This window comes from Cryocola sp. 340MFSha3.1, from assembly GCF_000383315.1.
Lineage (GTDB): Bacteria > Actinomycetota > Actinomycetes > Actinomycetales > Microbacteriaceae > Leifsonia.
This window is the reverse complement of record NZ_KB911088.1, coordinates 1,585,570-1,643,240: the sequence shown is the minus strand read 5'-3', so window position 1 is coordinate 1,643,240 and position 57,671 is coordinate 1,585,570. Positions and strand designations below refer to the sequence as shown.

General features: G+C 69.9%; 50 protein-coding genes and 4 tRNA genes (1 of these 54 running past the window's edge). 23 read left to right on the top strand and 31 right to left on the bottom strand.

All coding sequences use genetic code 11. The annotated features are described in order from the left end of the window. Window positions 1-85: 85 nt before the first annotated feature. Window positions 86-352 carry a hypothetical protein gene (locus H284_RS20970; protein WP_155885522.1) on the top strand — a complete coding sequence of 89 codons (267 nt, stop codon included), beginning with the start codon at window positions 86-88 and terminating at the stop codon, window positions 350-352. A gap of 125 nt (window positions 353-477) precedes the next feature. Here the strand turns inward: H284_RS20970 and H284_RS0118925 are convergent. From H284_RS0118925 to H284_RS0118915, 3 genes are all read right to left on the bottom strand, one after another. Next, a tRNA-Val gene (locus tag H284_RS0118925) sits at window positions 478-549 on the bottom strand. A 26-nt stretch (window positions 550-575) separates the two neighbouring features. Next, window positions 576-646, bottom strand: a tRNA-Cys gene (locus H284_RS0118920). Between the two features lie 67 nt (window positions 647-713). After that, window positions 714-786, bottom strand: a tRNA-Gly gene (locus H284_RS0118915). A gap of 169 nt (window positions 787-955) precedes the next feature. On the opposite strand from H284_RS0118915, the gene H284_RS0118910 reads away from it, so the two are divergent. After that, window positions 956-1,031 (top strand) — tRNA-Val (locus H284_RS0118910). Window positions 1,032-1,395: 364 nt separating this feature from the next. Here H284_RS0118910 and H284_RS0118900 read toward each other — a convergent pair. Genes H284_RS0118900 through H284_RS0118890 form a run of 3 tightly spaced genes read right to left on the bottom strand, consistent with a single transcriptional unit; the run spans window position 1,396 to window position 4,069 of the window. Beyond that, complete coding sequence (locus H284_RS0118900; RefSeq protein WP_020077442.1) at window positions 1,396-1,848, bottom strand: hypothetical protein; 453 nt, start codon at window positions 1,846-1,848, stop codon at window positions 1,396-1,398. Between the two features lie 50 nt (window positions 1,849-1,898). Continuing rightward, entirely contained in the window at window positions 1,899-2,573 is a 675-nt protein-coding gene (locus H284_RS0118895) for a helix-turn-helix domain-containing protein (protein ID WP_018191262.1), read from the bottom strand. Beyond that, window positions 2,570-4,069, bottom strand: coding sequence for an APC family permease (locus H284_RS0118890; protein WP_231371282.1), 1,500 nt, complete (start codon window positions 4,067-4,069; stop codon window positions 2,570-2,572). Before H284_RS0118890 ends, H284_RS0118895 begins: the two co-directional genes overlap by 4 nt. A gap of 197 nt (window positions 4,070-4,266) precedes the next feature. On the opposite strand from H284_RS0118890, the gene H284_RS0118885 reads away from it, so the two are divergent. The 3 genes from H284_RS0118885 to H284_RS0118875 are packed head-to-tail and all read left to right on the top strand — an operon-like array spanning window position 4,267 to window position 8,376. After that, a complete protein-coding gene (locus tag H284_RS0118885) occupies window positions 4,267-5,769 on the top strand; it encodes an APC family permease (RefSeq protein ID WP_018191264.1) in 1,503 nt (500 codons plus the stop codon). A 10-nt stretch (window positions 5,770-5,779) separates the two neighbouring features. Next, window positions 5,780-7,822, top strand: coding sequence for a primary-amine oxidase (locus H284_RS0118880; RefSeq protein ID WP_020077440.1), 2,043 nt, complete (start codon window positions 5,780-5,782; stop codon window positions 7,820-7,822). Beyond that, on the top strand, window positions 7,819-8,376 hold the full coding sequence (locus tag H284_RS0118875; protein WP_020077439.1) for a hypothetical protein: 558 nt from the start codon (window positions 7,819-7,821) through the stop codon (window positions 8,374-8,376). Before H284_RS0118880 ends, H284_RS0118875 begins: the two co-directional genes overlap by 4 nt. Before the next feature lie 78 nt (window positions 8,377-8,454). On the opposite strand, the gene H284_RS0118870 is transcribed toward H284_RS0118875, so the two are convergent. Then, window positions 8,455-8,730: a hypothetical protein gene (locus H284_RS0118870; protein WP_231371281.1), complete on the bottom strand. Its 276-nt coding sequence runs from the start codon at window positions 8,728-8,730 to the stop codon at window positions 8,455-8,457. A 50-nt stretch (window positions 8,731-8,780) separates the two neighbouring features. Next, window positions 8,781-9,011: a PLDc N-terminal domain-containing protein gene (locus H284_RS0118865; protein WP_020077437.1), complete on the bottom strand. Its 231-nt coding sequence runs from the start codon at window positions 9,009-9,011 to the stop codon at window positions 8,781-8,783. 126 nt (window positions 9,012-9,137) lie between these two features. Here H284_RS0118865 and H284_RS0118860 point away from each other — a divergent pair, with 126 nt between their 5' ends. After that, window positions 9,138-9,485, top strand: a complete 348-nt coding sequence (locus tag H284_RS0118860) for a hypothetical protein (protein WP_020077436.1) — start codon at window positions 9,138-9,140, stop codon at window positions 9,483-9,485. Window positions 9,486-9,535: 50 nt separating this feature from the next. Here the strand turns inward: H284_RS0118860 and H284_RS0118855 are convergent, their stop codons facing one another. The 5 genes from H284_RS0118855 to H284_RS0118835 all read right to left on the bottom strand — a co-directional run bounded on the left by H284_RS0118855 (window position 9,536) and on the right by H284_RS0118835 (window position 14,137). Next, entirely contained in the window at window positions 9,536-10,009 is a 474-nt protein-coding gene (locus H284_RS0118855; protein WP_020077435.1) for a type II toxin-antitoxin system PemK/MazF family toxin, read from the bottom strand. Beyond that, window positions 9,933-11,177, bottom strand: a complete 1,245-nt coding sequence (locus H284_RS0118850) for an ammonium transporter (RefSeq protein WP_020077434.1) — start codon at window positions 11,175-11,177, stop codon at window positions 9,933-9,935. Before H284_RS0118850 ends, H284_RS0118855 begins: the two co-directional genes overlap by 77 nt. Window positions 11,178-11,278: 101 nt before the next feature. Continuing rightward, window positions 11,279-12,562 carry an ammonium transporter gene (locus H284_RS0118845; protein ID WP_020077433.1) on the bottom strand — a complete coding sequence of 428 codons (1,284 nt, stop codon included), beginning with the start codon at window positions 12,560-12,562 and terminating at the stop codon, window positions 11,279-11,281. Window positions 12,563-12,768: 206 nt separating this feature from the next. Beyond that, window positions 12,769-13,203 (bottom strand): SufE family protein, encoded by a 435-nt coding sequence (locus H284_RS0118840; RefSeq protein ID WP_018191273.1) that lies wholly within the window; start codon window positions 13,201-13,203, stop codon window positions 12,769-12,771. Window positions 13,204-13,237: 34 nt separating this feature from the next. Beyond that, window positions 13,238-14,137, bottom strand: coding sequence for a sulfurtransferase (locus H284_RS0118835; protein WP_020077432.1), 900 nt, complete (start codon window positions 14,135-14,137; stop codon window positions 13,238-13,240). Window positions 14,138-14,274: 137 nt separating this feature from the next. Between H284_RS0118835 and zapE the strand changes: the two genes are divergently transcribed. Continuing rightward, a complete protein-coding gene (gene zapE / locus H284_RS0118830; RefSeq protein ID WP_018191275.1) occupies window positions 14,275-15,327 on the top strand; it encodes a cell division protein ZapE in 1,053 nt (350 codons plus the stop codon). Here zapE and H284_RS0118825 read toward each other — a convergent pair. Further along, window positions 15,324-16,547, bottom strand: coding sequence for an alpha/beta hydrolase family protein (locus H284_RS0118825; RefSeq protein WP_020077431.1), 1,224 nt, complete (start codon window positions 16,545-16,547; stop codon window positions 15,324-15,326). The two genes, zapE and H284_RS0118825, sit on opposite strands and share 4 nt — an antisense overlap. A gap of 100 nt (window positions 16,548-16,647) precedes the next feature. On the opposite strand from H284_RS0118825, the gene H284_RS0118820 reads away from it, so the two are divergent. The 4 genes from H284_RS0118820 (at window position 16,648) to H284_RS0118805 (ending at window position 21,877) form a co-directional block, all read left to right on the top strand. Then, window positions 16,648-17,259: a DUF3000 domain-containing protein gene (locus H284_RS0118820; protein WP_020077430.1), complete on the top strand. Its 612-nt coding sequence runs from the start codon at window positions 16,648-16,650 to the stop codon at window positions 17,257-17,259. After that, on the top strand, window positions 17,252-18,448 hold the full coding sequence (locus H284_RS0118815; protein WP_020077429.1) for an HRDC domain-containing protein: 1,197 nt from the start codon (window positions 17,252-17,254) through the stop codon (window positions 18,446-18,448). Before H284_RS0118820 ends, H284_RS0118815 begins: the two co-directional genes overlap by 8 nt. Before the next feature lie 74 nt (window positions 18,449-18,522). Next, the gene (locus H284_RS0118810) at window positions 18,523-19,731 is read left to right on the top strand and encodes a thiolase family protein (RefSeq protein ID WP_026307199.1); all 1,209 of its coding nucleotides are present in this window, start codon (window positions 18,523-18,525) and stop codon (window positions 19,729-19,731) included. A 7-nt stretch (window positions 19,732-19,738) separates the two neighbouring features. After that, window positions 19,739-21,877 carry a 3-hydroxyacyl-CoA dehydrogenase NAD-binding domain-containing protein gene (locus H284_RS0118805; RefSeq protein WP_020077428.1) on the top strand — a complete coding sequence of 713 codons (2,139 nt, stop codon included), beginning with the start codon at window positions 19,739-19,741 and terminating at the stop codon, window positions 21,875-21,877. 108 nt (window positions 21,878-21,985) lie between these two features. Here the strand turns inward: H284_RS0118805 and H284_RS0118800 are convergent, their stop codons facing one another. From H284_RS0118800 to dut, 8 genes are all read right to left on the bottom strand, one after another. Next, on the bottom strand, window positions 21,986-22,966 hold the full coding sequence (locus H284_RS0118800) for an aldo/keto reductase (protein ID WP_018191281.1): 981 nt from the start codon (window positions 22,964-22,966) through the stop codon (window positions 21,986-21,988). Beyond that, window positions 22,963-23,364, bottom strand: a complete 402-nt coding sequence (locus H284_RS0118795; RefSeq protein WP_018191282.1) for a MerR family transcriptional regulator — start codon at window positions 23,362-23,364, stop codon at window positions 22,963-22,965. The genes H284_RS0118800 and H284_RS0118795 overlap by 4 nt, the downstream gene beginning before the upstream one ends. Before the next feature lie 155 nt (window positions 23,365-23,519). Beyond that, window positions 23,520-25,475, bottom strand: a complete 1,956-nt coding sequence (gene dxs, locus H284_RS0118790; protein WP_020077427.1) for a 1-deoxy-D-xylulose-5-phosphate synthase — start codon at window positions 25,473-25,475, stop codon at window positions 23,520-23,522. Window positions 25,476-25,697: 222 nt separating this feature from the next. Further along, complete coding sequence (gene acnA / locus H284_RS0118785) at window positions 25,698-28,526, bottom strand: aconitate hydratase AcnA (protein ID WP_020077426.1); 2,829 nt, start codon at window positions 28,524-28,526, stop codon at window positions 25,698-25,700. 139 nt (window positions 28,527-28,665) lie between these two features. Beyond that, on the bottom strand, window positions 28,666-31,041 hold the full coding sequence (locus tag H284_RS0118780) for a cation-translocating P-type ATPase (RefSeq protein ID WP_020077425.1): 2,376 nt from the start codon (window positions 31,039-31,041) through the stop codon (window positions 28,666-28,668). 37 nt (window positions 31,042-31,078) lie between these two features. Then, complete coding sequence (locus tag H284_RS0118775; protein WP_020077424.1) at window positions 31,079-31,891, bottom strand: DUF3159 domain-containing protein; 813 nt, start codon at window positions 31,889-31,891, stop codon at window positions 31,079-31,081. A 9-nt stretch (window positions 31,892-31,900) separates the two neighbouring features. Then, complete coding sequence (locus tag H284_RS0118770; RefSeq protein WP_026307200.1) at window positions 31,901-32,509, bottom strand: DUF3710 domain-containing protein; 609 nt, start codon at window positions 32,507-32,509, stop codon at window positions 31,901-31,903. 65 nt (window positions 32,510-32,574) lie between these two features. Further along, on the bottom strand, window positions 32,575-33,033 hold the full coding sequence (gene dut, locus H284_RS0118765; protein WP_018191288.1) for a dUTP diphosphatase: 459 nt from the start codon (window positions 33,031-33,033) through the stop codon (window positions 32,575-32,577). A 40-nt stretch (window positions 33,034-33,073) separates the two neighbouring features. Here dut and H284_RS0118760 point away from each other — a divergent pair, with 40 nt between their 5' ends. Then, a complete protein-coding gene (locus tag H284_RS0118760) occupies window positions 33,074-33,520 on the top strand; it encodes a DUF3093 domain-containing protein (protein WP_020077423.1) in 447 nt (148 codons plus the stop codon). An 11-nt stretch (window positions 33,521-33,531) separates the two neighbouring features. Here H284_RS0118760 and H284_RS0118755 read toward each other — a convergent pair whose 3' ends face one another. After that, a complete protein-coding gene (locus tag H284_RS0118755; protein WP_026307201.1) occupies window positions 33,532-33,825 on the bottom strand; it encodes a DUF4193 domain-containing protein in 294 nt (97 codons plus the stop codon). 203 nt (window positions 33,826-34,028) lie between these two features. On the opposite strand from H284_RS0118755, the gene sepH reads away from it, so the two are divergent. Further along, complete coding sequence (gene sepH / locus H284_RS0118750; RefSeq protein WP_020077422.1) at window positions 34,029-35,186, top strand: septation protein SepH; 1,158 nt, start codon at window positions 34,029-34,031, stop codon at window positions 35,184-35,186. Here the strand turns inward: sepH and H284_RS0118745 are convergent. Continuing rightward, a complete protein-coding gene (locus H284_RS0118745) occupies window positions 35,183-36,307 on the bottom strand; it encodes an alkaline phosphatase family protein (protein WP_020077421.1) in 1,125 nt (374 codons plus the stop codon). The two genes, sepH and H284_RS0118745, sit on opposite strands and share 4 nt — an antisense overlap. A gap of 84 nt (window positions 36,308-36,391) precedes the next feature. Between H284_RS0118745 and H284_RS0118740 the strand changes: the two genes are divergently transcribed. Continuing rightward, window positions 36,392-38,878 (top strand): DNA gyrase/topoisomerase IV subunit A, encoded by a 2,487-nt coding sequence (locus tag H284_RS0118740; RefSeq protein ID WP_020077420.1) that lies wholly within the window; start codon window positions 36,392-36,394, stop codon window positions 38,876-38,878. Between the two features lie 119 nt (window positions 38,879-38,997). On the opposite strand, the gene H284_RS0118735 is transcribed toward H284_RS0118740, so the two are convergent. Next, window positions 38,998-41,094: a DNA gyrase/topoisomerase IV subunit B gene (locus tag H284_RS0118735; protein WP_020077419.1), complete on the bottom strand. Its 2,097-nt coding sequence runs from the start codon at window positions 41,092-41,094 to the stop codon at window positions 38,998-39,000. 215 nt (window positions 41,095-41,309) lie between these two features. Between H284_RS0118735 and H284_RS0118730 the strand changes: the two genes are divergently transcribed. The 3 genes from H284_RS0118730 to alr are packed head-to-tail and all read left to right on the top strand — an operon-like array spanning window position 41,310 to window position 43,375. Next, window positions 41,310-41,546: a DUF7455 domain-containing protein gene (locus H284_RS0118730; RefSeq protein ID WP_018191296.1), complete on the top strand. Its 237-nt coding sequence runs from the start codon at window positions 41,310-41,312 to the stop codon at window positions 41,544-41,546. A 36-nt stretch (window positions 41,547-41,582) separates the two neighbouring features. Beyond that, window positions 41,583-42,302 (top strand): alanine racemase C-terminal domain-containing protein, encoded by a 720-nt coding sequence (locus H284_RS0118725; RefSeq protein WP_231371279.1) that lies wholly within the window; start codon window positions 41,583-41,585, stop codon window positions 42,300-42,302. Further along, the gene (alr, locus tag H284_RS0118720) at window positions 42,299-43,375 is read left to right on the top strand and encodes an alanine racemase (protein ID WP_020077417.1); all 1,077 of its coding nucleotides are present in this window, start codon (window positions 42,299-42,301) and stop codon (window positions 43,373-43,375) included. Before H284_RS0118725 ends, alr begins: the two co-directional genes overlap by 4 nt. Window positions 43,376-43,452: 77 nt before the next feature. Here the strand turns inward: alr and H284_RS0118715 are convergent, their stop codons facing one another. From H284_RS0118715 to H284_RS0118695, 5 genes are all read right to left on the bottom strand, one after another. Continuing rightward, window positions 43,453-44,169: a type 1 glutamine amidotransferase gene (locus H284_RS0118715; protein ID WP_020077416.1), complete on the bottom strand. Its 717-nt coding sequence runs from the start codon at window positions 44,167-44,169 to the stop codon at window positions 43,453-43,455. Further along, on the bottom strand, window positions 44,166-45,440 hold the full coding sequence (locus H284_RS0118710) for a MurT ligase domain-containing protein (RefSeq protein ID WP_020077415.1): 1,275 nt from the start codon (window positions 45,438-45,440) through the stop codon (window positions 44,166-44,168). Before H284_RS0118710 ends, H284_RS0118715 begins: the two co-directional genes overlap by 4 nt. 4 nt (window positions 45,441-45,444) lie before the next feature. After that, on the bottom strand, window positions 45,445-46,806 hold the full coding sequence (locus H284_RS0118705; RefSeq protein ID WP_020077414.1) for an RNA polymerase sigma factor: 1,362 nt from the start codon (window positions 46,804-46,806) through the stop codon (window positions 45,445-45,447). A gap of 236 nt (window positions 46,807-47,042) precedes the next feature. Continuing rightward, complete coding sequence (locus H284_RS0118700) at window positions 47,043-48,374, bottom strand: MFS transporter (RefSeq protein WP_018191302.1); 1,332 nt, start codon at window positions 48,372-48,374, stop codon at window positions 47,043-47,045. A gap of 71 nt (window positions 48,375-48,445) precedes the next feature. Next, window positions 48,446-49,375 carry a proteasome assembly chaperone family protein gene (locus tag H284_RS0118695; protein WP_018191303.1) on the bottom strand — a complete coding sequence of 310 codons (930 nt, stop codon included), beginning with the start codon at window positions 49,373-49,375 and terminating at the stop codon, window positions 48,446-48,448. 119 nt (window positions 49,376-49,494) lie between these two features. Between H284_RS0118695 and H284_RS0118690 the strand changes: the two genes are divergently transcribed. The 3 genes from H284_RS0118690 to sucB all read left to right on the top strand — a co-directional run bounded on the left by H284_RS0118690 (window position 49,495) and on the right by sucB (window position 54,143). Next, entirely contained in the window at window positions 49,495-50,979 is a 1,485-nt protein-coding gene (locus H284_RS0118690; protein WP_020077413.1) for a leucyl aminopeptidase, read from the top strand. Window positions 50,980-51,085: 106 nt separating this feature from the next. After that, window positions 51,086-52,459: a dihydrolipoyl dehydrogenase gene (gene lpdA / locus H284_RS0118685; RefSeq protein ID WP_029043022.1), complete on the top strand. Its 1,374-nt coding sequence runs from the start codon at window positions 51,086-51,088 to the stop codon at window positions 52,457-52,459. A gap of 79 nt (window positions 52,460-52,538) precedes the next feature. Continuing rightward, window positions 52,539-54,143, top strand: a complete 1,605-nt coding sequence (sucB, locus tag H284_RS0118680; protein WP_020077411.1) for a 2-oxoglutarate dehydrogenase, E2 component, dihydrolipoamide succinyltransferase — start codon at window positions 52,539-52,541, stop codon at window positions 54,141-54,143. A gap of 5 nt (window positions 54,144-54,148) precedes the next feature. On the opposite strand, the gene H284_RS0118675 is transcribed toward sucB, so the two are convergent. Then, entirely contained in the window at window positions 54,149-55,651 is a 1,503-nt protein-coding gene (locus H284_RS0118675; protein WP_155885520.1) for a hypothetical protein, read from the bottom strand. A 115-nt stretch (window positions 55,652-55,766) separates the two neighbouring features. Here H284_RS0118675 and lipB point away from each other — a divergent pair, with 115 nt between their 5' ends. From lipB to H284_RS0118660, 3 genes are all read left to right on the top strand, one after another. Continuing rightward, on the top strand, window positions 55,767-56,426 hold the full coding sequence (lipB, locus tag H284_RS0118670) for a lipoyl(octanoyl) transferase LipB (protein ID WP_020077409.1): 660 nt from the start codon (window positions 55,767-55,769) through the stop codon (window positions 56,424-56,426). After that, window positions 56,423-57,412, top strand: a complete 990-nt coding sequence (gene lipA / locus H284_RS0118665) for a lipoyl synthase (protein ID WP_029043021.1) — start codon at window positions 56,423-56,425, stop codon at window positions 57,410-57,412. The genes lipB and lipA overlap by 4 nt, the downstream gene beginning before the upstream one ends. Window positions 57,413-57,474: 62 nt before the next feature. Next, on the top strand, window positions 57,475-57,671 hold the 5' portion of the coding sequence (locus H284_RS0118660) for a DUF4191 domain-containing protein (protein ID WP_020077407.1). The gene runs 499 nt beyond the window's last position; the window shows 197 of its 696 coding nt (coding positions 1-197); it begins with the start codon at window positions 57,475-57,477; the stop codon falls past the right edge of the window.

Sequence of the window (57,671 nt, the reverse complement as noted above, 5' to 3'; positions counted from 1 at the left end):
TTTCTTGCACGTATACGAGGTAGAACGCGACTTAGGCTGCGAGGGGCGAAAGGGAGAACTCTTCAGCGCGGTAGATTCCCTGATCATGAGCGATATCGAACACCAAGGCGCGGGCGCCGAAGCCAAACCACGGTGTCGAGAACTGCACGGTTGGCTGCACTGGGCATACCTGTCTCCTTGGAAGCGATTAGCTATCCAGGAACCAGGTCGCCTGGTCGTGTTTCCGGCCTTCTGGCGTCTGCGCACCGGGTGGTGCGTGTCCTTTCTCGAGGCGGTTCTTCCCGTCTCTGCGCTTTCGTTTCGCGCTGTTCATTTGTATGACGTGGGCGTTATCACAAAGGATCGCTACTGACGCAAACTGTCTAACCCACGAAGCAGGCTATTTCGCGACCCCACGTTGACCACGACGCGTCCATTTGGGGCGCTATGACGCTCACAAAACGACGAAACCCCCGGGTCTCCGGGGGTTTCTCTCTGTGGGCGATACTGGGATCGAACCAGTGACCTCTTCCGTGTCAGGGAAGCGCGCTACCGCTGCGCCAATCGCCCGAGCCTGAACGCGAAGCTCAGGATCGAGGTGGATACGGGATTCGAACCCGTGTATACGGCTTTGCAGGCCGCTGCCTCGCCTCTCGGCCAATCCACCGAACGCCACAACACGGAAAAACCCGTACCGTACCTGAGAGGCCCGATCCGTAGACCGGGCCGACTCGAGCGGATGACGAGACTCGAACTCGCGACCCTCACCTTGGCAAGGTGATGCGCTACCAACTGCGCTACATCCGCATTTCGCCCCGCAGTTCCCTGCGGCACTTGAAAGACTCTAGCCGATCCGGAGGCGCAAGACAAAACCGGTTACGCCCGCCGGGTGTGTCGCCTGCGGCCGCGTTCGGGCGCTCCGTGTCGATGTGCATCGGGGCCCCGGAGTCGGCTAGTATCGAATCTCGCAGCACACGGGCGATTGGCGCAGTTGGTAGCGCGCTTCCTTCACACGGAAGAGGTCATCAGTTCGAGTCTGGTATCGCCCACCAGAGAAAACCCCCGGTCCGCCGGGGGTTTTCTGTTTCCCCACTTCGGGCGCTCAGAGCGTCGTCAGACAGACGTGAGACAACGGCCCCTCGTGAGTCAGGATGCGGGGGTTTCGAGCACGTACTCCCAGATATCGAACTCCTGGCGCTCGGGCGCGAGAGCGTACCGGCGCAGCACTCCGTCGTCGTGCTTGACGTCGATCCACTCAGCGGGTGTGCCGTCGGCTGGGCCACTCGAAGAGGTCCAGCTGGCCGTCGTAGCGGTGAATGCGGGCGTAGTAGAAGGTGCGCTGAGTCGTGCGGGCGGGTACTGCCGACGGGGATCATCGTCGCAGCTGGGGCGGCCGAGGTCGGCGAGCGCAGCGTCCTACAGGTGAACGGGAACCGCCGGGTTGAGGCGGTTCAGTGCCTGGAGCATCGGCGTGAAGTCCTGGCGCTGTGCGGAGACCACGACGGGTGGGTAGCCGCTCCCGCGTAGCACGCACGTGGACGGTGCACCGAAGAATCGGCCGGCGCGCTCGATCGCATCCACCGGGATGCTGCCGCTTCGAAGCGGCGCTCGCCAGTTGAGGGTGCGGCCGACGAGTTCGACCCGGTACGCGACTCGGAAAAGCCACCAGTACATGCTCCAGCCGAGCGCAAGGATCCACAACGCGCCGAACCACACCGGTGGCCCGGGCTGCCCGCTGATGGTGCGAACCGCGAGGAAGATCCCGGCGATCACCAACACGGTCATCACGAACAGCGCAAAGGCGATCTGTAGGACCGGCTGGGACCAGGTCACGTCAGCGCCCTGGCGATCGGTATCGCGCGATGTCATGCTGCCTTCCCGTCAGAAATCTGCTCCCGCAGGCTACCAGCGCCCTTGCCTCACACCCGGCTGAGCAGCGGACCCAGCCGCACCGCGGTGTCGGCGACCAGCGACACCAGCCCGTCACGGTCCGCCAGGCGCGCGGCCGGGAGCGCCAGCGCGAGGCCGGCGACCAGGCGCTGGTCGTCGCCGCGCACTGGGACGGCGAGGCAGCCGAAACCGGGGACGAGCTCGCCCTCCTGCGTCGTGAACCGGGTGGGTGACGGCACGGCCCGCGCGGCCTGCTCCGCCAGGAGGAGCCGGCCGAGGGCGGAGACGCTGAGGTCCGACTGGATGCGCTTGGGGTCCGAGAGCGGGAAGTCCGGGTCAACGTCGACCGGCACCACTCGGTCGTCTCGGTAGACGGCCAGGTGGACGCCACCGCGGATGCGCCCCCGCAGGTCGGCGACCGCCTCCCGAGCGGTGGCGGCCGCATCTTGTGCCTGCGCCACATCCGCCAGCTCGGCGACCTTGCGGCCCAGGGCGAAGCCGCGGAGGTCGGGCATGCGTACGAGGTACTCGTCCTGCACCAGCAGATTCAGGATGCGGTACGCCGTCGCCCGCGGCAGGCCCAGGCGCGCGGACAGCTGCTGCGCGGTGATCCCGGGCCCCGCGTGCGCGACCTCCTCCAGCACCGCGAACGCACTGTGCACCGCGCCCGGCTGTCGTCCGCTCAGCTCCGGGATGGCGTTCATGGCGCCCCGCCGAGCACGTCCCCCATCGTCGGCTCGTCGTACAGGCCGATGCGGCGCAGGGCGTCCGGCCTCCGGCGTCGGCACACCGCCCACAGCGCGAACGCGACGGCCGCCACCCCGGCCAGCAGCAGGACGGCGAGGGCGCGGTCGCCCGTGACCTCGAGCCAGAGGTCGAGCGCGAGCGCCGCCACGAGACCCGCGGCCGCGACCGCAGCGGCCACGGCCGGACCGACCGTCAACTCGCCGATCCGGCGCAGGAAGAACGGCGTCGCGACGCAGACGAGCGCGTACGCGGTCATGTACCCGGCCGCCGCGCAGACGACCACGACGCCCATCGCCTGCCACGCCCCCATTCCGGCCAGCACGAGGACAGCGGGTACGGCGACCTCGACCGCGACGCCCACCGCCAGCGCGACGTGCGGGGTCCGGAAGCGGCGATGCGTGCGCCCGAGGGCGCGCGGCGCGATCCCCTCGCGGCCGAGGGAGAACAGGACCCGGGCGAGCGCCGTCGTCGAGGCCAGGGCGCAGGCCAGGAACGAGCAGGCGAGCGCCGCATCCAGCAGCAGCCCGATCCACTCGACCCCCGCGCGCGCCGCCAGGTCGTTCACCGGGCTGTCGCTGGCCACCAGGTCGCCGTCGAGCGCCTGGAAACCCGCCAGCTGCGTGTAGGCGGAGAGCAGGTACAGCAGTCCCGCCGCGATCACGGTCCAGCGGATGGTGCGCGGGATGGTCGCGAACGGCCGCCGCGACTCCACGCCGAGCGTCGCAGCGCTCTCGAAGCCGACGAAGGCGGTGACGGCGACGGTCGTTCCGGCAGCGAGTTCCGGGATGCCGACCGAGCGGGGCAGCGCGACCGCCGCGAACGACGAGCCGGGCACGCGGACGAGCAGCACCACGATCAGCACGAGGATGCCCACGATCGACAGCAGCTCGATGACGAGCGTGACCCGGGTCGACAGCCGGATGCCACGCCACAGCACCAGCAGGCAGACGGCGCCGAACCCGGCCAGCAGCAGGAGCACCAGCCCGCGCGAGCCGGTCACACCCGGGACGGCATGAGCGAGCAGCGTCAGCCCGTAGTACGCAGCGCCCAGCAGGGCGAACATCGCGACGAATCCGTAGCCGACGATCATGGCGGCGCTGGTCGCGAACCCGGCCCGAACCCCCAGGCCGCGCGCGGCGAACGTGTAGAGGGAGCCGGTGGCGGCCATCCGCCGGGTGAACTGGTTGACGGCGTAGGCGACGAGCGCCATCAGCACGCCCGCGAGAAGGAACGCGAGCAGCGTGCCCGATCCGGCACGCGCCGCGACGAGCACAGGGCAGGTGGCCGCGGCAGCGGAGGGCGCGACGGCGCCGACCGACTGGGCCAGCACATCCACGAAACCGAGGCTGCGGCGGTCGAGGCCGGCCATCGGCGAGCGCGCAGCCAGGCCGTCGACCGGTGTCGGGTCGGCGATCGCTCGGCTCAGGGCCGTCACGGGGGGCTGTGCTGTCACGGTGTGCTCCTCGCCCGCGAGGCTACGGCGGGCGTGTTGCGTCCGCGTTTCGTCGGCGTCACGGGCACGTGACCCCCGAATGCGACACGGTCCGTCCCATTCGGCGAGCGCCGACTCTTCACAGCGGCGGAACGACCGCGCAACACCGTCTCGCGAGACTGGCGGCACCCACCCTCTCATTCCCCCTGGAGGAACCCATGACGGCTGCACAGGAGCCCCAGGCTCTGCTCGGCGATCCGATCGCCATCCGTGGTCCCGGCGCCGCGCGCCAGCTCTCCGGCCGACTCGGCGTCGGCTCGATCGTGTTCATGGTGGTCGCCGCTGCGGCGCCGCTCACCGTCATCGGCGGCGGCTTCCCGGTCGCCGTGCTGCTGGGCAACGGCGCCGGCGTGCCGAGCATGTTCGCGATCGGCGCCGTCATCCTGCTGTTCTTCGCCGTCGGGCTGAGCGCGATGAGCCGGTTCATCCCCCGGCCGGGCGCGTTCTTCACCTATGTCGGCTACGGAATGGGGCGCCCGCTCGGCCTCGCCGCCGCCTATCTGGCGCTGCTCACCTACACGACCGTCCAGGTGGCGGTGTACGGCTACCTCGGCGCGACGCTGGAATCGTCGGTCGTCGCGCTGCACGGGCCGGACATCCCCTGGTACGTCTACTCCCTCGCGATGATCGCGCTGGTCGGAGTCCTCGGCTACCGGCACATCGAGCTGAGCTCGCGCGTGCTCGGCATCCTGCTCATCGCGGAGGTCGGGATCGTCATCGTCCTGAGCTTCGTGATCATCGGGACGGGAGGCGCGGAGGGCCTGTCGCTCGTGCCGTTCGAGCCGAGCACCGTGCTTTCGGGCTCCCCCGGCATCGGACTCATGTTCGCCCTCGCCGGCTTCATCGGGTTCGAGTCGACGGCGATCTTCCGTGACGAGGCCAAGGAGCCGGAGAAGACCATCCCTCGGGCGACCTACATCGCAGTGATCGCCATCGGCGTCTTCTACACGTTCGCCTCGTGGGCGCTGGTGATGGGATGGGGCCCCGCGAAGATCGTGGATGTGGTCGCGGCCGACACCGGCGGCTTCATCGTGAACACCGCCGTCCACTACCTCGGATCCGTCGGCGGGGTCATCGTCAACGTCCTCCTGATCACGAGCCTGTTCGCCTGCGTGCTCTCCTTCCACAACGTGGTCACGCGATACCAGCACTCGATGTCGAACGCGTCGGTGTTCCCGGCGGCGATCGGGCGCGTCCACGGCAAGCACTCGTCTCCGTACGTGTCGTCACTGGTGCAGACCGCCACAGCGGCGGTTCTGATCGTGGCGTTCGCGCTGTTCCGCCTCGACCCCGTGCTGCAGGTGTTCACCTGGTTCAGCGGCATCGCGACCCTCGCGATCGTCGTGCTCATGGCGCTGACCTGCCTGGCCGTCATCGTCTACTTCGCCCGGAAGAAGACCGGTGCCGGTCTCTGGCGCACGGTGATCGCCCCCGTCATCGGCCTGCTCGGCCTGATCGGGGTGACGCTCATCATCGTCGACAACTTCCCTCTGCTCATCGGCGATGTGGATGCGAAGGGCACCCCGGTGGTCGGCCCGCTGTCCATCGCCTTCTTCGCAGCCATGCTCGCCGTCCCCGTGATCGGCGTGGTGCAGGCACTCATCCTGCGCCGCAGCAAGCGCGCCGCCTACGAGAACATCATCGACACCATCAGCGCCTAGGAGACCTGACATGACGACCGAACTGCCCCTGACCCTCCCCGACGACGACACGACTAGCCCCGGTCCGCTCTCCAGCCTGACGGCGGCCGAGATCGAGGCCGTGGCGCGCATCCTCCGTTCGGCCGGTGCCGTCACAGACACGACCCGCTTCGTCTACGTCGGCTTGCTGGAGCCCGACAAGGCGGATGTGCTGGCCGCGCTGGCGGGCGACGCACCGACGCCGGACCGCGAGGCGCGCATCCTGCTGCTCGACGTCGCCACCGGCGAGAGCCTGGACGCCGCCGTCTCCCTCACCCGCGACGAGGTGATCGCGCTCATGCCGATCGACGGCTCGCGCGGCCAGGTGCCCATCCTCGAGGAGGAGTTCGAGGCGATCGGCGGCATCCTCGCCGCGGACGCCGGCTGGCTCGCGGCGCTCGAGAAGCGCGGGCTGGTGAGCGAGCAGGTCGTCTACGCTCCGCTCTCCCCCGGCTCGTACGACATCCCCGGCGAGGAGGGCCGACGGATCATCCGCGTCTTCGCCTTCCGGATGGACCACGCCGAGGACCACCCCTGGGCCCACCCGGTGGACGGGCTGTGCGCGTACGTCGACGTCATCGCCCGCGAGGTCACCCAGGTGGTCGACGCGTTCGAACTCCCCGTCCCCGAGGAGCCGGGCAACTTCCACCTGGAGTCGGAGCGCCCCGCCCCGCTCGACACGCTCAAGCCGATCTCGATCACCCAGCCGGAGGGACCGAGCTTCGCGGTGGACGGAGACACGGTCACCTGGGCCAACTGGACGTTCTCCCTCGGGTTCGATGCCCGGGAGGGACTCATCCTGCGGAACCTCGGTTTCGCCGACCCCGACCAGGGCGGCGAGGTGCGTCCGGTGGTCTACCGCGCGTCCATCGCCGAAATGGTCGTGCCCTACGCGGACCCCTCGCCGACACGGTACTGGCAGAACTACTTCGACACCGGCGAATACCTGTTCGGCCGGTTCGCGAACTCGCTGACGCTCGGCTGCGACTGCCTCGGCGAGATCCGCTACTTCGACGCGGTGCTGTCCGACGAGTTCGGCCGGCCGAAGACGATCGAGAACGCGATCTGCATGCACGAAGAGGACTACGGGACGCTGTGGAAGCACACGGACCTGTTCACCTCGGCGAACGAGGTGCGACGGTCGCGGCGGCTCGTGATCTCGTTCTTCACCACGGTCGGCAACTACGACTACGGCTTCTACTGGTACCTGTACCTCGACGGCACGATCGAGTGCGAGGCCAAGCTGACCGGCATCCTCTTCACGTCGTCCTACGTCGAGGGCTCGGCCACCGCGAGCGAGGTGGCGCCCGGGCTCGGTGCGCCCTACCACCAGCACCTGTTCTCGGCACGGCTCGACATGATGGTGGACGGGCTGGCGAACGCCGTGGAGGAGGTGGATGCGGTGCGTCTGCCGGTCAGCGAGAGCAACCCGTACGGCAACGCCTTCACGAAGCGCGCCACGCGCATCCTGAGCGAGGCGGACGGCGCTCGGGAGGCGGACGCGTCCGTCGGCCGCACCTGGCATATCGTCAACACGGAGAAATCCAACCGGCTCGGCCGGCCTACCGGGTACGTGCTCCACGCGGAGCAGAACCCGACGCTGATGGCCGACCCCTCCGCCACCGTCACCGCCCGGGCCGCGTTCACGACGAAGCAACTGTGGGTGACGCAGTACGCCAGCGACGAGCGCTACCCCGCCGGCGAGTTCGTCAACCAGAACCCGGGAGGCGACGGACTGCCCGCCTACATGGCGGCGGACCGCCCGCTCGACGGCGAGGACATCGTCCTCTGGCACACCTTCGGGCCGACCCATTTCCCCCGCCCGGAGGACTGGCCGGTCATGCCGGTCGACTACGCCAAGTTCACGCTCAAGCCGTACGGCTTCTTCGGCCGGAACCCCGCCCTCAACGTGCCGGCGGAGGCGCCCGCGCACTGCGCGCCGGGGCACCACGGGCACGGGGAGGCGCACGCTGGGCACGGCGGGCACGGCGACCACGCGCACGGCGACCACGCGCACCACGCGCACCACGGATGATCGAGGCTCTGCACCTCGGCAGCATGCTCCCGGCCACGCTGGGGGCATGCTGCGTCGCGGGGAGCGCCGACCGCCGCTCCCCGCTCGCGTGGTTCGGGATGCTCGCCATGCTCGCGGCGATGGCGGACACGATGCTGCTGCCGCATCCCCTCGTCGCTCCCGTGGTGTGGGCGGCGCTGCTGGTGGCGACGGGGGTCGCGACGGCGGTGGCGCTTCGGTTGCGGCCGGCGGGCCGGGGTGGCGCGGGGGACGCGCAGGCGGCGCATCCGGCGCATCCCGCGCATCCCGTCCGGGCGATGGCGCTGCACCGCGCGCTGCAGGCGATCCTGATGGGCGGGCTGATCGTCGCGGCGGGGGCGCACCATGGCGCGGCGGGCGGCGGACACTCCGCGCACGGGGTGAACGTCATCGCGGCGCTCGGAGTCGCCGCACTCGTCTTCGCGGTGGCGTCCGGGCTCCTGGCCTTCCGGCGGCGGCTCCCGCCGCTCCCGCGCGCCGAGGCGGCACTCGGGGCGGCCTCCGTCGCGCTGATGTCGCTGCCACTGCTCGCGTAGCGCCGCCCGCGCCACATTCGTGCCGAATGTGCGGAAAGGCGCCGCCAAAACGCACATTCGGCACGAATGTCGGCGCGCTCAGCTCCGCAGCGTCGGCCAGCGGCCGTCGTCGTCGAACGGTTCGAGCTCGACGAGCAGCGTGCCGTCCTGGGCCAGACACGACGGCAGGTGCCTCACGTCGTCGTCCGCGGTCTGCTCCTCTGTGTCGCCGGTACGACGGTCGTACCGGCCGTGCAGGTGGTCCCAGGTGGCGAACAGGACGAGATGGTGGTCCGCCTCGTTGTCGACCCATGCGCGGGTGATCGTCGGGATGCCGGTCTCTCGCGCTATGCGGCGAGTGCTCTTGGCACTCAACGTCTGGATGCTCATCGCCGTAAGTGGGGAGCGTCTTATCGGTTCCCCGCTCAGCCCGCCCGCGTCGGCGGTGTCTCCTGTCGCAGCGACCGTCGCCCGATCGTGAACCAGAGGATCGCTCCGAGGAGCGGCGCCAGCGTCACCAGGAGGAGCCACCCGACGGTCGGACCGGCGGCGGCGCGCATCGCGGCGATCTGGATCACAGCGATCAGCCACAGGATGAACGGGACGACGAACATCCCCAGGATCAGCACATGCCATCCGACGAGCCCACTGAACACGAATCCCCCGTTCGTTCGGTGACACGACCCTACCGGACGACCGATTCTCGCAAACGCCCTCCCGCGACCCTGTGGAAAGCCGGGCGTTATCCACTACGCTGATCGCATCGTCGATCGGGGGATATCGTGCCGACGCTTATCGAGGAGTACGACCGGGACCGCGCCATCCACCTGCGGGCCCGCTGGCTGATGGTGGGCGTCGTGGTGGCGATCGTCGGGGTGTTCCTCACCGGACCTCTCGGCGTGCTCCGTCTGGTCGACGGCGACGGCCTCGGCTGGCTGCTCGTCGCAGCCGCGGTCGTGCTCGGCGGGGCCGCCATCCTGCTGTTCCGCGCCAGCCGCCGTGCCGTGCCCGCGCAGGGTTACCGCATCACCGCGGACGCCTCGCAGCAGCCGGATCCCGAGGGCGCCCCCATCTGGACCCGCAAGGAGATCGGCTGGTCGGCCAACGCCATCCGCCAGTGGAACCCCTGATCGGTCAGTGGAACCCCTGATCGGCCAGTGAGACCGCTAACCGGCGATCTTCACCGCCACCCGTAGCGCGTGGCCAGAGCCCGGCGCACGGTGTCGAACCGTCGCGCGTCCAGCGCGGCCCCCTCACGGCGCATGCCGCCCTGCTGCACCCGGAACACCCGGTCGAGCCGGACGAAGCTGGGGCGGTGGCGTCCGTCCCACTCCCCCGATCCGATCGGCAGGTACTCCGGCCGGCCGGGATGCTCCTGACTGGTCAGCGCGACCGCGAGCACCGAACCGGACGGCTCGGTGGCGACCACGAGCACCGGGCGGTCCTTGCCGCGGCCGTCCGCCTCCTCGTACGGCACCCACGTCCACACGATCTCGCCGGGGTCTGCCTCGCCGTCGAGGCTGGGGTTGTACGACGTCCGGATGCGGCCCAGCCGAGACGGATCGACCTGGACGGTCTCAGCCGGCCGGCTCGGAGTCCGATCCGCTCGCGACGGACGGAACAGTGCGCCCAGGGCCGACAGGACGCTTCTCACGGATGCCACGATCGGCACCATAGCGGACCCGCGTGAGCCCGACGGTGAACCGCAGCGCGAGGGCGAGCAGCAGGGAGACCGTCGTCGCGTACAGCAGCACGGACATCCCGGCGATCCCCTGCGCGATGAAGAGGTCGAAGTTCCCGCTGTCGACCATCCCGCTCCCGATCGCGAACAGCCCGGGGAACAGGAGTCCCACCAGGCTCCCGACGATCGTTACGACGGACAGCGTCAGGGCCGGCCCGAAGCGGGCGCGGGCGGCCAGATCGACCATCGTGGCGCAGGCCAGAGCGGACAGCGCGCCGACGAGCATCGCCCAGCCGAGCGTGAGCACACCGGACGCGGCGGTGGCTCCGACCAGACCGGCGAGTGCCCCGCAGGCGGCGCTCGTCAGGGTCGGCCGGCGCAGCACCACCGCATCCACCAGCATCCACATCAGGACGCCCGTCGCCGAGGCGAGGAAGCCGCCGAACGCCATCAACGGCGCGTACGCGTCGAGGGCGCCCTCCGAGCCGACGATCAGCCCAAGCCAGCCCACCCACACCAGGGCCACGCCGATCGCGACCAGCGACGGCCGGCTGGCATGCGTCGGCAGGTGCTCGCCACGACCGCAGGCGAGCAGGATGCCGACAGCGCTCCCACCCGCAGCGAGCACCGCCAGGGATCCGCCGAAGTCGACGACTTTCAGCCCGGCGACCGCCCAGCCGTCGTCGAGGGCGAAGACGCCGTACGCCACCGGCACGATCACCACCGGGAACCAGAGCACCGTGAACACGATCCACGCCCGCAACGTCAGCCGCGAGGCGACCGCGACGCCGACGATCGCCGTGCAGAGAACCAGAAGGGCCATCAGGTATCCGGCGCGGGCGAGCGGATACGGTGACGCGTCGGCCGCGTCGGGCCCGGCCATCGACGCCAGCCCGACGTCCGGACGGCCGACCAGGTGTGGGATGAGCGGGTCGCCGACGATCATGCCGTACCCGCCCAGAACGGCGAGCAGCACGACGACGGCCGCGCCGACCAGCACGAACCGCAGCGCCCGGGCGGCCCGGGCGCGGCCGGCCATGCCGCCGGCGAAGAACGCCAGGCCGAACGCGGCCAGCAGCACCAGCGCGCCGCAGAAGAACAGCAGCAGCGCATCCACCTGGTCCGGCGTGGCGTGTGCCATGGGCTCCCTCGGTCGAAATGCCTGCACTCACCCTAGCGACGACAGAACGGGGCGCCGCCTTCCGGCGACGCCCCGTCCGTTGCGGTCGAGTGACGGTCCGATCAGACCGTCTCGAGCGAGTAGCCCTCCTCGCCGTGCACGACGGTGTCGACACCGGCGAGCTCGTCCTCGTTCTTGATCCGGAAGCCCATGGTCTTCTGGATGACCCAGCCGATGGCGTAGGCCAGGACGAAGGAGTAGATCAGCACCGCGAAGGCGCCGACGGCCTGGACGCCCAACTGGTAGAAGCTGCCGCCGTACAGCAGGCTCGAGAACTGCGAGGTCGCCTCGCCCTTGCTGTTGTACATGTGGGTGAAGCCGAAGAAGCCGATCCACAGGGTACCGATGAGACCACCGACGAGGTGGATGCCGACCACGTCGAGCGAGTCGTCGAAGCCGAGGCGGAACTTCAGGTCGATCGCCAGGGCGCAGACCGCACCGGCCACGAGGCCGAGGAGGATGGCGAAGCCCGGAGTCAGGATGTTACAGGCCGGGGTGATCGCGACCAGACCGGCGACGGCTCCGGATGCAGCACCGATGGAGGTCGGCTTGCCGTCCTTCAGCTTCTCGACGATCAGCCAGCCGATCGTGGCGGCGGCCGGGGCGGCGAGCGTGTTCACCCAGGCGATCGCAGCGACACCGTCGACCGCGGCCTCCGAGCCGGCGTTGAAGCCGAACCAGCCGAACCACAGCAGGGCGGCACCGAGGAGCGTGAGCGGCACGTTGTGCGGCTTGCTCATGCCCTTCTGGAATCCGACGCGCTTGCCGAGGACGAGCGCGAGAGCCAGACCCGCGGCACCGGCGTTGATGTGCACCGCGGTGCCACCGGCGAAGTCGTTCACGTGCAGGACGGCCGGCGCCCAGCCGTCAGCGAGGTTGAACACCCAGTACGCGACCGGGAAGTAGACGATGGTCACCCAGATGCCGGCGAACACCATCCACGAGCCGAACTTGGCGCGGTCGGCGATCGCGCCGGAGATCAGCGCGACGGTGATGATCGCGAAGGTGGCCTGGAAGCCGGCGAACGCGAGGCCGCCGAGGTCCGGGGTGATGCCGTCCTTGCCCATCAGGCTGGACAGGAACCAGTCGGGGGTTCCGAGGAAGTGAGGGATGGAAGCGGGGCCGAACGCGAGACCGTAGCCGTAGAGCACCCAGAGGACGCCGACCAGGGCCATCGCGCCGAAGCTCATCATCATCATGCTGATGACGCTCTTGGCCCGAACCATGCCGCCGTAGAAGAAGGCGACACCGGGGGTCATCAGCAGGACGAGGGCTGCGGCGACAAGGAGCCAGAGGGCGTTGACCGTCCCTGCCTCCGCGTAGTCCGCTGCTGTGTGGAGCACCATGCGAATTGTCTACCTCTCTGTGCATAGCCCCGCGGGGTGACGCGATCCCGATCCGGGTGGGGGGCGCTTTCGGGGTGGAGCCAGTCTCGACGGGAGAGGTTTCGTGAGAGGGATGCTCGTGTTTCGCGAGTGTTACGCATCCCGGCGGTGTGTAAACACTGTGTTTCGGGATGCTGCCGATGTGCTCGGCGGGTGCTGCGACCCTCCTAGGCGGCGAGCTTCTGGCGCACCTGCCGCTTGGCGCGGCCGAGGAGGGCCGACATCCCGCGCAACCGCAGCGGCGAGACCGCCTGCGTGAGGCCGAGCGTCTGCGGGAAGTCGTCCGGCACCGCGAGGACCTCGTCGGCGGTCAGACCGGCGAGGCCCTGCACGAGGATGGAGGCGAAGCCGCGGGTCGTCGGAGCCTCCGCCGGCGCGGTGGCGTAGAGGTGCACGATCCCGTCGCCGTCGACCTCCACGAAGATGTAGACCGGCGCCTGGCACTCCTCCACGCGCTCCAGGAGGTCCGGGTGGTCGCGGTAGCGCTCGGGCAGGTCGGGAAGCTCGTCGGAGAACTCCAGCAGCAGCTGCAGCCGGTCGTTCTGCTCCAGCGCCTGGAAGTCGTCGCGGATCTCGGCGAGGGTTCCCGTCAGTTCGGTCATCCCTTAAGGCTACGTCCGATTGCGACGCGCACGGTCAGCGGGTCGGCACCTCGCCGGGCTCGGAGCCGGTGACGATCGGGACGCGCACGGCCGAGCCCCACTCCGTCCACGAGCCGTCGTAGTTCTTCACGTTCTCGAACCCGAGCAGGTGGGTGAGCACGAACCAGGTGTGGCTGGAACGCTCGCCGATGCGGCAGTACGCGATCACGTCGTCCCCCGGCTTCAGCCCCGCGCCGTCGAGGTAGACCTCCTCGAGCTCCGCCCGCCGCTTGAAGGTGGCGTCGGGTGCGGCAGCGCGGGCCCACGGCACCGACTTCGCCGACGGGATGTGCCCGGCGCGCAGGGCGCCCTCGGTCGGGTACCCGGGGATCTCGGTGCGCTCCCCGCTGTACTCCTCGGGAGAGCGGACGTCGATCAGAGGCTGCCCGAAGTGGGCGAGCACGTCGTCCTTGAAGGCGCGCACGACGGTGTCGTCGCGCTCGACCACGGGGTACTCGACCGGGGTCGGCTGCGGCACCTCGCGGGTCAGCTCGCGGCCCTCGGCGATCCACTTGTCGCGGCCGCCGTCGAGCAGGCGGACGTCCTCGTGCCCGAACAGCGTGAACACCCACAGCGCGTAGGCGGCCCACCAGTTGTTCTTGTCGCCGTAGATGACGACGGTGGTGTCACGGGCGATGCCCTTCGAGCCGAGCAGCTCGGCGAAGCGCTCCGGGCTCACGTAGTCGCGGACCACCGGGTCGTTGAGGTCGGTGTGCCAGTCGATCTTGACCGACCCCGGGATGTGCCCGGTGTCGTACAGCAGCACGTCCTCATCCGACTCCACCACGACGAGTCCCGGTTCGCCGAGGTGCGCGGCGAGCCAGTCGGTGCTCACGAGGCGCTCGGGGTGCGCATAGCCGGCGAACTCGGGCGACGGGTCGGTCTCGATGGTCATGTCTGTGATGCCCTCCAGGGAATCGGTCGGTGGCGCAGGACTAGGCTGGGAAGCCTGCGACAGCTGGAATCTACGTCCAGCGTAAGCGGCTCGGAACAGCCGCGGTAAGACTTCGACACAAAGGTGCAGAACCCGTCATGACCCTCGAACAGACCGGCGCCCTCCCCCGTCTCGCCGACCGCTCGCCCGAGATCACGGGCGCGGAGATCGCCGAGAGCCTGGTGCCGCCGTCGCAGTTCGAGCACGCGACGTTCGACTCGTACCGTCCCGACCACGACTACCCCTCGCAGTCCGAGGCCGTCGCCACGCTGAAGCTGTTCGCCAAGACGTGGGAGCCGCAGCGACCGGCCGGCCTGTTCAGCCGCAGCCGCAAGAAGGTGGAGGCGATGAAGCCGGGCGTCTACCTCGACGGCGGCTTCGGCGTCGGCAAGACGCACCTCCTCGCGGCGCTCTGGCATGAGGCGCCCGGTCCGAAGTACTTCGGCACGTTCATCGAGTACACCGCCCTGGTCGGCGCGCTCGGCTACGCGGGCGCCGTCAACCTGCTGCGTGGGTCCACCCTGATCTGCATCGACGAGTTCGAACTCGACGACCCGGGCGACACGATGATGATGACGCGGATGCTCGGCGAGCTGGTCGCCTCCGGCACCCGCATCGCCGCCACGAGCAACACCCCGCCGAACGCGCTCGGCGAGGGCCGGTTCGCGGCGAGCGACTTCCTGCGCGAGATCCAGTCGCTCTCGTCGAACTTCCAGACCGTCCGCATCGACGGCCTCGACTACCGCCGCCGCGACACCACCGGCAGCGCCATCACAGTCGAGCCGGCGGAGTACGAGCGCGTCGTGACCGCGCTGGCCGGCCGCGGCGAGACCGTGACGAGCGACGGCTTCCAGGACCTCATCGCGCACCTCGCGACCGTCCACCCCTCGCGCTACATCAAGATCATCGACGGTGTGGATGTGATCGGCCTCCGGGATGTGGAGGTGCTGCACGACCAGATGGCCGCCCTGCGTCTGGTCGCGTTCATCGACCGCGTGTACGACGCCGAGATCCCGATCGTGCAGTCCGGCGTTCCACTTAGCGATGTCTTCGACGACGAGATGCTCGGCGGCGGCTACCGCAAGAAGTACCTGCGCTCGACCTCGCGCATGATCGCCCTCACCGCGGGCGAGCTACCGCCGCACGACTAGTCGGCGCTGGATGCGGTAGCAGCGGCAGGAGCCTCGGCGGGGATGTTCGCGCCCAGCCACTCGGCGATGGCGCCCGTCCACTTGGCCTCGTCGTAGTTCCACAGCTTGGTGTGGAGCGCGACGTCGAACGGCACGAGCGTGACGATGTCGCTCCGCGCCTCGGCGAGCGCGCGCGACCCGGTGGACGGCACGAACCCGTCGTCGTCGCTGTGCAGGATGAGCATCGGCAGGCTGAGCTCGGAGGCCCGGGCGACGAAGTCCATGCTGCGGAGGTCGATCGGCGCGCCCTGACCGGTGATCGGGCCGCTCCACTCCGACTCGATGAGGCGCATGGCGGCGCGGGTCATCATGTCCGGGAGGTGCAGGAGGTTGCCCTGGTAGCCGAGGGTGTCGATCCAGTCGATGACGGGAGACTCGAGCACGATACCGGCGACGTGCCGCGCCGACGGCGACCGGGTGATCGTCTGGAGCACCACGGCGCCGCCCATCGACCAGCCCATGAGGACGACGGAGCGCGCGCCCTGCGACACCGCGTAGTCGATCGCGGCCTCGATGTCGCGCCACTCCGTCCCGCCCAGCCCGTAGCGGCGGTCGGCGCTCTCTGGCGCATCCCCGTCGTTGCGGTAGGAGGCGAGCAGGCAGGTGAAGCCGGCGTCGTGGAACACCCGCACGGCCCGGAGGCCCTCCTGGCGGCTGGCGCCCCAGCCGTGCACCTGGATGACCCAGCGCTCGTCGCCTGCGTCCTCCGGGGCCGCGAACACCCACGCGGGCGCCTGGCCGAGCTCCGTGGAGATCTCGACGGACCTGACCGGCAGCCCGAGCTCGCCGGGCTGGAGATAGTAGTACCCGCTGATGCGCGAGCGTCCCACCCGAAGGTCGCCGAACTCCACGCGCTCCAGCTCGCGCGTCACCGAGCCGTCTGCGCGCTCGATCAGCCCGCCGAGCTTGGCGTAGCCGGTGTCGCCGCCCCACCAGAGGCCGAGGCGGCCGGGCATCGTCGCGTCCGGGGTCTCGCGCAGGGTGACCGTTCCGACACTCTCGTCGAACGAGCGGATGGTCTGGTTCTGCGGGCGGCGCCGCACCGGCGTGATCACGGTGCGCGCGACGCGGGCGGTCGCCCATCCGGCGATCAGGGCGGTGCCGACGACCAGCCCGCCCGCGACGAACGCCGCCGTTCCGAGTGCCTTGCCCCATGCCGAATCCGAGCCGCCTGCCGCCATAACGGCAGCGTACCGGCGGCGGCCCGCACGCGGACTCAGGAGTTCCCCAGGCGGCGTGCCTTACTGCCGCCGGACGCCAAAGGCTTCTAGTGTTCGAAGCGTGCCGACACCGACATCCCCACCGCAGCACCCGGCGGAGTTCGCCACGGCGCTGCAGTCCATCCGCACCGCAGTGTCGCGTCCGGAGCTCGTGATCGAGGAGATCCCCGCGCCAGCGCAGCTGGCGCCGTACTCCGTCGCGCTCGCGGCCGACGTCCGGCCCGCACGGCACGGAAGCGACTCGGACCTCGGCACCGGCCGTTTCATCCTGCTCTACGACCCGGACGAGCCGGAGGCGTGGGGCGGCCCGTTCCGCATCGTCTGCTTCGCGCAGGCGCCGCTCGAGACCGATATCGGCCTCGACCCGTTCCTCGCCGACGTCGCCTGGTCGTGGCTGGTGGATGCGCTGGATGCGCGCCACGCGCGCTACACGGCCGCGAGCGGAACGGCCACCAAGATCATCTCCACCGGTTTCGGCGAGCTGGCCGCCCAGGGCGACGGCTCGCAGATCGAGCTGCGCGCCTCGTGGAGCCCGCTCGAGGCGGATGTCTCCGCCCACGTCGAGGGATGGGGTGAGCTGCTGTGCATGCTCGCCGGCCTCCCCCCGACCGGCGAGGGGGTGAGCCTGCTCAGCGCCCGGGCGGCCACGCCCAGGAAGGCGCCGCGTGGCTGAGTACACGGTCATCGAGACCCGTGCCGATTACCTGGCGGCGGTCGAGCGCATCACCGCAGGAACCGGCCCGATCGCCGTCGACGCCGAGCGTGCCAGCGGCTTCCGGTATTCACAGAGGGCTTACCTCATCCAGGTCTTCCGGCGCGAGGCGGGCACGTTCCTCTTCGACCCGCCGGCCGTCGGACGCTTCGACGAGCTGAACGAGGCCATCCACGACGACGAGTGGGTGCTGCACGCGGCGACGCAGGACCTCACCTGCCTCCGCGAGGTGGGCCTCGACCCGTCGATCGTCTTCGACACGGAACTCGCCGCACGTCTGCTCGGGATGCCGCGCGTCGGGCTCGGGACGGTCGTGGAGGAGCTCCTCGGCATCCACCTGGCGAAGGAGCACAGCGCGGCTGACTGGTCGACGCGTCCGCTCCCCCAGCCGTGGCTCGACTACGCCGCCCTCGACGTCCAGCTGCTGCCCGACCTGCGTGACGCCATCGCGGCGCTCCTCGACGAGGCCGGCAAGACCGACATCGCGCACCAGGAGTTCGCCGACGAGCTGGTCCGCGACCTCGTGCCCGTCCGCAACGAGCCGTGGCGGCGCCTGTCGGGCATCCACTCGATCCGCGGCATCCGCAACCTCGCCGTCGCGCGCGAGCTGTGGCAGGCGCGGGATGCGCTCGCCCGTGAGATCGACACCGCGCCCGGCCGCCTGGTGCCGGACGCCTCGCTGACCGCCGCCGCCAAGGCGATGCCGGAGTCGAAGCGCGCCCTCGCGGCGATGCGGGAGTTCACCGGCCGCGCGAGCCGCACCGAGATCGACCGCTGGTGGGCGGCCATCGAAGCCGGGCGCACCACCGACGACCTCCCCGTGCCGCGCGGCAACGGCGACACCCTCCCGCCGCCGCGAGCGTGGTCCGACCGCAACCCGGACGCAGATGCACGGCTCAAGGCCGCGCGGGCGGCGCTGACGGCGGTCTCAGAGGAGCGCAGCATCCCCCTGGAGAATCTGCTCACCCCCGACACGCTGCGCCGCGTCGCCTGGGCTCCGCCCTCCGAGATCACCCCCGAGAGCGTCGGCGAAGCACTCGCGGCGCACGGTGCACGCCCGTGGCAGGTTGCCGCAACCTCACAGGTGATCGCCCAGGCATTTGTGGAAAGCAGCCAAAGCGCCGACGAGGGGTCCGAGCCCGCTTCGTAGGAAGGATCAAACGATTCTTTTCGTGCACAGCGGTGTACCTAGGATCGTTTCCGACCTTGATTTGGGAGGGCACTGTGGCCGATAGGAACGATGTCGTGTTCGTCGACGGAGTCCGTACTCCGTTCGGACGGGCCGGCGAAAAAGGGCAGTACTGGAACACCCGCGCGGACGACCTCGTCGTGAAGGCGATGATCGGACTCCTGGAGCGGAACCCCCAGGTGCCCAAGGACCGGATCGACGACGTGGCGATCGCCGCGACGACGCAGCAGGGCGACCAGGGCCTCACCCTCGGCCGCACCGCCGCCCTCCTCGCCGGACTGCCCAAGTCGGTCCCCGGATTCGCGATCGACCGGATGTGCGCCGGCGCCATGACCAGCGTCACCACCCTCGGGTCCGGCATCGCGTTCGGCGCGTACGACCTGGCGATCGCCGGCGGCGTCGAGCACATGGGCCGTCACCCGATGGGCTTCGGGGCCGACCCGAACCCGCGCTTCCTCTCCGAGAAGATGGTCGCGGAGGACGCGCTCAACATGGGCATGACCGCCGAGCGCATCCACGACCGGTTCCCGGCGCTCACCAAGGAGCGCTCCGACCGTTTCGCCATGCGCAGCCAGCACAAGGTGGCCGCCGCGTACGAGGCCGGCAAGATCCAGCCGGACCTCGTGCCGGTCGCCATCCGCTCCGAGTCCGGCTGGGGCCTCGCCACGCAGGACGAGGGGATGCGTCCCCAGACGAACATGGAGGGTCTCGCCACCCTCAAGACCCCGTTCCGGCCGCACGGCCGGGTCACCGCCGGCAACTCGTCGCCGTTGACCGACGGCGCCACCGCCTCCCTCCTCGCGTCCACCGACGCGGTGAAGGAGCTCGGGCTCACCCCGAAGATGCGCATGGTGAGCTTCGCCTTCGCGGGCGTCGAGCCGGAGATCATGGGCCTCGGCCCCGTCCCGTCGACCGAGAAGGCGCTGCGCAAGGCCGGCCTCAGCATCGACGACATCGGGCTGTTCGAGCTGAACGAGGCGTTCGCCATCCAGGTGCTGTCGTTCCTCGACCACTTCGGCATCGACGACGACGACCCGCGCGTCAACCAGTGGGGCGGCGCGATCGCGATCGGGCACCCGCTCGCCGCGAGCGGCGTCCGCCTGATGATCCAGCTGGCCCGCCAGTTCGAGGAGCACCCGGAGGTGCGCTACGGCGTCACCGCGATGTGCGTCGGCCTCGGCCAGGGCGGCACCGTGATCTGGGAGAACCCGAACTACGACAAGCGCGCCGCACGGAAGGGCTGACACGCACGTGACCGACTACAGCAAGATCGACTTCTCCCCCCTCGCCGACCTCACCGACGACGAAGTCGTCACCCACTCCTTCGTCCGGGATGTGCCGCTCCCCAGCGGCAAGACCCTCGCCCTGGTCACCCTCGACAACGGCCGCGACCACACCCGCCCCAACACCATGGGACCGGCGACGCTGCTGGAGCTCGGGAAGACCTTCGACGAGCTGACCGAGCGGGCGAAGCGCGGCGAGATCGACGCGGTCGCCGTCACCGGCAAGCCGTTCATCCTCGCCGCCGGGGCCGACCTCAGCCGGGTGGACGCCATCCCGAGCGTCGAGGTGGCGAAGCTGCTCCCGCAGCTGGGCCACTACGTCCTCGGCAAGCAGGCGACGTTCGGCGTCCCGTCGTTCGTTTTCACGAACGGCCTGGCGCTGGGCGGCGGTGTGGAGATCGGCCTCAACGCCGACTACCGCACCATCGACCGCAATGCGGCCGCGTTCGCCCTCCCCGAGGTGTTCCTCGGTCTCATCCCCGGCTGGGGCGGCGCGACGATCCTGCCGAACCTGATCGGCATCGAGAACGCCCTCAAGGTGGTCGTCGAGAACCCGTTGAAGCAGAACCGGATGCTGAAGCCGCAGGAAGTGTTCGACCTCGGCATCGCCGACGCGATCTTCGACTCGGCCAACTTCCTCGAGGACTCCCTCCGCTGGGCCGACAAGGTGCTCACCGGCGAGATCGTCGTCAAGCGTCCGAACGAGCCGGGCAAGATCGAGCGGATGGTCAAGTGGGATGCCGCCATCGGCATCGCACGGAAGATGCTCGAGTCGCGCATCGGGACCGTCCCGAAGTCCCCGTACAAGGCGCTCGACCTGCTCAAGGCCGCGAAGTCGAACGACCGCGAGGCCGGGTTCGCCCTCGAGGACGACGCGCTCGCGGAGCTCATCGCCGGCGACCAGTTCCAGGCGAGCATCTACGCGTTCAACCTGGTGCAGAAGCGCGCGAAGCGCCCGGCCGGCGCCCCGGACAAGAAGCTCGCCAAGAAGGTCACCAAGATCGGCGTCATCGGCGCCGGGTACATGGCCAGCCAGTTCGCGCTGCTCTTCGTCCGCCGCCTCCGGGTGCCCGTGGTCATCACCGACCTCGACCAGGCTCACGTCGACAAGGGCGTCGCCTACATCCACGACGAGATCGGCAAGCTGCAGGAGAAGGGCCGCATCTCCCCCGACGAGGCCAACCGCCTGCGCGCGCTGGTCACCGGCACCACCGACAAGGCCGACTTCGCCGACTGCGACTGGGTCATCGAGGCGGTGTTCGAGGAGCTCGGCGTGAAACAGGACGTCTTCGAGCAGGTGGAGCAGTTCATCTCCGACGAGGCGGTGCTCGCGACGAACACCTCGTCCCTGTCGGTGGAGCAGATCGGCGCGAAGCTGAAGCATCCCGAGCGCCTGGTGGGCTTCCACTTCTTCACCCCCGTCGCGGTCATGCCGCTGATCGAGGTCGTGAACACGCCGCTCACGGATGAGGCGACGCTGTCGACCGCGATGGTGACGGCCGCCGCGCTCAAGAAGAACGCGGTCATCACGGCCGACACCCCCGGCTTCGTCGTGAACCGCATCCTCGCGAAGATCCTCGGCGACGCGATGCACGCGGTCGACGACGGGACGCCGTTCGACGTCGTCGACGAGGCCATCGCGCCGCTCGGCCTGCCGATGGCGCCGTCCGCCCTGCTCGACCTGGTCGGGCTCAAGGTCGGCGCACACGTGCTCGACACCCACCACGCGGCGTTCCCCGACCGGTTCTACCGGTCAGAGAACCTCCACAAGCTGGCCGAGCACGGCACGCTGCTGGAGAAGGACGCCAAGGGCAAGGTGAAGGGTCTCGACAAGGGCGCGGCGAAGATCGTCTCCGGCGGTACGAACCCGTGGACGAAGGAGCAGATCCTCCGGACCCTCGAAGACGGCCTGGCCGACGAGATCCACCGCATGCTCGCCGACGACCACGTGGTCGAGGCGCCCGAGGACATCGACCTGTGCATGATCCTCGGCGCCGGCTTCCCGTTCCAGATGGGCGGCATCACGCCCTACCTGGATCGCGTCGGAGCCTCCGAGCGGGTGTTCGGGGACACGTTCCACCACCCGCCCGTCAAGGGCGTCGCCTAAGCACCGCCGAGTTGACACAACACGCCGTCCGCCAGATGTGGCGGACGGCGTGTTGCGTCAAGCAGCGTATTGCGTTGGGCAGCGTGCTGCGTCAGGCAGCGGGATGGGTCAGCGGTTGACCGTCGACATGTCCGGGTAGCGGTCGCCCACCGGGGCGGCCACCGCATCCAGGCGGGCGATTTGCTCGTCGCTCAGGTGCAGGTCGGCGGCGGCGACGTTCTGCTCCAGGTTCTCCACCTTCGTGGTGCCCGGGATCGGGGCGATGTCGTCGCCCTTCGCCAACAGCCACGCCAGGGCCACCTGGCCGGGCTTCGCGCCCAGCTCGCGCGCGACCTCGTCGACCTGCTCGACGATCCGGATGTTCGACTCCAGGTTGTCGCCCTCGAAGCGCGGGTTGAACCGGCGGAAGTCGTCGTCCGACAGCTGATCGAGCGACCGGATCGTGCCGGTGAGGAAGCCGCGGCCGAGCGGCGAGTACGGCACGAAGCCGATCCCGAGCTCGCGGACTGTCGGCAGCACCTCCGCCTCCGGGTCACGCGTCCACAGCGAGTACTCCGTCTGGATTGCGGTCACCGGGTGCACGGCGTTGGCGCGGCGGATCGTCGCGGGCGCCGCCTCCGACAGCCCGTAGTGGCGGATCTTGCCCTCCTCGATCAGCTCCTTCAACGCCCCGACGGTCTCCTCGATGGGCGTGTCCGGGTCCATCCGGTGCTGGTAGTACAGGTCGATGTGGTCGGTCTGCAGCCGGCGCAGGGAGCCTTCGACCGACAGCCGCACGTTCTCGGCCGAGCCGTCCATCCCGCGCTCGTCGTTCTGGCGGTGCTTGATGGTGCCGAACTTCGTGGCGATGACGACGCGGTCGCGGCGGCCGTCGGCGAACGCCTTCGCGAGCAGCTCTTCGTTCTTGTAGGGGCCGTACATCTCGGCGGTGTCGAAGAACGTCACCCCGAGGTCCATGGCGCGGTGGATGGTGCGGATCGAGCCGGCCTCGTCGGCACCGGCTCCGGTGTAGAACGCGGACATCCCCATGCAGCCGAGGCCCAGCTGCGAGACCTCCAGCTTCTCGGTTCCCAATGCGATCGTCTTCATGCGTCGTTCCCTTCCGTGACCTGGCCGACGCTCTGCCGGTACAGGTCGATCTTGTAGTCGATGGCCGCCAGGCTCGCCGTCATCTCCTCCAGTTGCCGCACGACGGCCATCCGGTGCAGGAGCAGCAGCTCCAGCCGTTCCGCCTGCGTGCCATCGCCGTCGCGGGCGAGCACCACGTACTGGCGCATCGTCGCGATCGGCATGGCCGTCGAGCGCAGCTTCGTGAGGAACGTCACCCAGGTGACGTCCGCCTCGGTGTAGCGCCGATGGGTGGAGGATGCGCGCCCGACCGGGGTCAGCATCAGCCCTTCACGCTCGTAGTAGCGCAGGGTGTGGGTGGTGAGCCCGGTCCGCTCGGCGACGTCGGAGATCGACATCGCCGTCCGTGTGTCGGTCATATCGCCACAGTAGAACTTCGAGCGCACTCCAAGTCAACCGGGCCCCACCCACCGCGAAGATTTGCGCCAAATCGTCGTTATGCAGAGGCCATTACCGAGATTTGGCGCAAATCGTGCGGGAGGAGGGGTCGCGAGCGGGGCGCGGGAGGGCAGCGTCAGGCGCGGCGCTTTTTGGCGGGCGCCTCGGCATCGGCGGCGGCCTCGTCGTCGGGCAACGGGCGCGCGATCGGGACGCGGCTGCCGAGCACCTGGGCGACCAGGTCTCGCGCGATCTTCTGCGGGGTGAGCCCGGCGTCCTCGAGGATCTGGTCGCGCGACGCGTGGTCGATGAAGGCGTCCGGGAGGCCCAACTCGTCGACGGCCGTGTCGATGCCCGCCTCGCGGAGGTCCTGCCGCACGCGTGTGCCGATGCCGCCGACACGGATGCCGTCCTCGATCGTGACGACGATCCGGTGCTCCGCCGCGAGGGCGAGGATGCTCTTCGGCACCGGGACGACCCACCGCGGGTCCACCACGGTCGCGCCGATCCCCTGCGCGGCCAGCCGGTCGGCGACTTTCAGCCCGAGGTCGGCCATGGGTCCGACGGTGACCAGCAGGACGTCCTTGCGGTCGCCCTCGCGCAGCACGTCGACCCCGTCGTCGAGCCGGCGGAGCGCCTCGATGTCGGGCTGCACGGAGCCCTTCGGGAAGCGCAGGACGGTCGGGGCGTCATCCACGGCCACGGCCTCCCCCAGCTCCTCCCGGAACCGCGTACCGTCGCGCGGAGCGGCCAGCCGGATGTTCGGGACGACCTGCAGGATCGCGAGGTCCCAGATCCCGTGGTGGCTCGGCCCGTCCGGACCGGTCACACCGGCGCGGTCGAGCACGAACGTGACGCCGGCCTTGTGGAGGCCCACATCCATCAGCACCTGGTCGAACGCGCGGTTCATGAACGTGGCGTAGATGGCGACGACGGGATGCAGCCCGCCGAACGCGAGGCCGGCGGCGCTGGTCGCCGCGTGCTGCTCCGCGATCCCGACGTCGTGGACACGCTCGGGGAACCGCTCGGCGAACTTGTGAAGGCCGGTGGGACGCAGCATCGCGGCCGTGATGCCGACGATCTTCGGGTCCTTCTCGGCCAGCCCGACGATCTCGTCGGCGAAGACGCCGGTCCAGGAGGGCTTGCTCGACCCCTCCATCGGCTCGCCGGTCTCGGGGTCGATCTGGCCGACCGAGTGGAACTGGTCGGCCGCGTCGCGCAGCGCCGGCTCGTACCCGCGACCCTTCTGCGTGATGGCGTGGACGATGACGGGGGCGCCGTAGTTCTTCGCCTGGCGCAGCGCCTCCTCCATCGCCTCGATGTCGTGGCCGTGGATGGGGCCGATGTACTTGATGTCGAGGTTCGAGTACAGCGCCTCGTTGTTGGAGAAGCGGCTCAGGAACCCGTGGAGTCCGCCCCGCACGCCGCGGTAGAACGAACGCCCGGGCGTGCCGAGCTTGTCGAACGCCTTGCGCGACGTGAGGTACAGGTTGCGGTAGCTCTTGCGGGTCCGCACCGTGTTGAGGAACCGCGCCATGCCGCCGATCGTCGGCGCGTAGGAGCGCCCGTTGTCGTTGACGACGATGATCAGCTTGCGGTTGTTGTCGTCCGAGATGTTGTTGAGGGCTTCCCACGTCATCCCGCCGGTGAGCGCGCCGTCGCCGACGACGGCCACGACGTGCCGGTCCTGCTGGCCGGTCAGTTCGAACGCCCGGGAGATGCCGTCCGCCCACGAGAGCGACGAGGAGGCGTGCGAGCTCTCGACGATGTCGTGCTCGGACTCGGACCGCTGCGGGTAGCCCGCCATCCCGCCGCGCTGCCGCAGCTGCGAGAAGTCCTGACGGCCGGTGAGCAGCTTGTGCACGTACGACTGGTGTCCGGTGTCGAACACGACGGCGTCGTGCGGGGAGTCGAAGACGCGGTGGATGGCGATGGTCGTCTCGACGACACCCAGGTTCGGTCCGAGGTGCCCGCCGGTCTTCGCCACGTTGGCCACCAGGAACGCGCGCACCTCGGCGGCGAGCTGGACGAGCTCCCGCTCGGTCAGCCTGTCGAGGTCGCGGGGACCGTGGATGGTCTCGAGGATTCCCATGGATTCGAGTCTAGGCGCGCCATCGTCAAGAGAGGCTCGGAAGCTGCCGTTCGACGGTCCCCTTGACAACATATGTTCCTTTCCCGCGGCACCGCGAACGCAGGCGTCCGGCCGCGATGTGCGAAACGGAGGAGAAGCCAGACCGACACGCCCGCAGACGCGGGAAACGGAGGTGGCGACGGCCGTTCTGGCCGCCGACACCTCCGTTTCCCGGCGGCGAGCTTAGACGAGGCTCCGCAGCACGTACTGCAGGATGCCGCCGTTGCGGTAGTAGTCCGCCTCACCGGGGGTGTCGATGCGGACGACCGCGTCGAACTCGACGGTCTGCTTGCCCGCGGGCGAGTTCTCGCTCGGCTCGGCGACCACGTGCACCGTCTTGGGCGTGGTGCCCTCGTTGAGCGCCTCGAGGCCGGTGATCGTGAACACCTCGGTGCCGTCGAGGCCCAGGGAGTCGGCGGACTCGCCGGCCGGGAACTGCAGCGGCACGACGCCCATGCCGATCAGGTTCGAGCGGTGGATGCGCTCGAAGCTCTCGGTGATCACCGCGCGGACGCCGAGGAGGCTGGTGCCCTTCGCCGCCCAGTCGCGCGACGAGCCGGAGCCGTACTCCTTGCCGCCGAGAATGACGAGCGGGGTGCCCTGCGCCTGATAGTTCTGCGACGCGTCGTAGATGAACGACTGCGGGGCGCCCTCCTGGGTGAAGTCGCGGGTGTAGCCGCCCTCGACGCCGTCCAGGAGCTGGTTGCGCAGGCGGATGTTCGCGAAGGTTCCGCGGATCATCACCTCGTGGTTGCCGCGGCGCGAGCCGTAGGAGTTGAAGTCCTTGCGGTCGATGCCGTGCTCGGTGAGGTACTGGCCGGCCGGGCTGTCCGCCTTGATGGAGCCGGCGGGCGAGATGTGGTCGGTGGTGACCGAGTCGCCCAGCTTGGCGAGCACGCGGGCGCCGACGATGTCGGTGACCGGGGTCGTGTCCAGAGTCATGCCCTCGAAGTACGGGGGCTTCCGCACGTAGGTCGACTTCTCGTCCCACTCGAAGACCGAGCCGGTCGGGGTCGGCAGCGACTTCCAGCGCTCGTCGCCCTCGAAGACGGACGCGTACTGGTGGACGAACATCCCCTCGTTGATCGACGAGTCGATGGTCTGCTGCACCTCGGCCGCGTCGGGCCAGATGTCCTTGAGGAAGACGTCGTTGCCCTCGGTGTCGGTGCCCAGCGGGTCGACCTCGAAGTCGAAGTTCATCGAGCCGGCGAGGGCGTACGCGATGACCAGCGGCGGGCTCGCCAGGTAGTTCATCTTGACGTCGGGGTTGATCCGGCCCTCGAAGTTGCGGTTGCCCGAGAGCACGGCGGTGACGGCGAGGTCGTTGTCGTTGACGGCCTGCGAGATCTCCTCGGGCAGCGGGCCCGAGTTTCCGATGCAGGTGGTGCAGCCGTAGCCGACCGTGTAGAAGCCGAGGGCCTCGAGGTCGTGCGTGAGGCCGGCCTTCTCGTAGTAGTCGGTGACGACCTTGGAGCCCGGCGCGAGGGTCGTCTTGACCCACGGCTTCGCCTTGAGGCCCTTCTTCGCCGCGTTGCGGGCGAGGAGGCCCGCGGCGAGCATGACCGACGGGTTGGAGGTGTTGGTGCACGACGTGATCGCCGCGATGGCGACGGCGCCGTGGTCGAGGACGAAGTCCTCGCCGTTCTCCGACAGACGCACGGGGACCGGGTTGGATGCGGCCTTCGGTGCGTGGCTGTGGTGGCTGTGCTGGTGGGTGCTGCGCGCATCCTCCGGCTGGAGCTCCCCCGGGTCGGACGCCGGGAAGGACTCGGAGATGGTCAGGTCGACCAGGTCGTGGGAGACGTCGGCGTAGTCGACGAGGTCCTTCTCGAACTGGTCCTTCGCGTGGCTCAGCTCGATGCGGTCCTGCGGGCGCTTCGGACCGGCGATCGACGGGACGACCGTCGACAGGTCGAGCTCGAGGTACTCGCTGAAGACGGGCTCCACCGAGGGGTCGTGCCACAGGCTCTGCGCCTTGGAGTACTCCTCGACCAGCTGGACCTGCTCGTCGCTGCGGCCGGTGAGGCGCAGGTAGTCGAGGGTGACGTCGTCGATCGGGAACATCGCGGCGGTCGAGCCGAACTCGGGGCTCATGTTGCCGATGGTGGCGCGGTTCGCGAGCGGGACCTCGGCGACGCCCGCGCCGTAGAACTCGACGAACTTGCCGACGACGCCGTGCTTGCGCAGCATCTGCGTGATGGTCAGCACGACGTCGGTCGCGGTGACACCGGTCGGGATGGCGCCGGTCAGCTTGAAGCCGACGACCTTGGGGATGAGCATGGAGACCGGCTGGCCGAGCATGGCCGCCTCCGCCTCGATGCCGCCGACGCCCCAGCCGAGCACGCCGAGGCCGTTGACCATCGTGGTGTGCGAGTCGGTGCCGACGCAGGTGTCCGGGTAGGCGAGCAGCTCGCCGTTCACCTCGCGGGTCATGGTGACACGCGCCAGGTACTCGATGTTGACCTGGTGGACGATGCCGGTGCCCGGCGGGACGACCTTGAAGTCGTCGAAGGCGGTCTGGCCCCAGCGGAGGAACTGGTACCGCTCGCCGTTGCGCTCGTACTCGAGGTCGGTGTTCCGCTCCAGCGCGTTCTCCGTGCCGAACAGGTCGGCGATGACGGAGTGGTCGATGACCATCTCGGCCGGGGCGAGCGGGTTGATCTTCTTCGGGTCGCCGCCGAGGGCGGAGACCGCCTCGCGCATGGTGGCGAGGTCGACGATGCAGGGGACGCCGGTGAAGTCCTGCATGATGACACGGGCCGGCGTGTACTGGATCTCGGTGTCCGGCTCGGCGGCCGGATCCCAGCCACCCAGAGCGCGGATGTGGTCGGCGGTGATGTTCGCGCCGTCCTCCGTGCGGAGCAGGTTCTCGAGCAGGATCTTGAGGCTGAACGGGAGCCGCTCGTACCCCTCGACCGTGTCGATACCGAAGATCGTGTAGTCCTTGGACCCGACCGTCAGTGTCCGCTTCGCACCGAAGCTGCCGTGTCCTGCGTTCTCGGTTGCAGTCACAATGCCCTCTCCTTCATCGGCAGGCGATGTCCACGCACGCCTCGTCCATCTTCCTCGTCCGTCGAAGCGCCTTTCCAGCAAGGTAACCCTAAATCGCCGAACCGGAAAGTATCTTGACGTCGAGATAAATCTAGCACGCTCAGAGCCGGTCGAAGACCAGCGAGCGGCGCTTCGCGAAGCGGTAGAAGAGCTCGACGCCTGCGGCCCCCACCGCGCCGACCGCGATGCCCCACGCCAGCGCCCCGTCCGCCTGCAGATGCATCTCGAAGAAGGATGCGGTGAACGGGATGAGGCACACCAGCGCGAACGCGGCGGCGACCGCGGCGAGGAGCAGCCACCGCATCCCGGTCAGCGGCCGCGTGAGCACGCACAGGATCCACAGCGACACGCAGAACAGGGCGACGGTGGTCACACTGCGGGCCTCGTGCAGCGGGATGCTGCCGTAGAGCGGCGCGTAGGCGACGATCGCCGTCACTCCGGCGATGAGGCCGGTCGGCACGGAGTACTTCAGCACCCGGCCGAGCACGCCGGGCGTGTAGATGCGCTTGTTGGGAGCGAGCGCGAGGAAGAAGGAGGGGATGCCGATGGCGAGCGTCGAGACGAGCGTCAGCTGCCGCGGGAGGAACGGGAACGGCCACAGCACGACGGCGCTGACGAGGGCGAGCAGGATGCCGTAGGTCGTCTTCGCGAGGAAGATGTTGGAGACGCGCTCCACATTGGCGATCACGCGCCGTCCGGAGGCGAGCACATCGGGCAGCCGGTCGAAGCGGTCGTCGAGCAGCACGACCCGCGACACGGCCTTCGTCGCGGCCGTGCCGGTGCCCATCGCGATGCCGAGGTCGGCATCCTTCACCGCCATCGCGTCGTTCACGCCGTCGCCGGTCATCGCGACCGTCCTGCCGCGCTCCTTGAGCAGCCGGACCGCCGTGCGCTTCTGGTCGGGGCTGACGCGGCCGAGCACGCTCGCGGTGTCCAGCGCCTCGGCGAGCGCTTCGTCGGTCGTCAACGTGGACGCATCCACGGCCTCGCCCTCCAGCTGGAGCTCGCGCGCGATGGCCGCGACGGTGACCGGATTGTCGCCCGACATCACCACGACGCGCACCGCCTGCTCGCGGAAGTAGCCGAGGGTGTCGCGCGCCTCCGGCCGCAGGGTCTCGGCGAGGAGCACGAGCAGCGCGGGCTCCACCCGCGTCCCGGTCAACGGCCGGTGGACGTCCGCGGGCAGCGGATCGACCGCCCGCGCCAGCGCAAGCGTCCGCAGCCCGGTGGCCGCCAGCTCCGTCGCGCGGGCCAGCGCCTCCGGGTGCTCCTCCAGTACACGCTCGGGAGCGCCGAGCACCCACGCGCTCTCGGCGCCGTCGACCGTGATCGCCACCGCACTGTACTTCGTGGCCGAGCTGAACGGGATGCGCCGGGTCACCCGGAACCGGTCGCTGCGGAACCGCGATCCGAGCAGGCCGGACGTCGCGTTGCCCGCCTCATCCGATCCGAACGCGGCGAGCGCCGTCTCGGCCAGCTCCACGACGGCCGCGTCGCCGATGGCCTCCGTGCCGTGCAGGGAGAGTTCGCCGGTGGTCAGGGTGCCGGTCTTGTCGAGGCACAGCACATCCACGCGGGCGAGCACCTCGACGGCGGCGAGCTCCTGGACGAGCACCTTCTTGGTGGCGAGCTGGATGGCGGCGACTCCGAACGCGAGGCTCGTCAGCAGTACGAGCCCCTCCGGGATCATGCCGACGACCGCGGCGACGGCGTCGAGCAGCGCGCGCCGCCAGCGGTCGTCGACGAAGATCTCCGAGAACCCGCCGTAGGTGAGCACGCGCCCGATCACCGTCACGATGATGAGCGGGCCGAGGATCCATGACAGGTACACCAGGATGCGGTTGGTCGCCTCGCGCAGCTCCGACCGCACCAGCGAGTGCTTGCGGATCTCGCTGGTCAGCCGGCTGGCGTACGAGTCGGCCCCGACCGCCGTGACGAGCGCGAGTCCGGTGCCGGTGACGACGTGCGAGCCGGAGAGGAGCGGCGCCTCCGCATCCTTGAACACGGGGTCCGACTCCCCCGTCAGCATCGATTCGTCCAGCGACAGCCCCGTGCTCTCGACCACCACGGCGTCGGCGGGGATCTGATCGCCGGGGCGCAGCACGAGCAGGTCGTCGATCACGACGTCCTCCAGGGCGACGGTGGCGACCACTCCGTCGCGGCGCACGCGGCTGTGCGGTGCGGCCAGCAGCGCCGCACGGTCGAGCACGCGCTTGGCGCGGTACTCCTGCACGATGCCGATCAGCGCGTTGACGACGACGATGCCGAAGAAGAACCCGTCGCGCAGGTCGCCGAGCAGCACGACGGCGATGAAGCAGGCGGTGAGGATGCCGTTGAACAGCGTGAAGATGTTCTCGCGCAGGATGTCGCCCAGCGACCGCGAGCTCGGCTGCGTCTGCGTGTTCGCGCGACCCGCCGCGACCCGCTCCGCCACCTGGGCGGCCGTCAGCCCGGTCTGCGTCCCCGCGTCCAGCATCCGTCCCCCTCCGTCGCCCGCGAGCCTGCGACCGCCCCTAGCGGCCCGAGGCCGTGCGGCGCGGCGCGGCCGCCTTCTGCGGGAACTGCGCCTTGACCACGAACCACGTCACGAGCAGCAGCGGCGCGTACAGCGGAACGCCCATGAGGAGCTTGGTGAGGGCGAGCGCGCTGGTCGCTTCATCCGTGTGCGCCAGATAGAGAGGTACCTGCACGACGAGCCGCGCGACGAAGAGCAGCAGCCACAGGAAGGTGAGCGCCTGCATCACGCGGAACTTCCGCTTGTCGCTGCGCCAGGCGACACCGTCGCCCATCAGATAGCCGGCGGCGAGCCCGATGATGGGCCAGCGGACCAGCATCGAGATGAGGATGCCGGCGGCGTAGGCGGCGTTCAACCACATCCCGAACAGGAAGTTGTCTTCGCCCCGCCCCGTGATAAGCGCGAGGATCGCCGAGATGCCCACACCGATCAGGCCGGCCAACGCCTGCGTGAGCGGTGTCTTGCCGATCACGCGCAGCGCGGTGAAGACGACCGCGACGGCGACCGAGCAGCCGATCGACAGCGGGACGTTCTGCGTGAAGGTGAAGAGGATGAGGAAGACGAGCCCGGGAAGGATCGTCTCGCACAGCCCGCGGATGCCGCCGAGCGCGCCGAGGAGCGCCGCGCCCGTGGAGGCGTCGGTCTCCGCCAGCTGCCCCAGGCCCGAGCGGCGGGCGGCCGCGGCGATGCTGTCGCCCAGGGCGGGAGTCGGCGCGTCTGTGCCTGTCCGGTCTGTGCCTGTCGTGTCCTCCGCCGTGGCGGCCGGGTCGGCCGGCGTGCTCTTCCGGTCGGGCCGGTCCTGATCGGTCATGCGTGCGCCTTAGAGAGAGGAGTAGTCGTTCTCGTTGCCGGTCGTCGGCGCGGCCGGCATCCGCAGCGGGATGAGGTCGCGCGGCGGCATCGGCACCGAGCCGCGGACCACGACGATGCTGCGGAACAGGTCTTCGACGAGCGCGGCCGCCTCCGGCTGCACCGCCGCGTCGCCCGCGATCACGCCGCGGAGGAACCAGCGCGGGCCGTCGACGCCGACGAAGCGCGCGACGCGCGTCTCCACCGGACCGCCGTCGGGCGCCGCAACGGGGATCTCGGCCACGAGCTCCGGACCGAACGCGCCGTCGCGCTCGGAGACCCGGCCGCCCTGGCGCTGGATCTGGTCGGTGATCTGCTCGCGGATCTCGTGCCACAGTCCGGTCGACCGCGGCGCCGCGAACGGCTGCACCTGCAGGGTGGAGCCGGCGTAGTCCAGACCGACCGCGACGACGCGCTGGGTCTCCTCCTCGACCTCGAGGCGCAGGTGCAGACCCTCGCGCGGGAGGATCTTCACCCCGCCGAGGTCGACGTACGGGCGCACCGGGTTGGCCTCGCTCTCGTCGAGCGGCCCCTCGGTCTCGCGGTCCGGCGGGGCCGACTTCTCGAACTCCGCCTCCAGGCCGTCGTCCTGCTGCTCGAGCTCTGCGCCCTCCTCGGCTCCACGAGGGGTGTCGCTGATGTCGCTCACGCGTGTTCTCCTGACTCGGTCACGGTGTACCCGGACGAGCCGAAGCCCGCGGTGCCGCGGTGGCTGTCCGGGAGGGAGTCGACGGGGATGAACCGGGCCCGCGTGACCGGCATGACGATCAGCTGGGCGATCCGGTCGCCGACGGCGATATCGTACGGCATCGACCTGTCGGTGTTGAGAAGGGTCACCCGGATCTCGCCGCGGTATCCCGCATCCACCGTCCCCGGCGCGTTCACGATCGTGAGGCCGTGCCGCATGGCCAGGCCGCTGCGCGGGACGACGAACGCGGCATAGCCGTCGGGGAGGGCGATGGAGACGCCGGTCGGCATCGTGAAGCGCTCCCCCGGCCCCAGCGTCACCGCCTCCGCGGCGCACAGGTCGGCGCCGGCGTCGCCCGGGTGCGCGTACGCGGGCAGGGCGGAGGCGATGATCGGGACGTCGACGGTATCGGTCACGTGTCAGAGGCTAGTGCAGAAGTCTGATCGAATAGAGGTCATGGACCTGTACCGAGAGCGACTCTGGGCGACCCCCTGGCTGTTCATCTCCACCCTGCTCGTCATCCCCGCGGTCATGCTCGTCTTCGCGCCGATCAACTTCGCCGTCGGTGTCGTCCTCGCCATCGCGATCTACGTCGCCTTCGCGATCTTCCTGGTCGCGACGGCGCCCGTCATCCGGGTGACGAAGGAGGAGCTGGTCGCCGGCCACGCGCGCATCCCGCTCGACCTGGTCGGCGAGCCGACGGCCTTCCGCGGCGACGACGCGACCCTGGAGCGCGGCCGCCGTCTCGACGCGCGGGCGTGGCTGCTCATCCGCGGCTGGATCAAGCCGGTCGTGAAGGTCCCGGTCGTGGATCAGGACGACCCGGCGCCCTACTGGCTCCTCTCAACAAGAAACCCGGACCAGCTGGTCCGGGTTCTCGATGAGGCTCGCCTCAGTTCCTAGTTCGTTCGACGTCAGGCGGCGCACTCCACGCAGATCGGTCCGAGCTTCGTCTCGTGATCGATCTGGGAGCGGTGCTTCACCAGGAAGCAGTTCACGCACGTGAACTCGTCCGCCTGAGGAGGCAGCACCACGACGTCGAGGTCGAGGTCGGAGAGGTCGGCACCGGGGAGCTCGTATCCACCGGGGTTGTCAGCATCTTCGACGTCGACGACCCCCGACATCTTGTCCGGGACACGCTCCTTGAGGGCCTCGATCGACTCGGAGTCGTCCTCGGTCTTCCGCGGTGCGTCGTAATCCGTTGCCATGCCCATCCACTTCTCGTCGTAACGGCCGATTCTCGCAATCGGCGGCCATAGTTTGCATCAATCGCCCCTGAATAGCAAAACCAAACAGGAGCCTCTCAGCATTGCTCGGTGTGCAACTTCCGGCACGCCCGCTGTATTCCCCGGAATGCCTTCTGCTCCGTGGCATCCTGGGGCCGTACGAACGAGCTCGGAAGGCAATCCACATGCAGGATTTGAAGGTCATCGGGGTCGAGAACGGCGCGCTGGTCGCCGTCGGCGACGACGGTGAGCGTTTCCGCATCGCCGTGGACGAGGCGTTGCAGTCGAAAGTGCGCCAGGTGCGGCAGGAGACGCCCGCCGACGCGCCCAAACTCTCACCGCGCGAAGTGCAGGCCCACATCCGTTCCGGCATGTCCGCCGAGGACGTCGCCGCGGTCACCGGAGCCCCGCTGGAGTACGTGCAGCGCTTCGAGGGACCGATCATCGCCGAGCGCGAGCACATCGTCGCCAGCGCCCTCAGCGTCCCCGTGCACACCTCCGACGCCGTCGACCCGCTCGGCGAAGCCGAGACGTTCGGCTCGGTCATCCGCGACCGCCTCGCATCGCTCGGTGTCGCGGGCGAGCGCTGGGCGAGCTGGAAGGACAGCGAGACCGGCTGGATCGTGAAGCTGGAGTTCACGGCCGACACGATCGACCACGACGCCCGCTGGTCGTACGACGCGCGCAAGCACGCACTCGCACCGCTCAACTCGGAGGCGACCACGCTGTCGCAGGCCGGAGAGCTGCGCGGCGGCTCACTCATCCCCCGGCTGCGTGCCGTGCTCCCGCACGAGGGCGAGCCGGACAGCTCCCGCTTCGACAGCGGAGCCTTCACGTTCCCCGCACCGGCCGCCGATCTGATGGGTCCGGAGATCACCGCGCCCATCGAGCCGCTGCCGCAAGGCCGAACGCCCGGCGCCAACAACTCGATCACCGTCTCGGCTATCAAGCGCGCCGACGACGGTGCCCCGCGCGACCTGCACCAGACCGCCGACCTGCTGGAGGCCCTGCGCCGCCGCCGCGGTGAGAGGGAGGCCGCCGGCTACGAGGACCGCCCGACGCCGACCGATGCGGCACCGTTGGATGTCGTGCCGACGGCGTCGACCGAGGCCCCGGTCGCCCCGACGCCCGCCGCGACGCCGTTCCGTCTCATCGACGAGCGTCCGCCCGCGGCCGAGCAGCCGCCGCTCCCCCTCGACGTTCCGGCGCCGCCGAGCGGTCCGTCGAACGCCGGCCCGTCGAACGACTCGGGCCCGCAGCCGTCGCGCAAGAAGGGTCGAGCGGCCATGCCGAGCTGGGACGAGATCGTCTTCGGCGCCCGAACGGACGACGACCTCGCCTAGCCTGCCGCTCCGAACCGCAGCAGCGGAACCCGCGTCTCCTCCGGCGTGAGCGAGCCGTGCTGGCCGACCATGTTGCGGCCGGTCCGCTGCGGGTCGCGGCCGTCGTAGTACGCGATGCGCTTGCGCGCGGCGACCAGCACATCCCCGATCCGCGGTACGACCTCGGGGTCGACCCGCTCACCGAACCAGCCGGCGTCGACCGCCTCGGCGCGCGTCGCCACCCACGACCGGTCGCCTTCGGCGTCGCGCCAGCGCTCGGCGACGGCCACCGGTGAGGCGCCGTCCTCGACATAGAGGTGCAGCAGCCGCGGCTCGCCGGCGATGTCCGCCACGTCCTGCAGCAGCTCGGGCGCGGTGTCGTACAGGATGTGGCCGCTTTCCGGCACATCCACCGCGCCGTGGTCGGCGGTCAGCAGCGCGCCGCGCCCCGGGCCGAGGCGACGGGCGAAGTCGGCGACCAGCGCATCCAGGGTCTCCAGGGCGGCCGTCCACTCCGACGACTCCCAGCCGCGGGCGTGCGCCAGCTGGTCGAGCTCGGCGACATAGAGATAGGTGAGGCCCGGCCCCGCGGTCGCCAGCACGTCGGCCGCCGCGGCGAACCGGTCGGCCATCGACTGGACGCCGACGAACTCCGCTCCGCGCAGCACGGCCGCGGTGAAGCCGGTGCCGGCGAACTTCGGGAGCGCGATCGCGCGCGGCGTGACGCCCCGCTCCGCAGCCTGCTCGAAAACCGTGCGCGACCGCTGCCAGGTCTGCGGATCCATCCGCTCGTCCCAGCCGGTCAACTGGTTCGTCAGACGGCCGGCGCCGTCACGCACGCGGTAGCCGACCAGGCCGTGCTCGCCGGGCGTCGTCCCGGTCGTCAGGGTGGCGAGCGCTGCGGCCGTCGTCGTCGGGAACCCGGCGTCGATCGTGGTCGTCTTCCCGAGCAGCGGGGCGAGCGTCCTCGCGTGCCCGGCGCGGGCACGGAGGGCCGCTGCGCCGAGCCCATCGACCACGATGACGACGACGTGCTCCATCCGCGGCAGGCCGAGGTCGTTCGTCTCTCCCGAGAGCGCGGCGAGCGAACTCGGCAGAACTGTGGCGAGGCTCGCTCTCGTCGTGAACGCGGCCGGTAGCATGGGGGGCATCCGGCCCAGTCTGGCACAGCGATCCCGCCGCCCGACAAGCCGCCCCCGCCCCTTCGCACCGCACAGAATGCCCGAATGACACCTGCAGACGACAAGCCCGCCGCCGGAACGACGGAACGCATCGAAGACGTCGACGTCACGACCGAGATGCAGGGCTCGTTCCTCGAATACGCCTACTCGGTGATCTACTCGCGGGCCCTCCCCGACGCCCGCGACGGCCTCAAGCCCGTGCAGCGGCGCATCCTGTACATGATGACGGAGATGGGCCTCCGCCCGGACCGCGGCCACGTGAAGTCGGCGCGTGTCACCGGCGAGGTCATGGGAAAGCTGCACCCGCATGGCGACAGCGCCATCTACGACGCCCTGGTGCGGATGGCGCAGGACTTCACCCTCCGCGTCCCGCTGGTCGACGGCCACGGCAACTTCGGTTCGCTCGACGACGGCCCCGCGGCCGCCCGGTACACCGAGGCGCGCCTCGCCGCCGCCGCCCTCGCGATGACGGAAGACCTCGACGAGGACGTCGTCGACTTCGTCCCCAACTACGACAACCAGCTGATGCAGCCGGATGTGCTGCCCGCGGCCTTCCCGAACCTGCTCGTCAACGGCGCGAGCGGCATCGCCGTCGGCATGGCCACCAACATGGCGCCGCACAACCTCATCGAGGTCGTCGGGGCAGCCCGGCACCTCCTCGAGAACCCGGACGCCACCCTCGACGACCTGATGGAGTACGTCCCCGGCCCCGACCTCCCCGGCGGTGGGACGATCGCCGGCCTCGCCGGTGTGCGCGACGCCTACGCGACCGGTCGCGGCAGCTTCCGGATGCGCGCCAAGGTGACCGTCGAATCCATCACCGCGCGCAAGAGCGGCCTCGTCGTCACCGAGCTGCCCTACCTGGTGGGCCCCGAGAAGGTGATCGAGAAGATCAAGGACGGCGTCAACGCCAAGAAGCTCAACGGCATCTCCGACGTCACCGACCTCTCCGACCGCCAGAACGGCCTCCGGCTGGTCATCGGCCTCAAGACCGGGTTCAGCCCGGAGGCGGTGCTCGAGCAGCTGTACCGGTACACGCCGCTCGAAGAGGGCTTCGCGATCAACAACGTCGCCCTGGTCGCCGGCGGACCGCAGACGCTCGGCCTGCGCGACCTGCTGCAGGTGTATCTCGACCACCGCATCAGCGTGGTCACCCGCCGCTCGCAGTTCCGCCTCGCCCGCCGCAAAGAGCGGCTGCACCTGGTCGAGGGCCTGCTCATCGCCATCCTCGACATCGACGAGGTCATCCAGGTCATTCGCACGTCCGACGACACGGAGCAGGCGCGCGGCCGCCTGATGCAGGTGTTCGACCTCAGCACGCTGCAGGCCGACTACATCCTCGAGCTGCGGCTGCGCCGCCTCACGAAGTTCAGCCGGATCGAGCTCGAGACCGAGCGCGACCAGCTGCGCCGTGAGATCGACGAGCTGGAGGCGCTGCTCGCGTCGCGCCAGGCCATCAACGACCTGGTGTCGGACGAGCTGGAGCGGGTGGCCGCCACGTTCGGCACCCCGCGCCGCACCCTGCTCACCGAGGCCAAGCCGTCGATCGCCGGCGCCTCGCGCAGCAAGGCGGCCACCGTGCAGCTCGAGGTCGCCGACGTGCCCGCGCGTGTGTTCCTGTCGACGACCGGGCGCATCCTGCGCGTGGATGCCGTCGCCGGCGCCGACGGTGCGGAGGGCGGCCTCGACCGCATCCAGGCGCCAGCCCGCCGCAGCAAGCACGACGCCATCCTGTCGCAGCTGGACACCACCAGCCGCAGCGAGATCGGCGCCGTGACGAACCGCGGCCGGCTCATCCGCTTCTCCCCCGTCGACCTTCCCGCTGTGCCGGCCAACTCCATCCAGCTGGCCGCGGGGGTGAAAGTCGGCGACTACCTCGCGCTCGCGGACAAGAAGGAGCGCATCCTCGCCCTCGCCTCACTCGACTCGGAGCGCACGATCGCGCTCGGCACCGCCCAAGGCGTCGTGAAGCGTGTGGCCGCGGGCGACTGGGCGAACAAGCCGGAGTTCGAGATCATCTCGCTCAAGGACGGCGACGAGGTGGTCGGGGCCACGACGGTCACGGACGCGGACGAGTTCGTGTTCGTCTCCAGCGACGCCCAGCTGCTGCGGTTCGCCGCGTCCAGCGTCCGTCCGCAGGGCCGGGCGGCCGGCGGAATGGCGGGCATCAACCTCGGTGCGGGCGCGCGCGTCATCTACTTCGGTGCCGTCTCCGCCGAGGAGGCCGAGACAGCGGTCGTCGCGACCATCGCGGCCAGCGACGCCACGCTGCCCGGCGCCGACCCCGGCACGGCCAAAGTCAGCGACTTCGCGGAGTTCCCCGCGAAAGGGCGCGCGACCGGCGGTGTGCGGGCGCAGCGGTTCCTCAAGGGCGAGAACGAGCTCGTGCTCGCCTGGGCCGGCCCGGCACCCGCTCACGCGGTCGCGCCGGACGGTGCCGCGCGGAACCTCCCCGAGGGCGGCTCGCGCCGCGACGGCTCGGGCACCCCGCTCGACACCGTCGTCGGCTCCATCGGCCGCCGCATCGGCTGACCCCGCGCCTCTCCCTCGCGCCGAACCCCCCACCGTCGAGTCCGCAAACTTTGCACGCCTACGCGGCGCGTGGTGTGCAAAGTCTGCGGACTCGACGGGGGGGCGAAGAGCGGAGCGGGTCAGGCGTCGATGCGGGCTCGGCTGAGGTCGTCGGCGCCCGCGATGATGAACTCCTTGCGGGGGGCGACGTCGTTGCCCATCAGCAGCTCGAAGACGCGGTTCGCCGCCTCGGCGTCGGGGACGCGCACGCGCCGCAGCGTCCGGTGCGCCCGATCCATCGTCGTTGTCGCCAACTGGTCCGCATCCATCTCGCCGAGTCCCTTGTACCGCTGGATCGGCTCCTGGTACTTCTTGCCGCGCTTCTTGAGGTCGGCGAGCACGGCCTGCAGCTCCGCCTCCGAGTACGTATAGATCGTCTCGTTCGGCTTCGACCCGGGGTTGACGACCACGACGCGATGCAGCGGCGGCACCGCGGCGAACACCCGGCCCTCCTCGATCATCGGCCGCATGTAGCGGAAGAACAGCGTCAGCAGCAGCGTGCGGATGTGCGCACCGTCGACATCCGCATCCGACATGATGATGACCTTGCCGTACCGGGCGACCGACAGGTCGAAGCTGCGGCCGGAGCCGGCGCCGATGACCTGGATGATCGCCGCGCACTCGGCGTTCGACAGCATGTCCGAGATCGACGCCTTCTGTACATTCAGGATCTTGCCGCGGATGGGCAGCAGCGCCTGGTACTCGCTGTCGCGCGCCCGCCGGGCGGTGCCGAGCGCCGAATCGCCCTCGACGATGAACAGCTCGCTGTTGGCGACGTCGTTGGAGCGGCAGTCGACCAGCTTCGCGGGGAGGGAAGAGGTCTCGAGAGCGTTCTTCCTGCGCTGCGTCTCCTTGTGAGCGCGCGCCGAGATCCGGGACTTCATCTCGGCGACGACCTTGTCGAGGACGAGCGCCGACTGCGCCTTGTCGTCGCGCTTCGACGACCCGAACCGTTCGGCCATGGCCTTCTGGACGACGTTGGCGACGATCGCACGCACGGCGGGTGTCCCGAGGATCTCCTTGGTCTGACCCTCGAACTGCGGCTCCGGAAGGCGGACGGTGAGGACGGCGGTGAGACCGGCCATGACGTCGTCCTTCTCGAGCTTGTCGTTCCCCGCCTTCAGCCGCCGCGCGTTCTGCTCCACCTGCTGGCGGAGGAACTTCAGCATCCCCTGGTCGAACCCGGCCTGGTGGCTGCCGCCCTTCGGCGTCGCGATGATGTTGACGAAGCTGCGCATGACCGTGTCATACCCGGTGCCCCAGCGCAGTGCGATGTCCACCTGGCAGTCGCGCCTCAGCTCGGTGGGCAGCATGGCGCCGGTCTCCGACAGCACGGGGACGGTCTCGGTGAAGTGCCCCTCACCCGTGAGCCGCCACGTGTCCGTGATGGGGCTGTCCGGCGCGAGGAAGTCGACGAACTCCGAGATGCCGCCCTCGTAGCGGAACGTTGTGCGGCCCGTCTCCGCGCCGTCGGCTCCTGGGCGCTTGTCGTCGATGGAGATGGAGAGGCCGGGGACGAGGAACGCCGTCTGCCGAGCGCGACCGACGAGGTCGTCCGTCGAGAACTCGGCGCCCTTCGTGAAGATCTGGCGGTCGGCCCAGTAGCGGATGCGCGTCCCGGTGACGCCCTTCGCCACCTTGCCGACGACCCGCAGCTCGCTGCCGCTGACGAACGGGGTGAACGGACTGTCGGGGCCAGGCTCACCCTTCTTGTCGTCGAAGATGCCGGGCTCGCCGCGGTGGAAGGACATGGCCCACGTCTTGCCGTCGCGGTCGATCTCGACGTCGAGGCGCTCCGACAGGGCGTTGACGACGGACGCGCCGACGCCGTGCAGGCCACCGGAGGCCGCGTACGACCCGCTGCCGAACTTGCCGCCGGCGTGCAGCTTGGTGAAGACGACCTCGACACCCGAGAGGCCTGTCTTCGGCTCGATGTCGACGGGGATGCCGCGGGCGCGGTCGCGCACCTCGACGCTGTCGTCGGCATGCAGGATGACCTCGATGTCGGACCCGTGACCGGCGAGGGCCTCGTCCACCGAGTTGTCGATGATCTCCCACAGGCAGTGCATCAGACCGCGGGAGTCGGTGGAGCCGATGTACATGCCCGGGCGCTTGCGCACGGCCTCCAGCCCCTCGAGCACCGAGAGGTGCCTGGCCGAATAGTCCGAACTCGCCACGGGTGCTCCTTGTGGTTCCGGTGCGCCCATCCGGGTGCGGACGCACGTGCCTCTCCAGAGTAAGCGCCGGGCGGCGCAGCCTACGTCACCGACACGAGTCGGGCGCCGAGGCTACGCGTTGAGCGAAATAGCAGCCAATGCGCGCCTGATTGCCCGGCATCCGTGGTTCTATAGACGTACCGAGTTCAAGCGGTTGCGACGGAAAGGAGCATCACATGTCGACACTCACCTCGGAGAACGGGGCGGTTGACGAGCTCGCATCGGGGCCGCAGTTGACGGCCGCGGACCGTTGCGACAGCTGCGGAGCGCAGGCGTACATCCGTGTCGTTGTCAATAACGGCGAACTTCTCTTCTGCGCCCACCACGGCAAGAAGCACCAGGAGAAGCTGTCTCAGATCGCCCACAGCTGGCACGACGAGACCGCTCGCCTGTTCGAAGAGCAGCGCGCGTAACGCGGCCGCATCGCGAATCGCGAGGCTGACCGGAGGATGACACCAGGAACGGGTGTGCGCAGACGCGCCCACATCGACCTCTCCGTCATCCGCTCGACGGCAGCCGCCGCCATCGCATCGCTCCCCGACTGCACCGCCGATCTCCGCGCCGACGCGTACGGACACGGGCTCATCCCCGTGGCTCGTGCGCTGACGGATGCGGGGGTCGGCGGTTTTCTCGTATCCCGGGTCGAGGATGCCGCGGCCATCGCCGACGAGGGTCTGCCCGTCGAGGCGACCGTCGGCAGCCGCCCCGCATCCACGCCCACAGGCGCTCTCCTCGGCCCTGAGCTCTTCGGGCTCGACGCCGACCGCCCGTCCGCCCCGGCCATGCGCCTCGAAGGCGAGATCATCGCCGTCAAGCGCGTCCCCGCCGATCGCGGCGTCTCCTACGGCTACACGTACCGCACCGCTCGGCCCAGCACCCTCGTGCTGGTCGCGCTCGGCTACGCCGACGGCATCCTGCGCGTCGCCTCCAACAAGGCGCCCGTCAAGGTCGGCGACAGCGTCGGCCGCATCACCGGACGGATCGCCATGGACCAGTTCGTCGTCGACATCGGCGACGACTCCGCCGCGCCCGGCGACTCCGTCATCCTGTTCGGCGACCCGGACCGCGGAGAACCGACTGTTCGGGACTGGGCGGATGCGCTGGGCGTCGCCGCTCCGGTCATCACGAGCCGGCTGGGTCGGCGCATCGAGAGGACGTACAGCGCGTGACCATCGTGGACGCCGTCGCCGAGCCGCTCCCCCGCGCCGTCATCGACCTCGCCGCCGTGCGGCACAACGTCGCCCATCTGACGCGGCTCATCGCGCCGGCGCAGACCATGCTCGCCGTGAAAGCGGACGCCTACGGCCACGGACTCCTCCCGGTCGCCGAGGCGGGCCTGGAGGCCGGAGCGACCTCGCTCGCCGTGCTCGAGATCCCGGCCGGGATCGTCCTCCGGCATGCGGGCGTCACCGTCCCCCTCCTCGCCTGGCTGCACGGTCAGGACACCGACTGGCGCGCGGGCATCGAGGCCGACATCGAACTCGGCATCTCGGCGCTCTGGCAGCTGGAGGCCATCGCTGCGGCCGGCGCCGACCGTCCCGCCGTCGTGCACCTCAAGGTGGACACCGGCCTCAGCCGTAACGGCGCCACCCGCGAGGAGTGGCCCGGTCTGATCCGTGCCGCCCTCGACCTGCAGGAGCGCGACGTCATCCGCATCCGTGCCGCCTGGTCGCACCTGGCCGACGCCTCGCTCGCCGACGACGAGGCGGCCCTTGCCGAGTTCCGCTCCGCGGTCGTCCAGGCGGAGCGCCTGGGAGCATCGTTCCAGGTGCTGCACCTGGCCGCGAGCTCCGCCGGCATCCGGATGCCGGCGGCGCGATTCGATTTCGTGCGGTTCGGCATCGCCGCGTACGGCTTCTCCCCGTTCGACGACTCGACCGGCGGCGAGCTGGGCCTCATCCCCGCGATGCGGCTGGAGGCTCCCGTCACCGAGGTGCACGTCGGCGGTACGACGCACGCCCGGCTCGGGATCGGCTACGCCGACGGCGTTCCGACGCTGGGAATCGCCAAGACATCCATTCAGCTGAACGGCCGCCGCTGCCCCGTCATCGAGGTCGCCGCCGACAGCATGCTGGTGGACGCGGGCGCGCACCGCGTCGAGGTCGGCGACACCGCCATCCTGTTCGGACCGGGCACGGACGGCGAGCCCACCGCCGAGAAATACGCCGACTGGGCGGAGACGATCGCCGACGAGATGATCACCGGCGTCGCGACCCGGGTCCCCCGCGTCTACGTCAACTGACCCCAGCCGACCGCTCCTGAGTTTCTCGGCCGACACGCCGGCACGGACGCGAAAAACTCAGGAGCTGTCGGCGGGAGTCAGAGGGAGACGCCGAGGCGATCCGCGATCGCGCGCCGGGCGTTTGTCGCGTAGCGGTCGACGCGCTCCGTCTGCGGCACCGGCGGCAGCTCGCCGCGGAGGGCCGTGCTGAGCAGCCGGTCGGCCAGGACGGGATTCATCGGCAGCAACGGACCGTGCAGGTGGGTGCCGATCGAGGATCCGACCAGGACGCCCTCCACCGAGCCGTCGTTGCCCGTGCCGCGCACGACGCGGCCGAGCGACTCGGCGCCGTCGAGGACGGTACGGGCCGAGTGGTTCTCGAAGCCGGCGATGGTCGTGCCGTCCGCCAGCCGCACCACGATCTCGCCGACGTGCCTCTTGCCACCGAGAGCGGCGCGCGTCGGGAAGACCGCGGCACCGGCGAGCACTTCACCCTCCGGGGTCTCGAGCTGCGTGCCGAGCAGCTGCCAGCCTCCGGCGATCGCCACGAACGGCACCCCGGCATCCCGCCACTGGCGCAGCTGCGGCGCGATCCGGAGAACGTCGTCGTGGACGGCGCGCTGTGCGGACAGCGGACCCGAACCGATGTGGACGAGGTCCACAGCGGCGGGAAGCTCGGCGCCGGGTGCGTGATCGACGACATCGACGTCGACTCCGCGCCAACGAGCCCGCTCGGCCAGCGCGAGCACGTTGCCCGCGTCGCCGTTGATCCCGAGTTCGGCCGGGTACAGGTGCAGGATGCGCAACACGGTCATCGCTCGCCGCCCTCCAGGTCGAGGAAGCCGAGCTGCTTGCGGATGAGCATCATCTGCTCGTAGTTCACGATCATCGTCTTGGTGCCGCGCGACGGCTTCGGCAGCGCCAGGAACGCCTGCAGCGCGGGCTTCAGCTCCGGCACGACCTGGTCGACGTCGATGCCCGCGTAGGCGAAGCGCGTCGCGAACTGCCACGCCTTTGTGCCGGACACCACATCCACGTGGGTCAGCTTCGACAGGTCGATGTCGTACACCCAGGACGGGTCGGGCGTGCCCTCGTCGACCGAGACGAACACCTGCTCCGGCGACTCGCTCAGGTAGTCGAGGTTCAGCTGGAGGCTCGGCGGGTTCTTCATCATGATGATCTCGATGTCCTCGTCGCCGACGTGCAGCGTCTCCCCGCGGCCGTAGACCGTGCGGAGGGCCGCCATCGCGGCGACGACGGCGTTCGGCTGGAAGCGGTCGCCGAGCAGCCGGCGCGCCATCGCGGTCGCGCCCGCCGCATCCACCGCGTAGTGCAGGCCACGCGCGGGCAGGCCGATGCGGACGTTCTCGCCGCCGATGGTCAGCTGAGCGCTCTGCACTTCGAGCTTGCTGACGAAGACCGACGGGATGGGCAGGGCGCCGGCGGCCGCGCCCGTGAGGTCCTTGACGTTGGCCAGCCCATTGGGCGACGACTCGATGATGGACGGCGCGACGGCGAACGTGGAGACGTCGCGCCCCTGCGCGGCCAGCTCGGCGCCCACCCGGGCGAGGCTGTCGTCGTCCGCGTTCACGACCACGAACTCCGAGGAGCCCTCGGCGATGGAACGCAGCATGCCGATCACCCGGGTCGGCTCGAAGAAGCGGTTCAGCTGGTCGATCTGGACGTTGAGCAGCAGCGAGCCGCGCGGCTTCAGCACGCGCGCAAGGTCGACGCCGTAGGCCTCATCCACCTCGATCACACCGACGTCGCCGCGGACGTAGCCGTCGAGCGGCACGTCGGCGAGCAGCGCGGACGCGATGCCCTGCGGGAGGTTGCCGCCGGACGGGTTCGTGAACACCTCGAGACCGTGCTCGCGCAGGATCGCGGTGAGCATGTTCGTCGTCGTGGATTTGCCGTTCGAGCCGGACACGAAGACGACGCCGAGCGGAAGGCGGCTGACCGCACGCTCCAGGAACTTCGGTGCGATGGCCAGCGCGACACGGCCGGGGACCGCGGAGCCGCCTCCCCGCAGGCGCAGAAGCCAGCGGGCGAGGCGGCCGGCGATGACCGCCAGTCGGTAGCGCACCGGTTTACTCGAGGTAGTCGCGCAGCGACTGCGAGCGCGACGGGTGACGCAGCTTCGCCATCGTCTTCGACTCGATCTGGCGGATGCGCTCACGCGTCACACCGAAGGTGTCGCCGATCTGGTCGAGCGTCTTCGGCATGCCGTCGCCGAGGCCGAAGCGCATGCGGATGACGCCCGCCTCGCGCTCGGAGAGCGAGTCGAGCAGGCTCTCCAGCTGCTTCTGCAGCATCGTGAAGCCCACCGCGTCGGCCGGGACGACCGCCTCGGTGTCCTCGATCAGGTCGCCGAACTCACTGTCGCCGTCCTCACCCAGCGGGGTGTGGAGCGAAATGGGCTCGCGGCCGTACTTCTGCACCTCGATGACCTTCTCCGGGGTCATGTCGAGTTCCTTCGACAGCTCCTCGGGGGTGGGCTCGCGGCCCAGGTCCTGCAGCATCTGGCGCTGCACGCGGGCCAGCTTGTTGATGACCTCCACCATGTGGACCGGGATGCGGATGGTCCGCGCCTGGTCCGCCATCGCGCGGGTGATCGCCTGGCGGATCCACCACGTCGCGTAGGTCGAGAACTTGAAGCCCTTCGTGTAGTCGAACTTCTCGACGGCACGGATGAGGCCCAGGTTCCCCTCCTGGATGAGGTCGAGGAACTGCATGCCGCGACCGGTGTAGCGTTTGGCGAGGCTCACCACGAGGCGCAGGTTCGCGCCCAGCAGGTGGCTCTTGGCGCGCTGGCCGTCGCGGGCGACCCACTTCAGCTCGCGCTCCAGCTCCTTGCTCAGGTTCGGGGTGTTCGCGAGCTTGTCCTCGGCGAACAGACCGGCCTCGATGCGCATGGCGAGCTCGACCTCTTCGGCCGCGTTCAGCAGCGGGACCTTACCGATCTGCTTCAGGTAGTCCTTGACCGGGTCGGCCGTGGCGCCGGTGATCGTCGAGGAGTAGACGGGGATGTCGTCGTCCTCGTCGACGGCGCGCAGAACGAGCGCGTCCGTCGGCAGCGGGATGTCGCCGACCGGGATGGTGATCGCGGGCGTCTTGCCCTCGGTCTCGTCGCCATCGGCGTCGTCTGAGTCGGCCTCGTCGGTCGTCTCCGCGTCGTCGGTGTCGTCCGCCGCCGCGTCGTCGTCCGCGACGACGGCCACGTCCTCCACGTCGATCTCGACCTCGGCGTCGTCGTCGATCTCGTCGTCGTCGTCCGCCGCACTGCCCTTCGCCTTGCTCGACGCGGTCTGCTTCTTCGCAGCCGTCTTCGTCGCAGCCTTCTTCGGAGCCGCCTTCGTGGCGGGCTTCGCCGTCTCGTCCGCGGCGACGGTCACGGTCTCTTCGACCTCGACCTCCGCATCGCGGGTCTTCGTTGCTGCACGGGTTGCCATGTGAACACCTTTCATACCAAGCAGAGGGGCCGGGATCCTGACGGCCGAGCCTGGCTCAGGGTTTGCGTGCGGACACTACTAAGACCCATGTCAAGTCCTGGGTGATTGCGCCGGGCATCGTCGAATGCTCCGGCCCAGGGACATGAACGGGTCCAGACGTCAATTATTGCACGTTCCACGTGAGCCCCCGACCACGTACGGCCATATCGGATCGAATCGGGACGCCGCCTGCGCCCCTACAGCGCTTCGCGCCCGCCGCGCCTCCTCCACGCTCCGACGAGTGCAACCCACAGAGGGGCCACTTCTATTCCCTCGTCGTCCTTCAATCTGCGTCGTGTGCGGCGTCGTGCGTGCACCAGGAAACCCACCCCGATGCCGACGATCACGTACTGGATGGCGAACGCCCAGCGGAAGTGGTCCAGCTGGTAGAGCTCCGCATCCCCACCCGCTCCGTGCGCCTGCACGTCGAGCGACACGCCGATCAGGAACATCATCACGAAGCTCGCGAGGAAGCCGCCGACGTTGACGATCCCGTTGGCGGACCCCAGGCTGTGCAGCGGGTTGAAGGTGCGCGCGAAGTCGAAGCCGATGAGCGATCCGGGGCCGCCGATGCCGATCGCCGCGATCAGGACGATCACCGTCCAGAGCGGGGGCTTCCCCGGCCAGAGCAGCACGAGCGTCCAGGCGGCGGCCATCAGGGCGACGATCCCGAGCACCAGGTTGCTGCGGCGCATCGGGAAGCGGGCGGTGAGGATGCCGAGGATCGGCCCGGAGATGAGGCCGGCGCCGACGAGCACGGTGAGCAGGGCGGACGCCTCCGCCGGCTCGATGCCGATCGCGAAGACGAGGAACGGGATGCCCCACATGAGGCTGAACACCGTGCCGGAGGACTGCGTGACGAAGTGGGACCAGAACCCGAGCTGCGTGCCGGGGCGCGCCAAGCTGATCCGCAGCTGCCGCAGGGAGTCCGACCAGGAGACCGGCCTGGGGCCCTCGCTCGCCCCCACCGGCCGGTCGGTGACCGCAGCCACGATGCCCACCAACGCGATCACGGAGAGGCCGGCCGCGGTGAGGAACGCGACCGTCCAGCCGGAGAGGTGCAGCAGCAGCGCGAAGGGAACCGCCGACAGCACCTGTCCCAGCTGGCCGACATTGCCGATCCATTGCGACAGCTGCGGCACGATCTTCCCGCGGAACCAGGAGTTGGTGAGCCGCATCAGCGACGTGAAGACGGTCGCGTCACCCGCCCCGACCAGGATGCGTCCGACGATCGCGATGGCGATGCTCGGCGCGAGTGCGACGGCGACCTGCCCGACCACCATGAGTGCGGTTCCCGCGATCATCAGGACGCGCGACCCGATCCGGTCGATGAGCACACCGACCGGGACCTGCATCCCGGCGTAGACGATCAGCTGGACGACCGCGAGCGTCGACAGGACGGACGCGGAGACGTGGAAGCGGTCGGTCGCGGCCACACCGGCGACGCCGATGGTCGTGCGCTGCATGACCGCGATCAGGTAGGCGAAGACACCGATCCCGTAGACGACCCAGGAGCGACGCGAATTCACCGAATGATCCTATGCCCGCGGTCCGGAGGGGCTCCTCCGAGGCGACGCGGCTGCCACTCGGGCGTGTGCGCTCAGCGCTCGCCGCGCCCGTTCTCCTCGTCGCCGTGGCGGCGGAAGGCGAGGAAGTTCTCGAGTTCGGCGGCGATCTCGTCGGCGCTCGGGAGCTCGCCGTCGCTGTCGGTCAGCGGCGAGCGCAGCTGCGTGTCCTCCATATAGGAGTCGTGCCGCTCCTCCAGCGTGCCCACCAGGCGGCCGAGCTCGGCGTTGCCGGCGACCTGCTCGTCGATGTTCGCGACGAACTCCCGGTCCTCCTGCCGCAGGCGGTCGGTCGGGAAGATGAGCCCCGTCGCCGCGCTGATCGAGTCGAGCGCGGCGATGGCCGCGGCCGGGTACTCGGTGTCTGCGAGGTAGTGCGGGATGAGCAGGATGAAGCCGGCGATCGGGTACGACAGCTGCTGCAGGCGGTACTCCAGCAGGTGCAGGGCGTTCGCGGGGACCTGCGTGTGCGGCTTCCAGATGGACATCGAGTCGATCAGGTCGGTGCGGTTGCCGCTCACCGTCACGCCGATCGGCCGGGTGTGCGGCACGGGCATCGGGATGGAGTGGACCCAGGTCACGCTCTTCACCTTGTAGCGCTCGATCAGACCGAGCACGGCCTCCGTGAAGGCCTCCCAACGGAAGTCAGGCTCGAACCCGGAGAGCAGGAGGAACGGCTGACGCAGCTCGTCGTAGGCGAGGTACAGCTTGAGAGTCGCCGGCTGGTAGTCGGTCAGGTGGTCCTGATCGAAGTAGATGATGGGGCGACGGGCACGGTAGTCGAGGAGGATGTCGGCGTCGAAGGTGGCGACCACCTCGCTGTCGAGCGTGCCGAGCAGGTAGGTGCCCAGCTGGCTCACGCCGGAGCCCGCGTCGGCGAAGCCGGTCAGCCCCGCGACGAGCGGCAATCCCTCCGGCACGGCCAGTGCCGGGTTGAGCTCGAACAGTTCGCCGGGGTCACGCATACCTCAACTCTAGAGCGGACCCCGGCGAGGGGAGCCGGGTCCGCGCCGGGTGCGGGAACGCCCACAGCGAACACGGCCGGCGGCCGGGACGGAACGCGCGTGCGCGTTAGGGTCGAGGTATGACCGTTCCTGCGCTGACCGTGACCGACGCATCCACCCCCTCCGGCCCCGCCGACGTGCTCGTCGTCGCCGCGCGAGTCGCGCGCGACAGCGTGACCGTGCTGTCGGGCGCCGACCGCGACCAGCTCGCGCAGCAGTTGCGGGATGTCGGATTCAGTGGTGGAAAGGACGAGCTGGTCCGGCTGCCCGGGCAGGGCTCCGGTCCGTCGCTCGCGGTGATCGGGGTGCCCGAGGGCGGAGAGGACGCCCTCCGCTACGCCGCGGGAAGTGCCGTGCGGCAGCTGGCGGGCACCGCCGCGGTCGCGCTCGATCTCCCCGCCGAGGGCGATGCACAGCTCGGCGCGGTGCTCGAAGGTGCGGCTCTCGGCGCCTACGCCTTCACGGAGTACCGGGAGAAGAGCCGTGCGGCGACCAAGGATCCCGTCGGGTCCGTCGAGGTGCTCGGCGCCGCGTCGGACAGCGGAGCGCTGATCGCCCGCGCCACCGCCATCGCCGAGGCTGCTGCGCTCGTCAAGGATCTGGTGAACACTCCCCCGCTCGACCTCTACCCCGAGACGTTCGCCGAGCGTGCGCAGGCGGCGTCGTCGGACCTCCCCGTGACGGTGACCGTCTGGGACGAGGAGCAGCTCGCGGTCGAGGGGTTCGGCGGCATCCTCGGGGTCGGACAGGGGTCGACCCGGCCGCCGCGGCTGGTCAAGGTCACCTACTCCCCCGACGGCGCCGAGCGGCACCTCGCGCTGGTGGGCAAGGGCATCACCTTCGACTCCGGCGGCCTGTCGCTGAAGCCGGCGACCGGGATGGTCGGGATGAAGTACGACATGACCGGCGCCGCGACGGTGCTCGGCGTCGTGCTCGCCGCCGCCCGTCTCGCCCTCCCCGTGCGCGTCACCGCGTGGCTGTGCCTGGCGGAGAACATGCCGTCCGGATCGGCGATCCGTCCGAACGACGTGCTGCGCATCCGCGGCGGACGCACCGTCGAGGTGCTCAACACTGACGCCGAGGGCCGGCTCGTGCTCGCTGACGGCCTGGTCGCCGCCAGCGAGGAGCAGCCCGACGCGATCGTCGACGTCGCCACGCTGACGGGCGCGGCGATGGTCGCCCTCGGCACCCGGTACGCGGCCGTGATGGGCTCCGACGACCTCGTCGACCAGGTGCTCACCGCGGGCAAGGAGAGCGGCGAGCTGCTCTGGCCGATGCCGCTCCCCGGCGAACTGCGCGCGACGATCAACTCGGATGTGGCCGACATCGCGAACGCCAACCCGGGCAACACCGCGGGCGGCGCTCTGCTCGCGGGAGTGTTCCTGCAGGAGTTCGTCGGACGCATCGGCGACGCGGACGACGCCCCGCGCATCCCGTGGGCGCACCTCGACATCGCGGGCCCGGCGAAGAGCCCCGCGGCGCCGTACGGATTCACCGGAAAGGGACCGTCCGCCGTCAGCGTAAGGGCGCTCATCCGTCTGGCCGAGAGCTTTTCCCGGAAGTAGTAGGGTCGTATGGGCGGGAAATCCCGCCCATCAACACGTCTCCCGGAGCCACCCCTCTGGGCGGCAAATCGTGTCACATGATCCTGATGCGCGAGGGAGTAGCTGGGTGTCTGAGCAGAACTTTGACATTGTGGTGCTCGGCGGTGGGAGTGGAGGCTACGCAGCAGCGCTGCGTGCGGCCGAGCTCGGTTTCACCGTCGGCATGATCGAGAAGGACAAGGTCGGCGGCACCTGCCTGCACCGCGGCTGCGTCCCCACGAAGGCGCTGCTCCACGCGGCCGAGGTGGCCGACTACTCGCGGGAGTCGTCGAAGTACGGCATCGTGACCCAGCTGCAGGGCGTCGACATTAACGGCGTGAGCGAGTACCGCAAGGGAATCGTCGCCAAGAAGTACAAGGGCCTGCAGGGCCTGGTGAAGGCGCGCGGCATCACCGTCATCGAGGGCGAGGGTCGTCTGACCTCCCCGACCACCGTGCAGGTGGGCGACGACACGATCGTCGGCAAGAACGTCATCCTGGCCACCGGCTCCTACTCGCGCTCGCTTCCGGGCCTCGAGATCGGCGGCCGCGTGATCACCAGCGAGCAGGCTCTCGAACTCGACTTCGTGCCCCGCAAGGTGGCCGTGCTCGGCGGCGGCGTCATCGGCGTCGAGTTCGCCAGCGTGTGGAAGTCGTTCGGCTCCGAGGTCACCATCATCGAGGCGCTGCCGCACCTCGTCCCGAACGAGGACGAGTCGATCAGCAAGTCGCTGGAGCGCGCGTTCCGCCGCCGTGGCATCGACTACCGTCTCGGCATCCGCTTCCAGGGCGTCACCCAGGACGAGAACGGCGTCGTCGTCACCCTGGAGAACGGCGACACCGTCGAGGCCGACGTCCTGCTCGTCGCCGTTGGCCGCGGCCCGCTGACCCAGGGTCTCGGCTTCGAGGAGGTCGGGGTCACCATGGACCGCGGCTTCGTCATCACCGACGAGCGCCTGCACACGAACATCCCCGGCGTCTACGCGGTCGGCGACATCGTCCCCGGCCTGCAGCTCGCGCACCGCGGCTTCCAGCAGGGCATCTTCGTCGCCGAGGAGATCGCGGGTCTCAACCCGATCGTCATCCCCGACGTCAACATCCCCAAGGTCACCTACTGCGACCCGGAGGTCGCCTCGATCGGCCTCACCGAGGCGAAGGCGGCCGAGAAGTACGGTGCCGACAGCGTCAGCAGCTACGACTACAGCCTGGCGGGCAACGCCAAGAGCGAGATCATCGGCACGAACGGCAGCGTCAAGGTCGTCCGTGTCAACGACGGCCCCGTGGTCGGCGTGCACATGATCGGCGCCCGCGTCGGAGAGCTCATCGGCGAGGCGCAGCTGGCGGTGAACTGGGAGGCGTACCCGGAGGACATCGCTCCTCTCATCCACGCGCACCCCACGCAGAACGAGTCCCTCGGCGAGGCGTTCCTGTACCTCGCGGGCAAGCCGCTGCACACCCTCTAGGACGACCAGCCGGGTCCGCGCCGCGCGGACCCGGCTGCAATAAGCTACTGAACGATCAGGTTTTGAAGGAGAGAAGCTCATGAGCGAATCCGTCAGCCTCCCGGCGCTCGGCGAGAGTGTCACGGAAGGCACGGTCACCCGCTGGCTGAAGAACGTTGGCGACCGTGTCGAGGTGGACGAGCCCCTGCTCGAAGTCTCGACCGACAAGGTCGACACCGAGATCCCGTCGCCGGTCGCCGGCGTCATCGAGGAGATCCTGGTGCAGGAGGACGAGACGGTCGAGGTGGGCACTGCGCTCGTGACGATCGGTGACGGCTCCGGTGCAGGCGCTGAGGCGCCCGCTGCTCCGGCGGCCGAGGCCGCCCCGGCCGAGGCAGCTCCGGCCGAGGCAGCTCCGGCCGAGGCGGCTCCGGCCGAGCAGGCTGCTCCCGCGGAGGCCGCTCCCGCGGAGGCCGCACCGGCTCAGGCCGCACCGGCTCCCGCCGAGCAGGCCGCACCCGCCCCGCAGCAGGCCGCGCCCGCACCGCAGGCTGCTCCTGCGGAGGCCGCTCCTGCCCAGCAGGCCGCTCCCGCCCAGGAGGCCCCCGCTGCGGCTGCTCCCGCGGCTCCGGCCCCGGCTGCTCCCGCCGCTCCTGCCCAGCAGACGGCACCCGCGCAGGCCGCGCCCGCGCCGCAGGCGGCTCCTGCCGCTCCCGCGGCACCGGCCGCTCCCGCACAGGCCGCGCCCGCCCAGGAGGCCCCCGCGGCCGCCGGCGGCTCGTCATCGGGCGCCCACGCCGGCAACGCCGGCTACGTGACCCCGATCGTCCGCAAGCTCGCGAACGAGCAGGGCGTCGACCTCTCCACCGTCACCGGAACCGGTGTCGGCGGTCGCATCCGCAAGGAGGACATCCTCTCGGCTGCTGCCCCGGCCGCGGCTCAGGGTGGCGCGCCCGCTGCTGAGGCGGCTCCGGCTCCCGAGGTCTCGCCGCTCCGCGGCACGACCCAGCCGATGTCGCGTCTCCGCAAGGTCGTCGCCGAGCGCGCCGTCGTCTCGATGCAGTCGACCGCGCAGCTCACCAGCGTCGTCGAGGTCGACGTCACGAAGGTCGCCGCTCTCCGCGACCGCGTGAAGGGCGACTTCCTTGCGAAGACCGGTGTGAAGCTCTCCTTCCTGCCCTTCTTCGCCCTGGCCGCGGCCGAGGCGCTGAAGACGTATCCCGTCATCAACGCGACGGTGGACGGCGACAGCATCGTGTACCCGGACCACGAGAACATGTCGATCGCGGTCGACACCGAGCGCGGCCTGCTCACCCCGGTGGTGCGCAACGCGTCCGAGCTCGACATCGCGGGTCTCGCGAAGGAGATCACCGACCTGGCCGAGCGCACCCGCGACAACCGGCTCAAGCCGGACGAGCTCGCTGGTGGCACCTTCACGCTCACGAACACCGGTTCGCGTGGCGCCCTGTTCGATACCCCGGTCGTCTTCCTCCCGCAGGTCGCGATCCTGGGCACGGGCATCGTCACAAAGAAGCCGGTTGTCATCTCGGCCGACGGCACCGACTCGATCGCGATCCGTTCGACCGTGTACCTGGCTCTCTCGTACGACCACCGCATCGTGGACGGCGCCGACGCGGCCCGCTTCCTCGTCGCGGTCAAGAACCGTCTCGAGGGCGGCAACTTCGAGGCCAACCTCGGAATCTGATCCGCTCACGGGTACACCGCCCGTAGCCGCCAACCGGCCTCGCTCCTCACCAGCAGGAGCGAGGCCGGTTCGCTTTTCGGGGTGCGGGTGGAGTCCGGGGCGGCGCTGACGAGCGCGGCACCGCCCCACCGTTCGACCAGCGACAGCGTCGCGCCGCTGAAGTCGCGCTTCGCGGCGGCACCCTCTGCACCCAACGCAGCCGTCTCTTCCGCGACCACGGGCGAGCCCTCGTCGAGGACGCCCGTCAGGCAGTCGGAATGGGCGGGCCGCGCCGTGAAGCACGAATGCCGAGCGTCGAGCACGGCACGGGCCGCATCCACCGGATCCTCTGTCGCCGAGCCGCCGGCGGCCTCGCCTGCCCCGGCGGGGGCCTCAGCAACAGCAGCCGCAGACGCAACCGCGGACGACGAAGACGTCGGCGTCGGCGTAGCCGTCACCGTCCGGCCGAACGGCGACGGAGCCGGCGACGGATTCCGCGTCGCCGCCGTCTGCGGCGACGAGCCGGGTGCCGGCGATAGCGCGACGAACGCGAGCGCCGCCACCACCGGCACCGCCGCAGCCGCAACCAACGTGGGCCTCCGCCGTAGCGTCGTCCGGATCCGTTCACCGAGAGCACGCCCCGGTCGACCGTCGAGCAGGTCCATGGCCCGGCTCACCAGCACGGCGGCCCGCCCGACGCGACTCGAAGACGTCGGACGTTCGACGGGCTCGACGTCGTCGAGCGTGGGCGGTTCCAGCCCCACAGGTTCCGGCGCCACCACGCGAAGGACAGAGTCCGCGACGGCCGGCCAGCGCCCGCGACGGAGCCCGGCTTCCACAGCGGCCAGCAGCCGCATCCCGAACCCGTCCACCACCTTCAGGCAGATCGTCCGAGCAAGGGCGTAGAAGCGCTCAGCGTCCGTCACGGCGGCGTCGGCGGTCCACGGCCCCACGTCGTCGAGCGCGTCGAGGGCCGGACAGCCGTCGCCGAGGAATACGATCCCCGAACCGGTCAGTCCCGGTCCGGCCCAGCCGGAGGAGTGCAAGGCGGCCAGCCCGGCAGCGACCCCGAGCAGGATGGTCGCCGCCTCGCCCGAACGCACGCCGCCCCTCCGTGCGAGAAGGCCGTCGAGGTCTCCGTGCTCCGGATAGTCCAGGAGCACAGCATCCACCTCTCTCCCCCGCACGCGCCGGTCCGGAAGCTGTGCCACCACTCCGACCACATGCTCGCTGACCGCCGCAACACGCGCATCGATGTCGGCACTGTCGGCGGCCACCCCGGGGGCACGCTCCCGCACCCGCAAGAGACGCCGCCCCGGGAGCCGCCCACCGGACACCGCCACCCGGATCTCGTGCGGCGGCTCGCCGCGCACCTGACAGGTCGGCGCATCCACCTCCCACCCTTCGGCGGCGGCGATCGTCCGGGCCACACGCAGGAGTTCGGCCTCGGCCGGGGCGCGGTCGGCAGAACGCGCGGACGCCGGGAATCGGTTGGATGCTGAACGAAGGGAGACGGGAGAGGAAGTCACACATCGATCCCATCCCACCGCCGGCCGACGAGGTCGCCCGTCCGCGGATCTGTGCATAACGCATCCACTCGTCCGCCTGTGAACACCGAACGCGCCCCGCGCATAGACTGGCCCCGTGACCACGTATGACGTCACGGGGCTAAGCGCCAACTCCGTGCCGTATCTCGAGGCCCTTCAACAGCAGCGTGCCCTGCACGCCGCCGTCGTCGCAGGCCGGGCGCCCGATACCGTCATCCTCCTCGAGCACCCGCCGGTGTACACCGCGGGCAAAAGGACCTCACCGGACGAACGTCCCGACGACGGCATCCCCGTCGTCGAGGTCGACCGGGGAGGCAAGATCACCTGGCACGGGCCGGGTCAGCTCGTGGGGTACCCGATCCTCCGCCTCCACGACCCCATCGACGTCGTCGGCTACGTCCGCGCGCTCGAACGGGTGCTCATCGACGTGCTCGCGCGCGTCGGCGTCACCGGGGTGCAGATCGAGGGCCGCTCCGGCGTGTGGATGCGACCCGAGCACAACCCCGGAGCCACCAGGGACGAGAAGATCGCCGCCATCGGCATCCGCGTCGCCGAGGGCGTCACCATGCACGGGTTCGCGCTCAACTGCTCCAACAGCCTCGACGCCTACGACCGCATCGTCGCCTGCGGCATCCGCGACGCCGGGGTGACCACGATCTCCCGGGTCCTCGGCCGCACCGTGACACCGCAGGACGTCGCGCCGCTCGTCATGGACGCCTTCGACCTGGAGTTCACCGCTGCGGAGGCCGTCGCGTGAGCGCCGTACCCGAGGGGCGCCGGATGCTGCGCCTCGAGGTCCGCAACGCCCAGACGCCGATCGAGCGGAAGCCCGAGTGGATCAAGACCAAGGCGAAGATGGGGCCGGAGTACCGGCATCTGCAGAGCCTGGTGAAGTCCGAGGAACTGCACACGGTCTGCCAGGAGGCCGGCTGTCCCAACATCTACGAGTGCTGGGAGGACCGGGAGGCGACCTTCCTCATCGGCGGCTCGCAGTGCACGCGCCGTTGCGACTTCTGCCAGATCGACACCGGCAAGCCGGCGGAGTTCGACCGCGATGAACCGCGTCGCGTCGGAGAGTCTGTGCAGCGCATGGGCCTCCGTTACGCGACCGTGACCGGCGTTGCGCGCGACGACCTGGAGGACGAGGGCTCGTGGCTGTACGCGGAGACGATCCGCGAGATCCACCGCCAGTCGCCGGGCACCGGGGTCGAGATCCTCGTGCCCGACTTCTCCGGCAACCCCGACCACCTCGGCGAGGTGTTCTCCGCCCGTCCGGAGGTGTTCGCCCACAATGTGGAGACGGTCCCGCGCATCTTCAAGCGCATCCGGCCCGCGTTCCGCTACGACCGCTCGCTGGACGTGCTGACACAGGGCCGGTCCGCCGGGCTGATCACGAAGTCCAACCTCATCCTCGGGATGGGCGAGGAGCGCCACGAGATCAGCACAGCCCTGCGCGACCTCCATGACGCGGGAACCGACATCATCACGATCACGCAGTACCTGCGGCCGAGCCCGCGCCATCTGCCGGTGGCGCGGTGGGTGCATCCCGACGAGTTCGTCGAGCTCAAGCAGGAGGCGGAGGAGATCGGATTCCTCGGCGTCCTGGCGGGACCGCTGGTGCGCTCGTCGTACCGAGCGGGACGGCTGTGGGCGCAATCCATGCAGGCGAAGGGACGGCCGGTGCCGGACGAGCTGAGGCACCTCGCCGACGCGACGCTCGGCTTCGCGCAGGCCGTCTCCTGAGAGCCCTCTCCCCGCAGCGAACGGGTCATCTGGAACGCCGCCGAGCCGGTATCCTTGGAGCTATGGCAAAGGACAAGTCCACCAAGGAGCCCGGCCGTCTGAAGCAGATGTGGCAGGTGTTCCAGATGACCCGCCGGTACGACAACCGCGCGGTGCTGTACATCGTCCTCGGGGCTGTCCTGCCGATCATCCTCGGCATCCTGCTCGCCGTGTTCCTCTCCGGCGGCAACATCTTCACGATGGTGCTGTGGATCCTCGC

Excerpts from the sequence above, each read along its gene's own strand:
- H284_RS0118705 (WP_020077414.1), bottom strand. The coding sequence starts at position 46,806 with ATGGCAACCCGTGCAGCAACGAAGACCCGCGATGCGGAGGTCGAGGTC.
- dxs (WP_020077427.1), bottom strand. The coding sequence starts at position 25,475 with ATGGGAATCCTCGAGACCATCCACGGTCCCCGCGACCTCGACAGGCTG.
- H284_RS0118880 (WP_020077440.1), top strand. The coding sequence starts at position 5,780 with ATGACGACCGAACTGCCCCTGACCCTCCCCGACGACGACACGACTAGC.
- H284_RS0118695 (WP_018191303.1), bottom strand. The coding sequence starts at position 49,375 with ATGCGTGACCCCGGCGAACTGTTCGAGCTCAACCCGGCACTGGCCGTG.
- H284_RS0118690 (WP_020077413.1), top strand. The coding sequence starts at position 49,495 with ATGACCGTTCCTGCGCTGACCGTGACCGACGCATCCACCCCCTCCGGC.
- H284_RS0118740 (WP_020077420.1), top strand. The coding sequence starts at position 36,392 with ATGACACCTGCAGACGACAAGCCCGCCGCCGGAACGACGGAACGCATC.
- H284_RS0118850 (WP_020077434.1), bottom strand. The coding sequence starts at position 11,177 with ATGGCACACGCCACGCCGGACCAGGTGGATGCGCTGCTGCTGTTCTTC.
- zapE (WP_018191275.1), top strand. The coding sequence starts at position 14,275 with ATGACCCTCGAACAGACCGGCGCCCTCCCCCGTCTCGCCGACCGCTCG.
- H284_RS0118825 (WP_020077431.1), bottom strand. The coding sequence starts at position 16,547 with ATGGCGGCAGGCGGCTCGGATTCGGCATGGGGCAAGGCACTCGGAACG.
- H284_RS0118895 (WP_018191262.1), bottom strand. The coding sequence starts at position 2,573 with ATGAACGCCATCCCGGAGCTGAGCGGACGACAGCCGGGCGCGGTGCAC.
- H284_RS0118900 (WP_020077442.1), bottom strand. The coding sequence starts at position 1,848 with ATGACATCGCGCGATACCGATCGCCAGGGCGCTGACGTGACCTGGTCC.
- H284_RS0118840 (WP_018191273.1), bottom strand. The coding sequence starts at position 13,203 with ATGACCGAACTGACGGGAACCCTCGCCGAGATCCGCGACGACTTCCAG.
- sucB (WP_020077411.1), top strand. The coding sequence starts at position 52,539 with ATGAGCGAATCCGTCAGCCTCCCGGCGCTCGGCGAGAGTGTCACGGAA.
- H284_RS0118800 (WP_018191281.1), bottom strand. The coding sequence starts at position 22,966 with ATGAAGACGATCGCATTGGGAACCGAGAAGCTGGAGGTCTCGCAGCTG.
- H284_RS0118795 (WP_018191282.1), bottom strand. The coding sequence starts at position 23,364 with ATGACCGACACACGGACGGCGATGTCGATCTCCGACGTCGCCGAGCGG.
- H284_RS0118725 (WP_231371279.1), top strand. The coding sequence starts at position 41,583 with ATGACACCAGGAACGGGTGTGCGCAGACGCGCCCACATCGACCTCTCC.
- H284_RS0118745 (WP_020077421.1), bottom strand. The coding sequence starts at position 36,307 with ATGCTACCGGCCGCGTTCACGACGAGAGCGAGCCTCGCCACAGTTCTG.
- H284_RS0118755 (WP_026307201.1), bottom strand. The coding sequence starts at position 33,825 with ATGGCAACGGATTACGACGCACCGCGGAAGACCGAGGACGACTCCGAG.
- H284_RS0118760 (WP_020077423.1), top strand. The coding sequence starts at position 33,074 with ATGGACCTGTACCGAGAGCGACTCTGGGCGACCCCCTGGCTGTTCATC.
- H284_RS20970 (WP_155885522.1), top strand. The coding sequence starts at position 86 with ATGAGCGATATCGAACACCAAGGCGCGGGCGCCGAAGCCAAACCACGG.
- sepH (WP_020077422.1), top strand. The coding sequence starts at position 34,029 with ATGCAGGATTTGAAGGTCATCGGGGTCGAGAACGGCGCGCTGGTCGCC.
- H284_RS0118730 (WP_018191296.1), top strand. The coding sequence starts at position 41,310 with ATGTCGACACTCACCTCGGAGAACGGGGCGGTTGACGAGCTCGCATCG.
- H284_RS0118835 (WP_020077432.1), bottom strand. The coding sequence starts at position 14,137 with ATGACCATCGAGACCGACCCGTCGCCCGAGTTCGCCGGCTATGCGCAC.
- H284_RS0118885 (WP_018191264.1), top strand. The coding sequence starts at position 4,267 with ATGACGGCTGCACAGGAGCCCCAGGCTCTGCTCGGCGATCCGATCGCC.
- H284_RS0118775 (WP_020077424.1), bottom strand. The coding sequence starts at position 31,891 with ATGACCGATCAGGACCGGCCCGACCGGAAGAGCACGCCGGCCGACCCG.
- H284_RS0118715 (WP_020077416.1), bottom strand. The coding sequence starts at position 44,169 with ATGACCGTGTTGCGCATCCTGCACCTGTACCCGGCCGAACTCGGGATC.
- H284_RS0118845 (WP_020077433.1), bottom strand. The coding sequence starts at position 12,562 with ATGGTGCTCCACACAGCAGCGGACTACGCGGAGGCAGGGACGGTCAAC.
- H284_RS0118875 (WP_020077439.1), top strand. The coding sequence starts at position 7,819 with ATGATCGAGGCTCTGCACCTCGGCAGCATGCTCCCGGCCACGCTGGGG.
- H284_RS0118780 (WP_020077425.1), bottom strand. The coding sequence starts at position 31,041 with ATGCTGGACGCGGGGACGCAGACCGGGCTGACGGCCGCCCAGGTGGCG.